The sequence below is a fragment of the Sagittula sp. SSi028 genome (assembly GCF_048553715.1).
Lineage (GTDB): Bacteria > Pseudomonadota > Alphaproteobacteria > Rhodobacterales > Rhodobacteraceae > Sagittula.
The window spans coordinates 1-55,544 of the sequence record NZ_JBLZNC010000008.1; the positions used below are offsets into that span (position 1 = coordinate 1).

Annotated in this window: 56 protein-coding genes, 4 pseudogenes and 1 riboswitch (1 of these 61 running past the window's edge); of the genes and pseudogenes, 38 read left to right on the forward strand and 22 right to left on the reverse strand. The window is 57.9% G+C overall.

Features of this window, described 5'->3' with window-relative positions; genetic code table 11:
* The 5 genes and pseudogenes from ACN5AZ_RS14900 to ACN5AZ_RS14920 form a co-directional block, all read left to right on the forward strand.
* Window positions 1–151 (forward strand): annotated as a pseudogene (locus ACN5AZ_RS14900) (IS5/IS1182 family transposase); the annotation flags it as partial.
* 178 nt (window positions 152–329) lie between these two features.
* Window positions 330–2,354: a flagellar biosynthesis protein FlhA gene (gene flhA, locus ACN5AZ_RS14905; protein ID WP_419429694.1), complete on the forward strand. Its 2,025-nt coding sequence runs from the start codon at window positions 330–332 to the stop codon at window positions 2,352–2,354.
* 2 nt (window positions 2,355–2,356) lie between these two features.
* Window positions 2,357–3,118, forward strand: a complete 762-nt coding sequence (locus ACN5AZ_RS14910) for a flagellar biosynthetic protein FliR (protein ID WP_419429695.1) — start codon at window positions 2,357–2,359, stop codon at window positions 3,116–3,118.
* Between the two features lie 5 nt (window positions 3,119–3,123).
* On the forward strand, window positions 3,124–4,212 hold the full coding sequence (locus ACN5AZ_RS14915; protein WP_419429696.1) for an EscU/YscU/HrcU family type III secretion system export apparatus switch protein: 1,089 nt from the start codon (window positions 3,124–3,126) through the stop codon (window positions 4,210–4,212).
* A gap of 1 nt (window position 4,213) precedes the next feature.
* Window positions 4,214–4,639, forward strand: a complete 426-nt coding sequence (locus tag ACN5AZ_RS14920; protein ID WP_419429697.1) for a hypothetical protein — start codon at window positions 4,214–4,216, stop codon at window positions 4,637–4,639.
* A gap of 7 nt (window positions 4,640–4,646) precedes the next feature.
* Here ACN5AZ_RS14920 and ACN5AZ_RS14925 read toward each other — a convergent pair whose 3' ends face one another.
* From ACN5AZ_RS14925 to ACN5AZ_RS14965, 9 genes are read right to left on the reverse strand one after another with little or no spacing between them, the layout of a single operon-like run.
* Window positions 4,647–5,144 carry a flagellar basal body-associated FliL family protein gene (locus ACN5AZ_RS14925; RefSeq protein WP_419429698.1) on the reverse strand — a complete coding sequence of 166 codons (498 nt, stop codon included), beginning with the start codon at window positions 5,142–5,144 and terminating at the stop codon, window positions 4,647–4,649.
* A 9-nt stretch (window positions 5,145–5,153) separates the two neighbouring features.
* The gene (gene flgH / locus ACN5AZ_RS14930) at window positions 5,154–5,879 is read right to left on the reverse strand and encodes a flagellar basal body L-ring protein FlgH (RefSeq protein ID WP_419429699.1); all 726 of its coding nucleotides are present in this window, start codon (window positions 5,877–5,879) and stop codon (window positions 5,154–5,156) included.
* Window positions 5,880–5,887: 8 nt separating this feature from the next.
* Entirely contained in the window at window positions 5,888–6,304 is a 417-nt protein-coding gene (gene flgA, locus ACN5AZ_RS14935; RefSeq protein ID WP_419429700.1) for a flagellar basal body P-ring formation chaperone FlgA, read from the reverse strand.
* Window positions 6,304–7,089 carry a flagellar basal-body rod protein FlgG gene (gene flgG / locus ACN5AZ_RS14940; RefSeq protein ID WP_419429701.1) on the reverse strand — a complete coding sequence of 262 codons (786 nt, stop codon included), beginning with the start codon at window positions 7,087–7,089 and terminating at the stop codon, window positions 6,304–6,306. The genes flgA and flgG overlap by 1 nt, the downstream gene beginning before the upstream one ends.
* Window positions 7,090–7,099: 10 nt before the next feature.
* Window positions 7,100–7,813, reverse strand: a complete 714-nt coding sequence (locus ACN5AZ_RS14945; RefSeq protein ID WP_419429702.1) for a flagellar hook-basal body complex protein — start codon at window positions 7,811–7,813, stop codon at window positions 7,100–7,102.
* 1 nt (window position 7,814) lies between these two features.
* The gene (locus ACN5AZ_RS14950) at window positions 7,815–8,084 is read right to left on the reverse strand and encodes a flagellar biosynthetic protein FliQ (protein WP_419429703.1); all 270 of its coding nucleotides are present in this window, start codon (window positions 8,082–8,084) and stop codon (window positions 7,815–7,817) included.
* 2 nt (window positions 8,085–8,086) lie between these two features.
* Complete coding sequence (gene fliE / locus ACN5AZ_RS14955; protein ID WP_419429704.1) at window positions 8,087–8,380, reverse strand: flagellar hook-basal body complex protein FliE; 294 nt, start codon at window positions 8,378–8,380, stop codon at window positions 8,087–8,089.
* A 33-nt stretch (window positions 8,381–8,413) separates the two neighbouring features.
* Window positions 8,414–8,803 carry a flagellar basal body rod protein FlgC gene (gene flgC / locus ACN5AZ_RS14960; protein ID WP_419429705.1) on the reverse strand — a complete coding sequence of 130 codons (390 nt, stop codon included), beginning with the start codon at window positions 8,801–8,803 and terminating at the stop codon, window positions 8,414–8,416.
* A 12-nt stretch (window positions 8,804–8,815) separates the two neighbouring features.
* The gene (locus ACN5AZ_RS14965) at window positions 8,816–9,193 is read right to left on the reverse strand and encodes a FlgB family protein (protein WP_419429706.1); all 378 of its coding nucleotides are present in this window, start codon (window positions 9,191–9,193) and stop codon (window positions 8,816–8,818) included.
* Between the two features lie 84 nt (window positions 9,194–9,277).
* On the opposite strand from ACN5AZ_RS14965, the gene ACN5AZ_RS14970 reads away from it, so the two are divergent.
* From ACN5AZ_RS14970 to ACN5AZ_RS15000, 7 genes and pseudogenes are all read left to right on the forward strand, one after another.
* Window positions 9,278–10,639: a FliI/YscN family ATPase gene (locus ACN5AZ_RS14970; protein WP_419429707.1), complete on the forward strand. Its 1,362-nt coding sequence runs from the start codon at window positions 9,278–9,280 to the stop codon at window positions 10,637–10,639.
* A gap of 297 nt (window positions 10,640–10,936) precedes the next feature.
* Window positions 10,937–11,155 (forward strand): hypothetical protein, encoded by a 219-nt coding sequence (locus tag ACN5AZ_RS14975; protein ID WP_419429708.1) that lies wholly within the window; start codon window positions 10,937–10,939, stop codon window positions 11,153–11,155.
* Between the two features lie 245 nt (window positions 11,156–11,400).
* Window positions 11,401–11,835: pseudogene (locus ACN5AZ_RS14980) on the forward strand (DDE-type integrase/transposase/recombinase).
* Between the two features lie 327 nt (window positions 11,836–12,162).
* Window positions 12,163–13,440: a flagellin gene (locus ACN5AZ_RS14985; protein ID WP_419429709.1), complete on the forward strand. Its 1,278-nt coding sequence runs from the start codon at window positions 12,163–12,165 to the stop codon at window positions 13,438–13,440.
* A 71-nt stretch (window positions 13,441–13,511) separates the two neighbouring features.
* Window positions 13,512–13,889, forward strand: a complete 378-nt coding sequence (gene flaF, locus ACN5AZ_RS14990) for a flagellar biosynthesis regulator FlaF (RefSeq protein ID WP_419429710.1) — start codon at window positions 13,512–13,514, stop codon at window positions 13,887–13,889.
* On the forward strand, window positions 13,886–14,296 hold the full coding sequence (gene flbT / locus ACN5AZ_RS14995) for a flagellar biosynthesis repressor FlbT (protein ID WP_419429711.1): 411 nt from the start codon (window positions 13,886–13,888) through the stop codon (window positions 14,294–14,296). Before flaF ends, flbT begins: the two co-directional genes overlap by 4 nt.
* Window positions 14,293–15,489 carry a DUF1217 domain-containing protein gene (locus ACN5AZ_RS15000; RefSeq protein WP_419429712.1) on the forward strand — a complete coding sequence of 399 codons (1,197 nt, stop codon included), beginning with the start codon at window positions 14,293–14,295 and terminating at the stop codon, window positions 15,487–15,489. Before flbT ends, ACN5AZ_RS15000 begins: the two co-directional genes overlap by 4 nt.
* Window positions 15,490–15,653: 164 nt before the next feature.
* On the opposite strand, the gene ACN5AZ_RS15005 is transcribed toward ACN5AZ_RS15000, so the two are convergent.
* Window positions 15,654–16,643: an IS3 family transposase gene (locus tag ACN5AZ_RS15005; RefSeq protein ID WP_419429713.1), complete on the reverse strand. Its 990-nt coding sequence runs from the start codon at window positions 16,641–16,643 to the stop codon at window positions 15,654–15,656.
* Between the two features lie 120 nt (window positions 16,644–16,763).
* On the opposite strand from ACN5AZ_RS15005, the gene ACN5AZ_RS15010 reads away from it, so the two are divergent.
* The 3 genes from ACN5AZ_RS15010 (at window position 16,764) to ACN5AZ_RS15020 (ending at window position 18,927) form a co-directional block, all read left to right on the forward strand.
* The gene (locus ACN5AZ_RS15010; RefSeq protein ID WP_419429714.1) at window positions 16,764–16,997 is read left to right on the forward strand and encodes a transposase; all 234 of its coding nucleotides are present in this window, start codon (window positions 16,764–16,766) and stop codon (window positions 16,995–16,997) included.
* A gap of 80 nt (window positions 16,998–17,077) precedes the next feature.
* Entirely contained in the window at window positions 17,078–17,398 is a 321-nt protein-coding gene (locus ACN5AZ_RS15015) for a hypothetical protein (RefSeq protein ID WP_419429715.1), read from the forward strand.
* Window positions 17,399–17,818: 420 nt separating this feature from the next.
* A protein-coding gene (locus ACN5AZ_RS15020) for an IS3 family transposase (protein WP_419429716.1) occupies window positions 17,819–18,927 on the forward strand; the annotation gives its coding sequence in 2 pieces (ribosomal slippage) (window positions 17,819–18,092 and window positions 18,092–18,927; 1,110 coding nt in all).
* Between the two features lie 40 nt (window positions 18,928–18,967).
* Here ACN5AZ_RS15020 and ACN5AZ_RS15025 read toward each other — a convergent pair.
* Window positions 18,968–19,164: pseudogene (locus ACN5AZ_RS15025) on the reverse strand (transposase); the annotation flags it as partial.
* Between the two features lie 295 nt (window positions 19,165–19,459).
* On the opposite strand from ACN5AZ_RS15025, the pseudogene ACN5AZ_RS15030 reads away from it, so the two are divergent.
* Window positions 19,460–19,942, forward strand: a pseudogene (locus ACN5AZ_RS15030) (IS5 family transposase); the annotation flags it as partial.
* Between the two features lie 24 nt (window positions 19,943–19,966).
* Here ACN5AZ_RS15030 and ACN5AZ_RS15035 read toward each other — a convergent pair.
* Both ACN5AZ_RS15035 and ACN5AZ_RS15040 read right to left on the reverse strand, forming a co-directional pair.
* Complete coding sequence (locus ACN5AZ_RS15035) at window positions 19,967–20,305, reverse strand: hypothetical protein (protein WP_419429717.1); 339 nt, start codon at window positions 20,303–20,305, stop codon at window positions 19,967–19,969.
* 4 nt (window positions 20,306–20,309) lie between these two features.
* Window positions 20,310–20,573, reverse strand: coding sequence for a rod-binding protein (locus ACN5AZ_RS15040; RefSeq protein WP_419429718.1), 264 nt, complete (start codon window positions 20,571–20,573; stop codon window positions 20,310–20,312).
* 106 nt (window positions 20,574–20,679) lie between these two features.
* Between ACN5AZ_RS15040 and ACN5AZ_RS15045 the strand changes: the two genes are divergently transcribed.
* Window positions 20,680–22,872 (forward strand): flagellar hook-length control protein FliK, encoded by a 2,193-nt coding sequence (locus ACN5AZ_RS15045; protein WP_419429719.1) that lies wholly within the window; start codon window positions 20,680–20,682, stop codon window positions 22,870–22,872.
* Window positions 22,873–22,881: 9 nt separating this feature from the next.
* A complete protein-coding gene (locus ACN5AZ_RS15050) occupies window positions 22,882–23,556 on the forward strand; it encodes a flagellar hook capping FlgD N-terminal domain-containing protein (protein WP_419429720.1) in 675 nt (224 codons plus the stop codon).
* 2 nt (window positions 23,557–23,558) lie between these two features.
* Here ACN5AZ_RS15050 and ubiB read toward each other — a convergent pair whose 3' ends face one another.
* Entirely contained in the window at window positions 23,559–25,091 is a 1,533-nt protein-coding gene (ubiB, locus tag ACN5AZ_RS15055; protein ID WP_419429863.1) for a 2-polyprenylphenol 6-hydroxylase, read from the reverse strand.
* Window positions 25,088–25,840, reverse strand: a complete 753-nt coding sequence (ubiE, locus tag ACN5AZ_RS15060) for a bifunctional demethylmenaquinone methyltransferase/2-methoxy-6-polyprenyl-1,4-benzoquinol methylase UbiE (RefSeq protein WP_419429721.1) — start codon at window positions 25,838–25,840, stop codon at window positions 25,088–25,090. Before ubiE ends, ubiB begins: the two co-directional genes overlap by 4 nt.
* Before the next feature lie 98 nt (window positions 25,841–25,938).
* Between ubiE and mutM the strand changes: the two genes are divergently transcribed.
* From mutM to ACN5AZ_RS15125, 13 genes are all read left to right on the forward strand, one after another.
* Window positions 25,939–26,790: a bifunctional DNA-formamidopyrimidine glycosylase/DNA-(apurinic or apyrimidinic site) lyase gene (gene mutM / locus ACN5AZ_RS15065; protein ID WP_419429722.1), complete on the forward strand. Its 852-nt coding sequence runs from the start codon at window positions 25,939–25,941 to the stop codon at window positions 26,788–26,790.
* A gap of 66 nt (window positions 26,791–26,856) precedes the next feature.
* On the forward strand, window positions 26,857–27,633 hold the full coding sequence (locus ACN5AZ_RS15070; RefSeq protein ID WP_419429723.1) for an enoyl-CoA hydratase: 777 nt from the start codon (window positions 26,857–26,859) through the stop codon (window positions 27,631–27,633).
* A 240-nt stretch (window positions 27,634–27,873) separates the two neighbouring features.
* The gene (rpsT, locus tag ACN5AZ_RS15075; protein WP_419429724.1) at window positions 27,874–28,140 is read left to right on the forward strand and encodes a 30S ribosomal protein S20; all 267 of its coding nucleotides are present in this window, start codon (window positions 27,874–27,876) and stop codon (window positions 28,138–28,140) included.
* Window positions 28,141–28,629: 489 nt separating this feature from the next.
* Window positions 28,630–30,006 carry a chromosomal replication initiator protein DnaA gene (dnaA, locus tag ACN5AZ_RS15080; protein ID WP_419429725.1) on the forward strand — a complete coding sequence of 459 codons (1,377 nt, stop codon included), beginning with the start codon at window positions 28,630–28,632 and terminating at the stop codon, window positions 30,004–30,006.
* 169 nt (window positions 30,007–30,175) lie between these two features.
* On the forward strand, window positions 30,176–31,294 hold the full coding sequence (gene dnaN / locus ACN5AZ_RS15085) for a DNA polymerase III subunit beta (protein ID WP_419429726.1): 1,119 nt from the start codon (window positions 30,176–30,178) through the stop codon (window positions 31,292–31,294).
* 70 nt (window positions 31,295–31,364) lie between these two features.
* Window positions 31,365–32,459: a DNA replication/repair protein RecF gene (gene recF, locus ACN5AZ_RS15090; RefSeq protein WP_419429727.1), complete on the forward strand. Its 1,095-nt coding sequence runs from the start codon at window positions 31,365–31,367 to the stop codon at window positions 32,457–32,459.
* A gap of 85 nt (window positions 32,460–32,544) precedes the next feature.
* A complete protein-coding gene (gene gyrB / locus ACN5AZ_RS15095; protein ID WP_419429728.1) occupies window positions 32,545–34,980 on the forward strand; it encodes a DNA topoisomerase (ATP-hydrolyzing) subunit B in 2,436 nt (811 codons plus the stop codon).
* A 127-nt stretch (window positions 34,981–35,107) separates the two neighbouring features.
* Complete coding sequence (gene dgt / locus ACN5AZ_RS15100; protein ID WP_419429729.1) at window positions 35,108–36,457, forward strand: dGTP triphosphohydrolase; 1,350 nt, start codon at window positions 35,108–35,110, stop codon at window positions 36,455–36,457.
* A 59-nt stretch (window positions 36,458–36,516) separates the two neighbouring features.
* Window positions 36,517–37,251: a molybdate ABC transporter substrate-binding protein gene (gene modA, locus ACN5AZ_RS15105; protein WP_419429730.1), complete on the forward strand. Its 735-nt coding sequence runs from the start codon at window positions 36,517–36,519 to the stop codon at window positions 37,249–37,251.
* A gap of 3 nt (window positions 37,252–37,254) precedes the next feature.
* Window positions 37,255–37,944, forward strand: coding sequence for a molybdate ABC transporter permease subunit (gene modB / locus ACN5AZ_RS15110; protein ID WP_419429731.1), 690 nt, complete (start codon window positions 37,255–37,257; stop codon window positions 37,942–37,944).
* Complete coding sequence (modC, locus tag ACN5AZ_RS15115) at window positions 37,905–39,008, forward strand: molybdenum ABC transporter ATP-binding protein (protein WP_419429732.1); 1,104 nt, start codon at window positions 37,905–37,907, stop codon at window positions 39,006–39,008. The genes modB and modC overlap by 40 nt, the downstream gene beginning before the upstream one ends.
* 31 nt (window positions 39,009–39,039) lie before the next feature.
* A complete protein-coding gene (locus tag ACN5AZ_RS15120; RefSeq protein WP_419429733.1) occupies window positions 39,040–39,705 on the forward strand; it encodes an SDR family NAD(P)-dependent oxidoreductase in 666 nt (221 codons plus the stop codon).
* Window positions 39,699–41,225 (forward strand): cryptochrome/photolyase family protein, encoded by a 1,527-nt coding sequence (locus ACN5AZ_RS15125; RefSeq protein WP_419429734.1) that lies wholly within the window; start codon window positions 39,699–39,701, stop codon window positions 41,223–41,225. The genes ACN5AZ_RS15120 and ACN5AZ_RS15125 overlap by 7 nt, the downstream gene beginning before the upstream one ends.
* Window positions 41,226–41,230: 5 nt before the next feature.
* Here ACN5AZ_RS15125 and ACN5AZ_RS15130 read toward each other — a convergent pair whose 3' ends face one another.
* Window positions 41,231–42,703 carry an MORN repeat-containing protein gene (locus ACN5AZ_RS15130; protein ID WP_419429735.1) on the reverse strand — a complete coding sequence of 491 codons (1,473 nt, stop codon included), beginning with the start codon at window positions 42,701–42,703 and terminating at the stop codon, window positions 41,231–41,233.
* Between the two features lie 166 nt (window positions 42,704–42,869).
* Here ACN5AZ_RS15130 and ACN5AZ_RS15135 point away from each other — a divergent pair, with 166 nt between their 5' ends.
* Entirely contained in the window at window positions 42,870–44,528 is a 1,659-nt protein-coding gene (locus tag ACN5AZ_RS15135) for an NAD+ synthase (RefSeq protein WP_419429736.1), read from the forward strand.
* Between the two features lie 52 nt (window positions 44,529–44,580).
* Here the strand turns inward: ACN5AZ_RS15135 and ACN5AZ_RS15140 are convergent, their stop codons facing one another.
* From ACN5AZ_RS15140 to ACN5AZ_RS15155, 4 genes are all read right to left on the reverse strand, one after another.
* A complete protein-coding gene (locus tag ACN5AZ_RS15140; RefSeq protein WP_419429737.1) occupies window positions 44,581–45,183 on the reverse strand; it encodes a PRC-barrel domain-containing protein in 603 nt (200 codons plus the stop codon).
* Window positions 45,184–45,309: 126 nt separating this feature from the next.
* A complete protein-coding gene (locus ACN5AZ_RS15145; RefSeq protein WP_419429864.1) occupies window positions 45,310–45,699 on the reverse strand; it encodes a metallopeptidase family protein in 390 nt (129 codons plus the stop codon).
* A gap of 39 nt (window positions 45,700–45,738) precedes the next feature.
* The gene (gene thpR / locus ACN5AZ_RS15150; RefSeq protein WP_419429738.1) at window positions 45,739–46,263 is read right to left on the reverse strand and encodes an RNA 2',3'-cyclic phosphodiesterase; all 525 of its coding nucleotides are present in this window, start codon (window positions 46,261–46,263) and stop codon (window positions 45,739–45,741) included.
* A 70-nt stretch (window positions 46,264–46,333) separates the two neighbouring features.
* Entirely contained in the window at window positions 46,334–47,275 is a 942-nt protein-coding gene (locus tag ACN5AZ_RS15155) for a 1-phosphofructokinase family hexose kinase (RefSeq protein ID WP_419429739.1), read from the reverse strand.
* A 156-nt stretch (window positions 47,276–47,431) separates the two neighbouring features.
* Between ACN5AZ_RS15155 and gltX the strand changes: the two genes are divergently transcribed.
* Window positions 47,432–48,751: a glutamate--tRNA ligase gene (gltX, locus tag ACN5AZ_RS15160; protein WP_419429740.1), complete on the forward strand. Its 1,320-nt coding sequence runs from the start codon at window positions 47,432–47,434 to the stop codon at window positions 48,749–48,751.
* 49 nt (window positions 48,752–48,800) lie between these two features.
* Here the strand turns inward: gltX and ACN5AZ_RS15165 are convergent, their stop codons facing one another.
* Window positions 48,801–49,355, reverse strand: coding sequence for a gamma-glutamylcyclotransferase family protein (locus tag ACN5AZ_RS15165; RefSeq protein WP_419429741.1), 555 nt, complete (start codon window positions 49,353–49,355; stop codon window positions 48,801–48,803).
* 97 nt (window positions 49,356–49,452) lie between these two features.
* Here ACN5AZ_RS15165 and ACN5AZ_RS15170 point away from each other — a divergent pair, with 97 nt between their 5' ends.
* The 5 genes from ACN5AZ_RS15170 (at window position 49,453) to gcvP (ending at window position 55,049) form a co-directional block, all read left to right on the forward strand.
* Window positions 49,453–49,917, forward strand: coding sequence for an RrF2 family transcriptional regulator (locus ACN5AZ_RS15170; RefSeq protein ID WP_419429742.1), 465 nt, complete (start codon window positions 49,453–49,455; stop codon window positions 49,915–49,917).
* A gap of 54 nt (window positions 49,918–49,971) precedes the next feature.
* Window positions 49,972–50,071, forward strand: a riboswitch (glycine riboswitch).
* A gap of 149 nt (window positions 50,072–50,220) precedes the next feature.
* On the forward strand, window positions 50,221–51,354 hold the full coding sequence (gcvT, locus tag ACN5AZ_RS15175) for a glycine cleavage system aminomethyltransferase GcvT (protein ID WP_419429743.1): 1,134 nt from the start codon (window positions 50,221–50,223) through the stop codon (window positions 51,352–51,354).
* A 17-nt stretch (window positions 51,355–51,371) separates the two neighbouring features.
* The gene (gcvH, locus tag ACN5AZ_RS15180; protein WP_419429744.1) at window positions 51,372–51,731 is read left to right on the forward strand and encodes a glycine cleavage system protein GcvH; all 360 of its coding nucleotides are present in this window, start codon (window positions 51,372–51,374) and stop codon (window positions 51,729–51,731) included.
* 101 nt (window positions 51,732–51,832) lie between these two features.
* A complete protein-coding gene (locus ACN5AZ_RS15185) occupies window positions 51,833–52,135 on the forward strand; it encodes a hypothetical protein (protein WP_419429745.1) in 303 nt (100 codons plus the stop codon).
* A gap of 67 nt (window positions 52,136–52,202) precedes the next feature.
* On the forward strand, window positions 52,203–55,049 hold the full coding sequence (gene gcvP, locus ACN5AZ_RS15190; RefSeq protein WP_419429746.1) for an aminomethyl-transferring glycine dehydrogenase: 2,847 nt from the start codon (window positions 52,203–52,205) through the stop codon (window positions 55,047–55,049).
* Between the two features lie 64 nt (window positions 55,050–55,113).
* Here the strand turns inward: gcvP and ACN5AZ_RS15195 are convergent, their stop codons facing one another.
* Window positions 55,114–55,544: the final stretch of a UdgX family uracil-DNA binding protein gene (locus tag ACN5AZ_RS15195; RefSeq protein ID WP_419429747.1), read on the reverse strand. The gene runs 988 nt beyond the window's last position; the window shows 431 of its 1,419 coding nt (coding positions 989–1,419); the start codon falls outside the window, past its right edge — the gene reads right to left on this strand; it ends in the stop codon at window positions 55,114–55,116.

Here is a 55,544-nt window from a genome sequence, read left to right on the forward strand (position 1 = left end):
GACCGTGAAATATGATAAGCGCCGGTACAAAAGGCGCAACAGGATCGAGATCATGTTCGGCAGGCCCAAGGACTGGCGGCGTGTCGCCACGCGCTACGACCGCTGCCCAAAGGTCTTCCTCTCAGCCATCGCTGTCATCTATTGGCTATGAGTCCTGACTCTAGGTTGAATAGTTTAAACTATTTTTAAACATTTATCGGCAAATTTTACCGTTGAACCGGGCGTCATGATCGACCGAGTCGAAAATATCTGTATCTCTAGAAAAAGTATTTACTTGGATGCTGCGCGGAAACATTTTCAAGCCAACTGTACTTTTGGCGCTAGTTTTGATGGCCGTAATCGTGATGATGATACTGCCTATGCCAACATGGGTTATCGACATAGGGCTGGCCACTTCTTTTGGATTAGCCATTTTAATATTTACGATAACATTGTTTATAGAACGCCCTTTGGACTTTTCGGCTTTCCCCACGATTCTTTTAGCGTCACTGATGCTAAGGCTATCTTTAAACGTGAGCTCCACAAAACTAATTATCGGCGAAGGGCATACCGGCACCCACGCGGCGGGCGGAGTGATAGAAGGATTTGCAAATTTTGTAATGAGTGGAAGTGTTTTTCTCGGACTAGTTGTCTTTGGTGTACTGATGATTGTAAATTTCGCGGTAATCACGAAGGGATCCGCGCGTATGGCCGAAGTGTCCGCACGATTTGCTTTGGATGCTATGCCGGGAAAACAACTAGCAATTGACGCGGATATGTCTGCCGGAGCAATCGACCACACGGAGGCAAAGCAGAGACGCGAAACTGACCAGCAAGAGACCACGTTTTTTGGATCTTTGGACGGCGCTTCTAAGTTCGTCAAAGGCGATGCAGTAGCGGGATTATTAATTACGATATTAAACCTTGTTGTGGGCACGATTATGGGGATCGCGGTCCACGATATGGCTGTAGGTGACGCAGTCGAAACCTATGCTATTTTAACGGTTGGAGATGGTTTGGTTTCCCAGATACCAGCAGTTATCATTTCCATTGCGTCAGGTCTATTGTTGGCACGGGGAGGCTCAATTGGAGCTACCGACCTAGCACTCGTATCCCAATTGGGACGCCACCCTGCCGCTTTGGCGACGGTAGCCGTTTTAATGGCCGTCTTCGCCCTAGTTCCCGGGTTGCCATTTGGCCCTTTCATCGTGGGATCAGCGGTTCTGGCTTACTTATCATGGCGGAAGGCCAATCACGCTCCGGATTCTGATAAAGTGGAGAGCGATATAGCGGTAGAGGAACCTCCGGTGGAGAACCGAATTGGCGACATTCTCGACCTAGATGATATTCATGTCGAGTTCGCCCCGGATTTGGTGAATATGGTATTGGATCCCGGGACGGGTCTTGATGTTCGTATTTCCAACATGAGAACGCACATTGCATCCACCTTCGGCATAATCATACCGGAGATTAGATTAACTGACGATCCCTCTTTGCCCATGGGCACGTATGTTGTTCGAATTCATGGAGTTGAGATGGCGAGAGGAGAGCTCAACCCCGATCTGGTTTTGGCATTGTTACCTGAGAGCGCGGTGGCGCTCCCCAGTGGCCAGGATGTCACGGAACCCGTTTACGGGGCTCCGGCACGATGGCTTAAGCCTGAGCAACAAGATCAAGCAGCGATGGCTGGGGCGACTATCGTAACACCAACAGAAGTTTTAGCCACGCACTTGTTGGAGGTAATCCGGCGCAATTTTGGCCGACTTCTTTCTCTAAAAACACTGCGGCGTTTGCTGGATGAATTGGTCACCCTGAGCAATAGCAGTCGCGGAGAGGCAAATAGGAGACTTTTGGATGAGCTCATTCCGGAGAAGGTCCAGATTAATACTCTGTTGCAGGTTTTGCGTATGCTTCTCGACGAACAGGTTTCAATCCGTAACCTCCCGCTCATTTTAGAGACTATTGCTGAAATGCGCGGTCAACAAAATCAACCGGAGGCCATCTGTGAGTATGTTCGCCAAAAGCTTGGTTTCCAGCTGATAGCTGGATTGCGCCGTGAAGATGGTACTATTCCGTTGGTTCAACTGGCCCCAGAGTGGGAGGAGACCTTCCAGGCCTATCAGGTGGAAACTGGTCATGGTGCTGTCGACGTTGCATTACCCCCGGATCAGTTTGAAAGTTTAACTACGGGTTTGGCGTCGGTTATCAACGATGCCGGGAGTCGAGGCATTGTCCCTGCGGTAGTGACCACTGCGAGGCGTCGGCGATTTTTGCGAACAGTTATGGTTGCTAAGGGTCTGACAAACTCAGTGTTGTCTTTCGAAGAAATAGGACTTGAAGCAAAACCCGCCCTCGTTGGCGTGGTCAAGCCGTGAACATGAGCGGTGCTTTCCCCACCATATTTACCGAGCTCGCTTGGGTAATGATAGCCGTCTTTATCCGCATCGCTGCGGCAATGAATGTCATTCCGGCATTTGGTGAGCAGGTTATTTCAGTTAGAGTAAAACTGGCATTGGCGATACTTCTAACGGTTGTGGTAAGTCCAGTGGTCTCACACTTAGTAGAAGTATGGGAATTTACTCTGTACAACATATATTGGTTGATCATAGCGGAGAGTATTAACGGTATATTTTTGGGTTTGGTTCTACGGATGTTTATTTTTTCGGTGCAAACCGCGGGCGCTATTGCCGCGCAATCCACGTCGCTTTCTCAGTTATTGGGGCAGGCAGGGATGGATCCTCTGCCGGCTATTGGCCACATCCTCACAATGGCTGCTCTTGGGTTGCTTATGATAACAGGATACCACATCAAGGTAACAGAGTTTATCATTTCTTCGTATCACATACTTCCAGCTCTGAAATTCCCCAATGCAAGTGATGTAGCTCAGGCAGGGCGCGCGCAGGTTTCGCGTTGTTTCGCTCTGGCTTTTACAATATCTGCTCCTTTCGTATTCTTATCGGTTATCTATAATCTTACTTTGGGAGCCATAAATAAGGCCATGCCCCAGCTTATGGTAGCATTCGTTGGTGCTCCGGTTATCACATTCGGCGCTATTGCAACCCTCCTTTTGGCTTCACCTTTCATGTTAGCTGCATGGATTCAAGCGTTTGACGGCTTTCTAGCCGCGCCTTTCAGGTAGCTGCTATGGCAGAAGAGAATGAAGCCGCTGAAAAAAGTCATGAGCCGTCGCAAAGAAAACTGGAGCAGCAGCGAAAGAAGGGGGAAATTCCCAGGTCGGTCGATATTAACACGGCAATGGCCTATTTCGGTCTTCTTGTATGCGGCGTGGCCGCTGGTGGAACGAGCCTTACCGGCCTAGCAGAGGGCATACTTCCCCTGTTGGCCCGGCCTGACAGGCTAATTTCGGACTTCTTTGGGGGCGGTGCAGCGGCGATTAGTGGTTCGGTCATTATCGCGGCGCTGACGCCTGCGTTGCCGTTATTGATCACACCGGGCATCTTTGTACTTCTCACACTTTTCGCGACGCGTGGCTTTACGTTTTCGACTGCGAAGTTGAAGCCAAAGATTTCACGAATTGATCCTATAGCAAATGCAAAAAATAAGTTTGGAAGAAAGGGTCTTTTTGATTTCTTCAAAAGCTTTCTCAAACTTGTGATATATTCAATTCTGCTCGGCGTTTTTCTATCATTGCAATTGGATGATATCGTTGGCATGATTTTTTCGACGCCTGCTCAGATAACGGCAATACTCAGTAATCTAATACTTCGTTTTTTAGCTGTGGTAGTAGGGGTCGCTTTTGTTATTGGAGTGCTGGACGCATTCTTTCAGTATGCTGAACACCTGAGAAAAAACCGTATGACGCTGAAAGAGCTGCGTGATGAAATGAAGGACTCCGAAGGAGATCCTCATATGAAACAGCATCGCCGCGCGCGCGCTCAGGAAATCGCGATGAGCCAAATGATTTCCGAAGTCCCAAAAGCAAATGTTATCATCGTCAACCCGACACATTATGCGGTTGCTCTGAAATGGGATCGGCTTTCTGGTGGAGCGCCTGTTTGTATTGCCAAGGGAACAGATCATATCGCAGCGCGGATCCGCGAAGCGGCGGCCGAGTCAGGGGTTCCGGTACATTCCGATCCTCCAACAGCTCGAGCCTTATTTGCAACTGTTGATATAGGTCATGAAATTTCACAGGATTTTTATCGGCCTGTAGCTGCGGCAATCCGGTTTGCGGATAGCATGCGCGCCAAGGCACGCGAAAAAGGTTGGTAGCATGTCCAAGTATAGTGAAATGGCGTCGATCACCCGTGTTTTGCTGGAGCGGGAATTGGATATTCATCGTCAAAATTTGAACCAGAGCCGCCAGATAGAAGGGGAACTGGCCCAAATAGACGTCATGAGAACGGCTGCCCAATCTGATGGGGGCGCAATCTCGGCACGGCAAATTCTTGGCGCAGATACCCTGTGGCAAGGTTGGCTTCTCAACAAAAGGGCTGATGTTCTACGTCGGGCTGCGGGTGCACGCGCGTTGGAGCTTGTAAGTCGCGACAAAGCCAGTTTTGCCTTTTCGCGTTTGCAGGCGGTGGAACAGTTGATTGAGCAAGACACAAAAGAGAACCTCCGTAAGCGTGAGCTTGCGGAGGCTGAAACGATCGAAGCCTTAGGACGGTTGAAGCGCGCGCTAGACCAAAAAGATTAAACGTCCTTCAGGTATCCTGCCGCGCAATTTCTGTAATCAGAACGTCGACCACGTCGCCCCCGATGACAGATCGCGCCGCGTCCCGAAGCGATCTGCGGAGTGTCTGCATCCTATCGCGTTCTGTAAATGTGCCATCAAATCCCCCTAGACTCGCATGGTTAAACATTGCCTGAAGAAACACATCCCGCAGCTTTGGTTCACGGGCGTAAATCACTTCACTTCCACCGACGACGGTTTCGATGCTGAGCGAGGTGACAACCAGCGCCTCTACGCGCTCTTCGTTCATGATTGGCACAATAAACTGGTTGTTCAGTTTCACGTATTCGGTCGTACTGGGCACTTCTTCTTCTTCGACGGTCTCGTAAACCACGTCACCTTCGACTGGCACGCAGTCGATGGCGGCATGCTCCTCCGGTGCCGGTTCTGGTTTCAGGGCGAGGCCGGCGCCGACGCCTGCACCGGTGCCGAGCAAGGCCAAAATAATTGGAAGCAGTTTTTTAATCATAAGGCCCTCTTAGAATGGCAAAACAGCATCCAGCACCTGCTGGCCGATCCTGGGCTGTTGGACGTCGGTGATGTGACCACGACCACCGTAGGAAATCCGCGCCGAGGCGATCTTGTCGTAGGTGATTTCGTTCTGGCGCGAGATGTCTTCGGGGCGCACGTAACCGGACACCAGCAATTCGCGCAGTTCAAAGTTCACGCGGACCTCTTGGCTACCTTCGATCGACAAAACACCGTTCGGCAGCACGTCAACCACGGTAGCGGCAATGCGTAGGGTCAGGCTTTCACTGCGCCGCACAGACCCAGTGCCGCTGGAGGAAGCAGAGCTGCTGACATCCACCGCGCTGTCGAGGCTCGCACCATCGGTGATCCCTTGGTTGATCCGCTCGGGGAATCCGAACAGATCCGGTATCGCAAGCGATTCCGACCCATCCCGAGAGCGCGCAGTGGTGTTGGATATCTCGGCGCTGTCGTCGATAGAAATGGCAACCGTCAGGATGTCGCCGCGTTTCATGGCACGCCGATCCCCCAGCAAAGAGGTTTGCCCACCGCTCCACAGCGAGGCGGCGTCGGATTGCCGGTCCGGCGGCGCGCTTGTGGGTATGCCCGAGGCAATCATAGCCACGCGTTCCGGGCTTTGCGTTGGTGGGGTGAAGTCGGGCTCTTTGCCGATATGGTTCACCCGCTCACAAGCGGCGAGACTACACATAAGACCAACGAGACTAATCAGGCGCATTTCGATCCTCACGGTGCCACCAGAACTGATCCGTCCGGGGCGATGGTCCCGAACAGGGTCGTTCGGGAGGCGATGTTCATAACCCGGATGCGGTCACCCACAGCGCCGCGGCCAAGCGCGCGTCCTTCGGTGACGATCCGCAATCCGGCATTTTCGTAAATCAGCTCGATCACTTGGTTTCGGTCGATCAGAGCGGGTTCGCCAACGCTGCCTTTCATCATGGCCCGGCCCGGATAAATTGCGAACTTGGCCTCCAGACCGATGACCTGGGCGAGATCACTGTAGGCGCCTTCGACCACTGCCGGGTCGAGCCGGACGGCATCTGCCGTGATGATTTGCTGCGCCCGAATGGTGCGGGTGGCCACAACGGTGTCTGCCCAGCCGGGCACAGCAAGCACGATCAACAGGCAGGGCACCCAACGCATCAGCGGACCTGCGTTGTCGCGCCCAGCATCTGATCGGCGGCAGAGATCACCTTTGAGTTCAGTTCATAGCCGCGTTGAGCTTCGATCAGATCGGTGATTTCTTTCACCGCGTCGACAGAACTGTCCTCGAGGTAGCCTTGCCGCAGACTGCCCAAACCATCAAGACCGGGGGTGGTCTGAAGCGCGGGGCCGGAGGCCTCTGTTTCCACGAACAGGTTCGATCCGATAGCTTCCAGCCCCTTGGCGTTGCTGAAGCCGGACAAGGTGAATTGCCCCAAAAGCTGCGCCTGAGCATCGCCCGAGAAATAGGCGTAGACCTCGCCATCGGGGTTGATGGAAATCCGGATGGCGTCATCGGGGATCGTGATTTCGGGCGCGACCGGGTAGCCGTCAGAGGTGACGATCAAACCCTCGCCGGTCCGCTTCAGGCCACCATCGCGGGTATAGGCCGCCTGGCCCGAGGGCAGCGTCACTTCCAGATAGCCGTTACCTTCGATCGCGACGTCCAGATCGCCCCCGGTGGCGGACAGGGTCCCTTGCGACAGTTGGACGGTGACAGAGGCAGGGCGAACCCCGAGGCCAAGCTGTACACCGGTCGGAAGGACGGTTCCGTTGGAGGCGCTGACTGTACCGGCCCGTGCAAGCTGTTGATAATGCAGGTCCGCAAACTCGGCCCGGCGGGCGTTGTAGCCCGTGGTGGACATGTTGGCGAGGTTGTTGGAAATGACCTCGACCCTCATTTGCTGTGCGGTCATACCGGTTGCTGCGATTTTAAGTGCGCGCATTCTGCTGCTCCTATTTCACGAATGCCTTAAGGGCGGTTCTGATGCGTTCATCTTCACGCTCGGCAAAGCTTTGGCCCAATTCATAGGCGCGCTGGACCTCGATCATGCGCGACAGCTGCAAGACCGGATTCACGTTCGAGGCCTCTGTAAACCCCTGCATGACCCGCGGATTCTCCACAGGTTCAAAGCCCGCTTCGGCGTTGAACAGCTGGCTCCCTTGACGGGTCATGCGCAGTGGATCAACCGGTTGCACCACACCAATCTGGCCGATAGGCCGGCCTTCGGCGCTGAGTGTGCCGTCCTGCGCCACGGCAAGCTCAACCCCACCGGGGGGCACAAAAATCGGAGCGCCGCCCGCGTCCAGAACGGCGAAGCCGTCCGGCGTAACCAATGTCCCCTCGGCGCTGGGAGAGAACGCACCGGCGCGGGTCAGACGTTCGCCATCGGGCGTGCCGACCAAAAAGAAACCGTCCCCTTCGATGGCCATATCGTACATGTTGCCAGTCGGTTCCAGCTCGCCCTGAATGAAGGACGTGCGGTGGATACGCCCCTGCGCCATGGACACAGAGGACACGTCGTCGCCTTCGGTGATGTATTCTGAGAAAATGACGCCCTCCTGACGAAAGCCGGTGGTGTTTGTGTTCGCGATGTTATTCGCGATGACCTGCATTTCACGCAGCAGGCCCGATTGGCGCGACAGCGCAGTATAGCCAGCGGTTTCCACGTCAGCCTCCTGTAATTATTGGGATAATCCGGTCCTGAAAAAAGCTGACCAAGGTGTTTGTCATGAAGCTCATGGACATCCAGAAGACTGCGACAATTGCGAGCAGCTTCGGCACGAAGGTCAGTGTCATCTCCTGAATCGAGGTCAGCGCCTGCAGTAGCCCGATCGCGACCCCTGCAATCAGGGCCGCGGTCAGGATCGGGACCGAGGTGACAGCCGCCACCCACAGCCCCATGCGCAGCGTGTCAAAAAAGACCGCCTCGTTCAGCATGCTCAGACCGGCATCCGCAGGATTTCCTGATAGGCTTCGACCACACGGTCACGCACGGCGACCACTGTCTGGACCGCCAGTTCGGACTGCGCGAGCGCTTCGACAAGGGCATGCGGGTCGGCATCGCCCACCATTGCTTGCTCGACAATCTGCTCGGAGTCCTCGAGTTGGCTGACAAAATCCTGTGTGACGCGCGCGAATTCTTCTTCGAGCGGGGTTACACTGGCGGGATCCGGCTCCATCGCCGGCTTGGAAGCCGCATATTTCTGCGCGGCATAAAGCGAACGGACGTCCATTCTGGTCACCTTTCACTGGTTGCGGTTGGGGGGTTAACGGCGGAGCAGATCCATCAACGAGCTCGACATCTCGCGGGTCTGTTCAAACATCTTCAGGTTGGCCTCGTAGGACCGCTGCGCTTCGCGTGCGTCGGCGATTTCGATCATCAGATCGACGCTGGATCCTTTGTAGTTGCCGTTTGCATTGGCCAGCGGATGGCCCGGATCGTGAATGTCGGGGAGTTCTTCGCGCGACAGGTTGACGTCACCGGGCTGCACCGAAGACAGACCATTGCTGCCTGACACGGAATCAAAGGCCATGGTCTTGCGGCGATAGCCCGGCGTGTCGACGTTCGCGATGTTTTCAGACACGACGCGCAGCCGCGCGGCCTGACTTTTCAAACCGCTGGAGGTCACGGATAGGGCGTCAGAGAATGCGCTCATGGCTATGCTCCTTTAATTGCGGCCAAGACTGGCGCGGATAATTCCAAGATTGCTGCGATAGATGGCCAAGGCGCGGTCATGTTGGCGCTTGGCCCCGACGGCAAAGACCATCTCCTCCTCCAAAGAAACGGTGTTGCCATTGGGATCGACGGCGGCATGCCGCTCTATGGTGTCCACCGTACCTTCGGTCGATCCGTTCAGGTGACCAGCGCGGGTTGCGCGCTGCCCCATCATCGAAGACCGCAGGGTCGTAGAAAATTCGGGCACGGCTTTGGCGCGGTAACCCGGTGTATCTGCATTTGCGATATTCTGCGCGCTCATCGCCTGCTGCATGCCAGCATGCCGCGCCATCGCCATCGCCGTTCTGAAGACGTCCAAATTCTGGAACATCGGGGCTTCTCCCTCGATTGCCTAAATCAAGGCTTAACCGTGATTCCTTTAGAAACGGTTTGCAGAGGCTGAACGGAGCGCACGATGGAAGATGATATCTCAGGGCTGCGGACACGGATTTCGCAAATGCAGCCGGTCCGTGCCGTCGGGCGTGTTCAGGCGGTCGACGGGACGACGATCTGGGTCCGCGGTCTGGCCCAGACTGCGGCAATCGGGGACCGTCTGCGCCTTTTGCATGGACATAACGTCTTGGGTGGCGAGGTGCTGCGCATCAAGGATGATCTTGTCGCGATGCTGCCCGATGAAGTCGCAGAGGGCGTGTCCCGCGGTGATCGTGTGGCCTTGCTCGGCGCGCCAACATTGGCCCCCTGCGATTCCTGGGTCGGGCGGGTCATAGATGCCTATGGCCGCCCGTTGGATGGCGCGCCGCTTGCGCCCGGCGACAAGGGCCGACCGTTCCGCGCAAGCCCCCCGCCAGCCGCCTCGCGCCGTCGATTGGGCGGACGGCTTGGCACTGGGCTGGCCGTGTTCGACACGCTTCTGCCGATCGTCCAAGGTCAGAGGATTGGTCTGTTTGCAGGGTCCGGCGTTGGGAAATCACGGCTGTTGGCCCAGTTTGCCCGAGGCATGGAGGCGGATATCGTTGTGCTGGCGCTGGTGGGCGAACGAGGCAGAGAGGTTCTTGATTTTGTGACCCAAGTGCTCGGCCCCGAAGGCATGGCGCGCAGTGTGGTCGTGGCCGCGACCTCGGATCGCTCACCTCTGGAACGCAGGCGCTGCCCTTTGGCGGCGATGACGATTGCCGAACACTTCCGCGATCAGGGCAAACATGTGTTGTACTTGGCGGATTCAATCACACGCTTTGCCGAAGCGCATCGCGAGGTCGCGATAGCTTCTGGCGAATTGCCTGCTTTGCGCGGCCATCCCCCATCGGTTGCCCATCAAATCATGCGACTGGCCGAACGGGCCGGCCCGGGCATGCAAGGTGCGGGTGATATTACCGCCGTGTTCAGCGTTCTGGTCGCAGGTTCGGATATGGAGGAACCCATCGCAGACATCTTGCGCGGGGTTCTGGACGGGCATGTGGTTTTGGACCGCCAGATTGCCGAGCGCGGTCGCTTTCCCGCGATAGATTTGCTCCGGTCGGTTTCACGAAGCCTGCCGGATGCCGCGTCGGATGAAGAAAACGAGCTTATAGCGGGTGTACGGATGCTGATGGGGGCCTATGCACGATCTGAAACCATGATCCGTGCCGGTCTTTACAAAGAAGGCGAAGATCCTCTTCTGGATCAAGCCGTCAGGGTATGGAGCGAGTTGGATGGGTTTCTGGCAGATGCATCGCCAAATGGTCCCGCAGAGGCATTTCAAAAGCTCGCTCTGCTCTTGCGGCGGTCGCATAACACGGCGCCACGAAAGTCGAGGTCGGGTCTCACGGCCAGCAGATGACAAATGCCAAGAAGGTGAGCGTACGCAGACAAAAGGACCCTCGCGTATCTGTCGTATCGTGTCTTTTCACGCCGCCAGTCTTCGGATGAGATGGAGGACCGCATGATCGACCCCCTGAAATTCGGACACTGACGTAAGCTAAGATTTGCCGTCTGCTGATCTTCGACGAGGAGGTGATCAGAGATGTCGAAACGGAAGAACCGCAGTCTCGAGTTCAGGGCCTAAGTTGCTTTGGAAACTTTTAAGGGCGAGCGCACTGTGGCTGAACGGACCGGCCAGTTTGGCGTCCACCCCACCATGATCCACAGATGGAACCGTGCGTTGCTTGAAGGGGCATCCGGCGTGTTTGAGCGTGGTGGCAAGAAGGCCCTAGAAAGAGACGAAGAGCAGATGAAAGAGCTGCACGCCAAAGGGCGAGACAGCGATGGACTTGGTGCTCATGCGCCAAAATTATGTACAATTTCCCGAGACACCGTTCTATGGCGTTTGTCAAATGACCTGGCACCTACTCAATGAAGATCATCTACTGCCCGGCAGGGTATTGCGCAGCAAATTCCCCGAGAGGGTGGTGAACGAGAAGCGCATCCGTCGACTGATGCGGCGGATAGGTTTGATGCCGATTTACCAAAACCCAATACCAGCAAGGCGGCGAAAGGGCACAGACCCTATCCCTATCTGCGTCGTGGTTTGCGGGTTGACCGCCCCAATCTGGTATGGGCCGCCGACATCGCTGTTTGCCGATGCGTTAGGGGTTCCTATATCTGGTCGCCATCATGGGCTGGCATACCCCTAAAGTGTTGGCCTGGCGCATCTCGAACACGTTGGAGGCGGACTTCCGCGTAGAAATACTGAATGAGGCCATCGCCAGGTTTGGCCCGCCCGAGATCATGAACACCGATCAGGGCAGCCAGTTCACCAGTATGGATTGGGCTGCGTTTCTACGCGCCCACAAACCGGAACATTCGATGAGCAGGGGAGGGAACTGCCATGATACTGCCGTTGCAGAGAGCCTCTTCAACCTGCTCAAGCGCGAGCGGATCCGGCGGCGGACATACCGCACACGTGCAGAAGCAAGGCAGGATGTGTTCGACTCCATCGAAATGTTCTAGAATCCGAAACGCAAGCACGCGCATAACGGCATGCTGTCGCCGATAGAGTTCGAACGGCAACAAAAACTGAACAACCAAGGCGTCTAAGAGACGCGGGGCTATTCAGAGCGAACAGCGGCAAACTGGTTGAATTTTCAGCACAACCCCGCACCTTTCGCAGCCGGGTCCTGCGTTCAGGTTTATCTGGCTACCTTACACCGAGCCTCACCAGTCCAATTTTAGCTTAAATGCTACCGAGCCAACTCGTTCGCTTTAGCACTAAGTTAGCATTCAGGAGCTTAGGTAGCAGCGCACCTGCCACAGGTGGCGCAGCTCGGTTGAACGCCAGTCTGCACGCGTCAGAAAGACATCAGAGATGCCGTTCGCGGCCAAAGCAACCGGCGTAAAACGCCTTATGAACAGCAAGGACAAAACATGTCTAGCATCCTGACGAATAATGGCGCCATGGTGGCGCTGCAGACCTTGAAAACGATCAACTCACGTCTCGCGGAAACGCAACAGGAAATCTCTACCGGGAAGTCCGTGGCTACCGCAAAAGATAATTCTGCAGTATGGGCTATCTCCAAAGTAATGGAGGCAGACGTCAAAGGCTTTCAGGCGATTTCGGATAGCTTGAACCTTGGCCAGTCGACCGTAGCTGTTGCTCGGCAAGCAGCCGAAACCGTCTCAGAGCTTTTGACCGATATCAAAGGCAAAATCGTATCGGCCCAAGAAGAGAATGTGGACCGAGAGAAAATTCAGGCAGATATTTCTGCCTTACGTGACCAGATTTCCGCGGTCGTAGGCGCCGCACAGTTTAACGGCCTGAACCTGCTTTCCAATGTGTCTTTGACCATTGGATCCGGGGAAATTAATATCCTCTCCTCTCTAGACCGGTCAGGAGATGGCGTTTCCGCGTCCGACATTACAGTTAGAAAACAAGACCTTTCTTTCCAGGAACAAGTTTTGGGCACAACTGCGGTTGCGACGCTGGCAGATTATGTAACGGGCACCCCCGCAGCGATAACCGGCGCTGACACAAGCGCCGCTCGCACACTGACGTTTATGGGCGGTGTTGTGGAAGCCGGTATTGGGTATCAGGTGACCCTGAGCACACCAGTCGGAAACGCTAGTGTGGGTGATGGTGGCGGTGACTTCTCGCCATCCGCCGGTGTCTATGAATACGTGGCACGCGACGGTGATACGGCTCAAGATGTAGCAACTGAGTTGGCCAAGCTTATCAACAACGGCCAGGCCGATACGGTAACCGCATCGGTGAATTCCGCGAATGCGGCTGGTGACACAGGGCTTGAATTTTCTTTCACCGATTCGACGGATGGTGTGACATTTGCATTTGCCGCGTATCAATCGACTGATGCGGTCGTCGGCGGTGGGCTTTCCCAACTTGCGAACATTGACGTGACGTCCCAGGACGGTGCCGATTCCGCCTTACTTGCGGTTGAGGGCTTGATTGATGTCGCGATCGACGCTGGCGCTGCGTTTGGTTCTGGTCAAGGGAGGATCGAGACGCAGCTAGACTTTGTATCAGGGCTTACCGACGCTTTGAAGTCGGGTATTGGTACATTAGTCGATGCCGACATGGAAGAAGCTTCGGCGCGTCTGCAGGCTATTCAGGTACAGCAACAGCTAGGTGTTCAAGCGCTTTCGATTGCAAATCAGGCCCCACAGTCGCTTCTGTCTCTGTTCCAATAAGGTAAGTCTTCAGGGGGCCACTAAAGTGGCCCCTATCCCACCCTAACAAATTGCCAACCGAAGGTTTTCCCGTGAACGCTCAATCTCAAGCGCTTAAGGCTTATGCTCAGAATGCCAAAACCACGCAGACACCTCGGGGTACTGAGTACGACCTATTTGCCCGTGTCACCTATCGGATAAAACATGCCGCAGAGGGTGGACCTTTGGACTATCCGAAACTCGTCAAAGCTCTTTCCGACAATCAGAAGCTTTGGACTGCGTTAGCTATCGACGTTGCTGATGAGCGGAACCAGCTACCGCAGAACTTACGTGCGCAGATATTCTATCTATCAGAATTTGTCCAACAACAGACATCTAAAGTACTGACGCGCAAAGGCAGAATAACTCCACTCCTTGAGGTGAATTCAGCCATTCTAAAGGGACTAAGCAGGCAAGGATCTAAAACATGAGTGGACTGGTTCTAAAACTTGGACCCCGGGAGAGGGTCCTGATCAACGGTGCAGTGATTGAAAATGGTGACAAGCGGAGTAGGCTTTCTATTGTCACGCCAAATGCGAACGTACTCCGCCTTCGCGACGCCATCCATCCGGACGAAGCTAAGACGCCAATTCGACGTCTTTGTTACAATGCCCAGCTCATCCTAACTGGAGATTTGGATCCGGACAGTGCCAAATCTAATCTACTTCCTCGGATAGAGGAGATAAGCCATATTCTTGTTGATCCTGATAGCCGTCGACTACTAACGCAGGCAACAGAATATCTACTGCATGATCAGTTTTATCAATGCCTAAAATCGCTTCGCGCGCTCATTCCGCGTGAAGATAGAATTTTAGCAAGGGGGAAAAATATACTATGATCACCCCAATGATTCCAGCAACTGGTTTGATCGGTTGGAAATTGCTACAAAACACTATTACTGATCAGCGGAATGCATTCAATTCCAGCACTACGATAGCGCGCGATACAAAGTATTTTCAGGATAAAATTTCGGAGATATCTTCAGGCGAAGAATTGGTGGAGGATCGTGCGCTTCTGCGTGTTGCTCTGACTGCGTTTGGTCTAGGAGATGAAATAAATAATACATATCTTTTGAAGACGGTTTTGCAAGAGGGTACCCAAGACGAAAACTCACTTGCAAACAGGCTTGGTGATAGTCGTTATATCGCCTTAGCAGATGCATTCAATTTTGAGAATATAGAAGATACACCCGTTAAAAATGACGGGTTCGCCGATGAAATTATTGAGGGTTACAGAAACACCATTTTATCAGACCTCTCCGACCTACTCGCGACTGATGAATATGTTAACAATCCGGTTGCCGCTGCCACATTGCGAACGAGTGCTTTGGAAGCAATGGAAGAGAAAGTTTCCTATTTTCAAAGCAATATATCTGAAGCGATTACCGCAGACAAACTTCTCGAAGATAAAGACCTGCTGAAAGTGGCCTTGGCGGCTTTTGGCGTCGAGGAACGACTGAATTCCACAAGTATAATCAAAAGAGCCCTTCTCGAAGACCCTGCCGATGATAATTCTTTGGTGAACCTTATTGGCGATAGCGGTCTAGCCAAGCTGTCCGAAAAATTTGGGTATTATTTACCCGGTGATCGAAAGAATCAAAATGACGAATTTTCGACGAACATAGTTGAAAGCTATCGATGGCAACTATTTGAAAATGAAGTATATAATATTGATCCATCAATCGGAACCGCCCTTAGTTTTCAGCGCGGCGCCCCGGCATTGGCCGCTTTGGAAGGTAGTGACAACACCAAATGGTATAGTGTGCTCGGCGATACGATGATGAGAGAGGTGTTCGAAACTGCCCTTGGCCTGCCGGAAGGGTTCAGTCAGATAGACATAGACAAACAACTAACAATTATAAAGGAAAAATCAGAAGATAAGTTCGGAATCGTGTCATTTTCAGATATTGAAGACCCACGCAACCTAGACAAAATAATTCGATTATATCTGCTTCAGAATGAAGTTCAATCGAATAACTCTTTGGGATCTCACCAAGTAGCTTTGACACTCCTCTCATCAGTCAATTCCTAGGTGTTTTATCCCAGGGTTTGATGGTGTGATCCTGACGTTAGAATGGAAAGAAGCCTTATGGGTGACCTTCCCCCTGCCGGTCCCTCATTCATAACAAGAGTCTGCAGGTTGGTGCTGTGCTACCGGAAGTGTCCCCGCTTGGGGTTAGATTTTCCGCCGTTTTATCACACAGACGGGCTGGATGCGTCTGGCAATTTCATGAGCGCCGCTGGGACGTTGTTCCCGATTGCGCTGTGCGGTCTTTCTTCGTTGTAGTCTCTACGCCAAGCCTCCAACTTTTCGGCCGTATCTTCAAGGCCCATGAACCAATGAGCGTTCAGGCATTCGGACCGGAGCTTGCCTTTGAACGCTTCGATGTAGGCATTATCGGTCGGCTTTCCCGGCCTTGAGAAGTCGAGCGTGACGTTCCGTTGGTAAGCCCAAAGGTCCATGTCACGAGAGACAAATTCGCTGCCATTATCGACCCTAATGGTCTTGGGATAGCCGGTCTTGCGGCAGACACGGTCCAAAGTCGCGACGACATCTTCGCCCTTGTAGCTGAACCGGGCGTCCAGCACGGGAACGTAGCGGGAGAATGTGTCGACGACTGTCAGGATGCGTATCTTGCGACCTGTGGCCAGCTGATCATGCACGAAGTCCATTGCCCAAACATCATTCGGATTCACGGCCTCTTTGCGGTCTTCGCGAAGCTTTGCCTTCACACGGCGTTTTGGGGTTTTATTGCGCAACTGCATGCCCAACTCCTTGTAAACACGATACGTCTTCTTCGCGTTGATCTCCCATCCCTCCCGGAGCAGAAGCACATGGACGCGCCGATAGCCAAACCGCACACGTGTCTCACAAATTTCCTTGATCCGCTGTTCTAATGCGGCCTGGTCGCGTCGACGAAACTTGTACCGATATGTCCGCGGATCAAACCGGATAAGCCCACAGGCCCTCCGGATCGATACCCGCCAATCAGCTCTGATCTCGTCTTCCAGCTCACGCAGCTTTTTCAAATCCGTCGGCAACATCCCGGCGTACTTCTTCTTCCAATTGAAGTAAGTCGCCTGGCTGATCCCAGCCTTCCGACAAATCTCAGCAACAGGTGTTCCTTCGTCGCCCTGTTTGATGATGAACGCTTTCTGCGCGTCCGTGAATTTGGATGCTTTCATCGCAATCCGCTCCTCTCCCAGCCAAGAGAAATCTAGCGGAAAACTCTAGCCAGAAACGAGGACGTTTTCAGGGCTCACAGCACAGACGAGGCCACGGACCTGCCATACCCGGTTCGGGAGATGGAAACAATTTACCTTAGCCAAATCGCGCGGCTCACCGAGGTGATCGAACGGATAGCGGACGAACTCGAGACGGCATCGAAGACAGATGCACAGCTGCGAAGATTGTGTACCATACCCGGGATCGGCCCGGTCACCGCTGGCGCGGTCTCGGCGTTCGCCCGGGACCTCGACACATTTGATAGCGGGCGAAACTTGTTCGTCGGGAAAACTGTCCCCCAGACAGTTTTCTGACCCTCCTTACCGTGGCTCGGCTTGGTCCCCCGGCAGAGGTCTACCGGGGGCAAGATCAAGCTGGGTTCGGTCGAGCCAAAATGGGCCAGACCGACATCCGCCGCCTTCTGATTGTTGGCGCGTCGTGCCGTAGGCACGCCTTCGGCGTGACGAGCGTGATCCGCCGGGTGGTTCGCAAGGGCGGCAGTGCGAACCGCTGGCTGGCCGCGCTGGTGGCGCGCAAGCCCAGGATGGTCGCGGTGTCGACCGTCGGGCTCGAACCGATGGCGCCGTCGCCGGTCGACCGTTGGCGAACAACCCTCTCGGGCCATGCCTTCGGCATGCCCTGCCGGGCAGTGAATGGCTCGCATGATCTGGGCCCTGACAACGAAGAAAGAGGATTATCGAATGGCGTGATCTGACCCCGAGCAGGGTCTGGACACGGCATGGCCGCAAGGCCGGGGTGAGCGATCGACGAGGAGTAGGCGACAAGGACTTCGAAGTTCAAGGCGGGAGATTCAGTCCCGGGGCTCGAGCGCTTGCAGCTCTCTGAACCGATGTGAACCCAGCCTTCCGAACAGCATGACCCACCCGTGGCGTCATGGAAGGCCACGCTCAGAGGCCTGACACACGTCCGATCGAAGACCCCGCCGACGAACCGAAGATATTGCTTGCCAAACAGGGGGCATCCACACACGTCCCGGGTTTGCCGGAGGCTGATTTTCGTTAGTTACGCGGCCATGTCTTCAGTTTCCAGAGCCGTGAGCTACCCCCCAGAATTCGGACACTGACGTAAGTTGCAATTTGTTGTGTGCTGATCTTCAACACGTAGGAGATCAGGAATGTCGAAACGGAAGCAACATCACCCCGAGTTTAAGGCCAAGGTTGCGTTAGAGGTGCTGAAGGGCGAGGAGACGGTCAGCGAGTTGGCCAGTCGGTTTGGGGTGCATCCCACCATGATCCATCAATGGAAGGGGGCCCTTCTTGAAGGCGCGTCCGGCGTATTTGAGCGCGGCGGCCGGCAGGCAGCGGAAGTTGATGAAGAGCAGGTCAAAGACCTGCACGCCGAGATTGGGGAGTTGGCCGTCGCCAACGATTTTCTGGCAAGAAAGCTCAAACCCTAGACCGGCAAGTGAGGTGCAAGATGATTGAGCCAAACCTGCCAGGTCTTTCGGTTAGCAAGCAATGCGCGTTGCTGTCGATCTCACGGTCGTCGGTTTACTACGAGCCGAAAGGCGAGAGCCAAATGAATCTTGATCCGATGCGCCAGATGACATGGCAACTGCGGAATGGCGACTACCTCGTCAACGAGAAGCGGATCAGACGCCTGATGCGGCTGATGGGCTTTATTCCGATCTACCAAAAGCCAAACACGAGCAAAGCTGCTAAGGGGCATAAGATCTACCCCTACCTGCTGCGCGGGCTGCGTGTGGATCGGCCCAATCAGGTTTGGTGCGCTGACATCACCTATTTGCCGATGCGGCGCGGCTTCCTGTATCTGGTCGCCATCATGGACTGGCACACGCGCAAGGTGCTGGCGTGGCGTATCTCGAACACATTGGAAGCCGGGTTTTGCGTTGATGCCCTGAATGAGGCCATTCACAAGTTCGGCCCACCAGAGATTATGAACACCGACCATGGCAGCCAGTTCACGTCGTTTGTCTGGACCGACCGACTGCGTCGATCCAGTGTGCGTATCTCCATGGATGAAAAGGGTCGGTTCCTCGACAACATCTTTGTCGAGCGGCTGTGGCGTTCACTAAAGTATGAATGCGTCTACTTGCATGCATGGGACACCGGATCAGATGCCAAGGCGGGCGTCAGGAAATGGATCGAGTTCTACAATCACAAACGCACACATTCCGCCCTTGGCGGCAAACCACCCGCTGTGATCTATTGGCAGCGAAATGAAACAACCACCCCCGATCAGCAGGTGCAAAGAGTAGCTTAATTTACGCTAGAACCTGTCCAATAAATGGGGAGCAGCTCAGGTTCTCCTCAGCCATGGCCTTCATCGCGCTGATCAGGCTGGCGTCCATACCGCCGTACTTCGCACGCTTTTTGTACAGTGTCGCGCTGCCCATCCCGTGCTCGCGGCAAAGCTCGGCTGCTGGCAGGCCGCCTTCCATCTGGCGCAGCACGCCCCCTCTCGGGCCATTCCTTCGGAATGCCCTGCCGGGCAGTGCATGATCTGGGCCTCGGTAAAACCTGTCTTCTTCATCGGAATCTCCTCGTTCGTCCTGCCGAGAAAATTCTACTTCCGCATCCCCCTAGATCGGGGGGATTACCTCCCCGACGTCCAGATCATCAGCCACCTGCCTACACGTCAGCCCGCTTTTCAGCGCTATGCGCACCGCATCTTGTCGGAATTCGTCAGTCCGTTTCAGTCCCATAGTCCGTCTACTTTGCTGCAGTAAATGCTCTCAAGGAAGCGGCATTAAGCCGCGAAAGCTGGAGGTCATTGCTGCGCAATGCCCTGCCGGGTAGTGGACGCGACATACCTCAAGGCCCATCGAATCACGAACAGCACGGGCGCCAACAAGGGGCGTGGGCTCCTGATCGGTCGGAGCAAGGGTGGCATGAACACCAAACTGCACGCCGTTTGCGACAGCTAGGGATGCCCGTTGAACCTGTTCGTGACCGCAGGACAGGGCAACGATTACATCGGCGCACGAGCGTTGTTAAGCAGCCTGCCAGATGTCAATTGGCTACTTGGTGATCGCGGATACGATGCCGATTGGTTCCGAGAAGCGTTGCAAGCCGAAGGGATACGCGCTTGTATTCCTGGCCGGAAGCAACGCAAGAGCGTGGTCAGATACGGCAAGCGCCGGTATAAACGCCGCAACCGGATCGAGATAATGTTCGGCAGGCTCAAGGATTCGCGGTGAGTGGCGACCCATTACAATCGGTGCCCGAGGGTCTTTCTCTCAGCCATCGCCCTCGCGGCTCTCGTCATCTACTGGCTAATAGTCCTGATCCTCGTCAATTCACTATGCTCTCAGAGTTATGGAGGTTTTAGGAACATTATTAAATGAAACCATCATTCCCCGGGCATCGTATGTATTTGTGGTTCTGGCGGTGGAAGTTTTAAGTTGCATCCGGGATATAACTGCGCGCATCCCAGCTAAAGATTCATTGAACAATATGTGGTTTCTTTTCATTTTTTCTCGAACCTCCTCAATCACTTCTGCATCTTCATTGGTAAGCGAGAGGGCGCTCAAAAAGCTCTGTTTTTCCTGATGAATATCGCATAGCTTTTCGAACTCCCCTCGGATAAGAGCTTGGTGCTCAAGTTCAACAAGTTGTCTCAATTTTTTAAGCTTTGGCATAGGATCACCCTCTTCGTTTAAGAGTTTCAAAAATGTTCTCGGCTAATCCTATGCCACCTTTTTCTGCAATCATTTTCGCTTGTTCCAAGGCCAAGTATGAAGCGAATTGTTCCTCTCCTACGCCCCCGCCCGTAACAGATGGTTGTTGACCCAGGCCGGCGGCGGTAAACATTTCGGCAAGAAATCTCGCTTCAAGATTAATTGCTGCTGATCTGAGGGGGGAAGACGGTCGATGAGCAGAAAATTCTGGTAATTTGTATACATCCATTTGGCGCCCTTTCAGCGTAGCTGTGGGGTAGTAATACTGACAGACAGTAAAGAAATAGTAATAGTTTTTGTCTACTCCGACCCGGGAAGGAAATCCGGGAGTAGACATGTTGAACTACCCAAATATTTTTCTAGGCTCAACTTCCACGAGCAGCCTGCCTAAACTCGATGAAAATCGTATGATTGATCATGTATTTGGGGATACGTTCATAGTTGAAGTGGAACGAGACCAGGGTGAACACGAAGAACTAAAGTCAGTGGTTTCCCCCATGGAACTTAATCAGAATCATAATGACGATCACAGGTACACAAAAAATTCATGGTGTGAGGAGAGTACATCTCAAAAAACTTATAATGTACTTTCTGAAAGTCAACCATTGGGCGCAAGGAAAGAGGGGTTGAACGGCCCTGCACTCTCCGAAACACCCCAAAGCAGTAACGCAGAATATATGGATACGGGACCGGAGCGGGAATATGATATCTCCGGCGTGCGTTTCCCTATCGAATTTATCAATGACTTTCAGGTTAACACGATTGTAAATACGGAACAGAGTGAAAATTCCGTCAATATGACTTCTAGACTTGTAGAACGGGCTGTGCCCAAGGAGTCTAGGACGGAACGGCCCAAAATAAGCTTGGCAACTTCCGTCAGGTCGGGTGAAATGTCTTTTGAAGAGGTAGAGGTTCCGAACCAAGAAAATAGCGTCTCGATAAACGATATTATCTCGTTCGAAGTGGTGAGACTTTTAGATAACGTAGGCAGTATTGACGACCTTGCCCTCAATATCGAAAAGTCATTTCCAGTTCAATCAGCGTTTTCCGATCAACGTTTTCGATCTACTAGGCCGGTTGAAAGCGTTGGCAGCGGTAACATTGGTGGTGGTGCCGCATTTTTTCATTCTTTAAGTCAGGAGGATCCTAGTAATGATGTGAGTGATCGGAAACTTTATCCTCAAGGCGGCAATGTTGGAAAAACTTTTTTGGTAGAGGATGTTATTCCAGCAGGCCGGGAATTTAAGTCTGTCTTTTCCATTGAAAATATGGGGGTGGGTATTTCTGAGAAAGTTAGCTTTCCCGAAGACACGCTAGATTCCGCAGTGTCCTACGGCATCAAAACAAAAAGGTATGTGTCTGAAAATAATGCGGATACTCCGGGAAAGGTATATTTCTCTCACCACGAAAGTGAATATCTGCCCGTGCAAGATCTTCCTATACCGCCAAGGTTAGATGGGCGGGCGAAAGCGTTGCTAAGTGATAAACTGCTTTCCCCGGAATCTATTTCGGAAACTCTACAATGGGATAGTAGTGACGTTGAGAGAAAAACTGCGGCTGAATCGTTGTTTTCTAAAGAGAGGGCGTTTCCAAGTGAAGTGTTTGATTTAGGGAGCCGAAAGGATGACGGCGAACTACACCGTGATTGTCCATTAGTTTCTAGTGTTGCCGTGAACAAGAAAATTCCGATTTTCGAGGATTTTGAGAATCTTGGTGTGGCAATTGGTTACACCCACAAAGAGCGTGCCAATTTTCTAAAAGATAAAAATGCCATCGGGTCCCTTTTGGTGGATGTTTCGGGTCCGGTTCTGGGTAATCGAAAGGGAGAAGGTGGTGGTGTTGCGCTTCAGAGAAAGCTCCCACTAGAGTTTGATGATGATAGTACTCCAGACAAAGCGACACATCCTCTTCAGGTGGATACGGATAGTGATTCGATCCAAAAAAGTTCCGCCCGGGAATTTAAGAATAGTTCTCAGGACAAACTGGCTTTTAAAAATGAAGGTCGAGTGTTTGAACAGGGGGAAATCCTAGTCGCAGATTTTGAATATACCGGACTGATCGAATCGAGTGGACCATCTTCGAAAGATGGCAATATCACCAATCAAACTGCCTTAATTTATCGACCAACCACGGTGCAGAGTAACGTTATATTGAGCAATAACTTGTACCAAATCGCCGAGACAGCAACGCGGATATCCGAAGGCGCTGTGGAGCTAAAATTGTACCCGGAGGAACTGGGCCGTGTCCGAATGTTTTTGGTAAGCGGTGAGGCGGGGCTTACGGTGAATATTCTGGCAGATAGACCAGAAACACTCGAATTGTTGCGGCGCAATGCCGATGAACTGGCACGGCATTTGGCAGATGCCGGGTTTGAGGGGGCAGGGTTCTCCTTCGGTCAGGACCATCGCGAAGATGAAAGCCAACATTCCTCCGTTGCCATCTCGTCTGGTTCTGACGAAGCGGGAGAAGGGCTAATAGACAATTCAACCCTAGTATCCCCCGATGCTGGTTTAGATTTAAGAATGTAAGGATCAAAAATGTTGTCAGGAATTAACACTGCTGCAACAACTCAGACTGTTCAACAGGCGGCTGCACAGACGCAAGCGGCCGAGACCGTTCTTAGCTCGGACTTTGAAACATTTTTAAAGATGCTAACGGTCCAAGTCCAGAATCAGGACCCTTTGAACCCGGTTGACTCTACTGAGTATGCAACACAATTGGCGACTTTCTCGTCAGTGGAACAACAGGTTTTGACCAACGACTTACTTAGGAACCTGGGCGCAACGCTCGGCGGCAATGCTTTGGGCGAAGCAAGCCGCTGGATCGGGATGGAAGGCTTGGTTCGCGCGCCTGTGGCGTTTGCGGGGCAGCCCGTTTATGTCAGACCCGACTATGCGATTGGTTCAGATCGTGCAGAGTTGGTTGTGCGAACCTCGGACGGGACGGAGGCAATCCGATACGATTTGTCCGTGAACGAGGAAAGCATCGTTTGGGGTGGCTACCTGGATGATGGCAGCCAGATGCCGAGTGGGATCTATAGCTTCCATGTGGAGAGTTATGACGGCGACACGTTGATCGGTACAAGCATGGCGCAGGTTTACAGCCGTATCGATGAAGTCCGAAACGACAACGGCACGATTATGGTTCAACTGTCCGACGGCACGGAAATCAGGTCCGACGAGATTGGCGGTTTGCGATCACCGGCGGTGTAACCTTACATTAAATGGGGCGCGGTGAGAGTGACGAGAACACCGATTGCCGCTCCCACGCTGGTCCATACGGCACGTGACACCCAGCGGCGTGCTGGGAATGCCGGTGGGGGCGAGGCTTGTTTTATCAAGGCGGCCTCTACCAGTCCGGGAAGGCGTGGTCCGAAGCGGGCCATCACACGTGCGGTTTTCACAAGATCTGACACCGCGGCTTTCGGCCCGATCGATTGCTTGATGTAGTCTTCCACCACCGGCTGGGCAGTCTTCCAAATGTTCATGTGCGGATCAAGCGAGCGCGCGACACCTTCGACGACCACCATGGTCCGTTGAAGAAGAATCAATTCGGTCCGGGTTTCCATGCCAAATCGTTCTGTCACCTCGAACAGATAAGCGAGGAGTTTACCCATGGAAATGCGGGTCGCATCCATACCGAAGATAGGCTCTCCTACTGCGCGAAGGGCGCGCGCAAATTCGTCCTTGTCGCGGTCGGCCGGGACATAACCAGCCTCGAAATGGACCTCGGCCACGCGCTTATAGTCGCGACGGATGAACCCATACAGGATTTCGGCATACACGCGGCGGGTGTATTCATCGATATGACCCATGATTCCAAAATCATAGGCGATAATGTTGCCATTCGGCGCGACCTTCAGATTGCCCTGATGCATATCCGCATGAAAAAATCCGTCGCGCAAAGCGTGGTTCAGAAAGAGCTGCAAAACCCGTTCAGACAGGGCGGGGCGGTTATGTCCTGCAGCGTCTAAGGCTGCATTGTCGCCCAACGGTTCACCCGCGGCCCAAGTCATCGTCATGACTTTACGACCGGACAGCATCCAATTGATCCGAGGCAGCTCAAAACCGGCGTCGTTCACGGTGTTGGCTTGGAATTCGCTCGCAGCCGAGGCCTCTAGTCGCAGATCCAGCTCACCCATAACGACGCCTTCGAAATGGGCGATGACATCACGGGGCTTCAGGCGGCGTGACGCCGGGGACAGGGTCTCGATCAAAGCGGCCGCGAACCAGAACGCGTCAATGTCCCTGCGAAAGGCGCGTTCGATGCCGGGGCGCAGCACTTTGACGGCGACATCTTCACCGGTCTCGCGCAGTTTTGCGCGATGCACCTGAGCGATGGACGCCGCTGCAACAGGGGCGCTGAATTCGGAGAACACTTCCTCGACCGGAGTGCCGAGTTCCTCCCGAATTTGCCGGTGGGCGTCTTCGATGGAGAAGGGGGGTAGTTTGTCCTGAAGCACACGCAACTGCGTTGCCATTTCCGCGCCGACGACATCGGGCCGTGTAGATAAAATTTGGCCGAATTTTATGTACGCAGGCCCCAACGCCTGAATTGCGCGAACGGCGGGCGGCAGACTGGGGTCGCCTTTCTCGCCCAGCCAACGGAAAGGCCATGCCAATACCCGAGCGGCAATGCGGAGCGGCGCGGGTGCATCCAGCGCATCCAGCACGACGCCCATGGCGCCAGTCCGCTCAAAGGTGGCACCGGTGCGGATCAACCGCAGGATATTGTGCGGACCTCTCAAAGCTTCCAACCCGAATGCAAGCAGGCCACGCCCATTGTCAGGTTGCGATATTTCACATTCTCGAAACCGGCGTCACGCACCATGGACAAAAACGTCTCTTGATCGGGAAATTTGCGGATGCTTTCGACCAGGTACTGATAGGAATCTGCATCCCCCGCGATCATCTGGCCCATCTTCGGAATGATGTTGAAAGAATACAGATCGTAGGCCCATTGCATCAAATCGTTCGGAATTTGCGAAAACTCCAGAACCATCAACCGCCCACCGGGTTTGAGCACGCGGAACGCTTCGTTCAGGGCTTCTTGGGGCCGCGTCACGTTACGAATACCGAAAGAAATCGTATAAACGTCAAAGGTGTTGTCGGCGAAGGGGAGTTTCATCGCATCGCCCACAACCCAATCGAGGCTGTCGGCCATCGACGCAGCTTCGGCCCGTTTGCGCCCCTCGACCAGCATGGATTCGGTCAGGTCGAGCACGGTTGAATGGCCGCGACCGGCGCGGTCAAGAAACCGGAACGAAATGTCGCCCGTCCCGCCTGCGACATCAAGCAGCCGTTGCCCGGCCCGCGGCGCCAGCCAATCCATCATGGCGTCCTTCCAGATCCGGTGGATTCCGAAGGACATCGCATCGTTCATAACGTCATATTTTGACGCGACCGAGGTGAACACCCCCTGCACCCGTCCCGCCTTTTCCGATTCCGGCACGTCGGTGAAACCGAAATGTGTCGTCTTGTCAGAGTCTTGGGTCATTTGCGCCTTTCGGGGCCTCGATCTGGCCTTGTCGTTTCGCCTACTAGCGCCTTCTTATAGAGCGCCGCTGGCCCATGACAATGCGAAGGACCCCGCCAATGCCCGAATTGCCCGAAGTCGAGACAGTCCGTCGCGGTCTTGCCCCTGCAATGGAGGGGACCGTGATCGCTCAGGCGCGGGTCAATCGCCCGGATCTACGCTGGCCTTTTCCTGATCGCATGGCAGAGCGACTGACTGGCGCGCGGGTCCTGCAGCTTCGGCGACGGTCAAAGTATATCCTCGCGGATCTGGATCGTGGGGAAACGCTGCTTATCCATCTCGGCATGTCGGGGCGGATGCTTGTGTCGGGCGATCCGCTGGGTCAATTCGTGCACGATCATCCCGCGCCGGAGAAGCATGACCACGTGGTGTTCGATATGGCGAATGGCGCGCGGATCACATTCAACGATCCACGCCGTTTTGGCGCGATGGACCTGCTGGAGACATCCACAGCCGAAGCGCACCCGCTATTGGCGCAAATCGGACCGGAGCCTTTGGGCAACGGATTCACCGAATCTCATCTCGTGGATGCGTTGAAGACGCGCAATACACCCATAAAGTCCGCCTTGCTGGATCAAAAAACTGTCGCAGGTTTGGGCAACATATACGTTTGCGAGGCGTTGTTCCGTGCTGGAATCCATCCGGTGAGGCGTGCGCGCAACATATCGGCCAAACGCATCGCGACCTTGGTGCCCATCATCCGGACCGTTCTGGAAGACGCAATTGACGCTGGGGGATCTTCGCTAAAGGATTTCCGCCAAGCTGATGGAGAACTTGGATATTTTCAGCACAGCTTTGATGTTTACGGCCGCGAGGGTGAGCCCTGTCGCACCCCCGATTGCACCGCCACTGTGCAGCGCGTTGTACAATCAGGGCGTTCAAGTTTCTATTGCCCAAGTTGCCAAAGATAGGCTTGATCGGGGTGAACCAGATGTTAAGGCTTAGCGCCTGACGGAACCGGACGGAGCCCAAAGCCTATGGCCTATGAGACGATCATCGTCGAAGTAGAAGATCACGTCGCTACGATTAAACTGAATCGTCCCGACGCGTTGAACGCGCTCAACTCTCAGTTGCTGGGTGAGCTGAGCGCCGCCCTGGCGGAGGCGGACGCCAACGACAAAGTCCGCGCCATCATCATCACCGGATCGCAAAAGGCCTTTGCCGCCGGAGCCGACATCAAGGAAATGGCCGACAAGAGCTTTGTCGACATGTTCATGTCGGATTTCTTTGGCCGCGAGGGCAATGCCATCACCGCGACCCGCAAGCCTGTGATCGCCGCTGTGGCCGGTTACGCGCTGGGCGGCGGCTGCGAGCTTGCCATGATGTGTGATTTCATCATTGCAGCCGACAGCGCCAAATTCGGCCAGCCGGAAATTAACCTCGGCGTGATACCGGGACTTGGCGGGACTCAGCGCCTGACACGGTTCATCGGCAAATCCAAAGCGATGGATATGGTCCTGACGGGCCGTTTCATGGACGCCGAGGAGGCCGAACGCGCAGGGCTGGTCAGCCGCGTCGTGCCGGCCAAATCCCTAATGGAAGAGGCGCGCAGCGCAGCCGAGAAGATCTCCGAGAAATCCATGATCTCGCTGGTCACGGCGAAGGAACAGGTGAACATCGCCTACGAGACCACGCTCGCGCAGGGTCTGATGTCGGAGCGTCGCGCCTTTCATGCGCTGTTCAACACTGAAGATCAAAAAGAAGGCATGTCTGCCTTTTCGGAAAAGCGGACCGCGCAGTTCCGCGACCGCTGAGACCTGCGGGACGATTTCCAGAACCGGCCGTGGTCTTGCGCCTTGGCCGGTTTTTCTTTTCCGGCTTGCCGACCAGTGAACCTTCGGGTATAGGCAGCCGCCATACATGCGTGTGATGCCCGCTTAGGCAAGAATCGGTCCCGTTGGCGATAAACGGGTCTGCACCGGCATCTGCCGCGCAACCAAGTTTTGAACCGACATTGCTGAGCCGCTCAGCACCACAGACAAGGATCGATTATCATGGCAAACACTGCCCAGTCCAAAAAACGCGCACGTCAGTCCGAAAAGCGTTACGCCGTTAACAAAGCACGCCGTTCGCGTATCCGCACCTACCTGCGCAAGGTCGAAGAAGCGATCGCATCGGGCGACCAGTCCGCTGCTCAGGACGCTCTGAAAGCCGTTCAGCCCGAACTGATGCGCGGCGTGACCAAAGGCATCTTCCACAAGAACACCGCTTCCCGCAAAATGTCGCGTCTCGCGGCACGCGTGAAGGCGATGGCAGCCTGACCTGTCCAAAAGTCTAGTGTTGCGAAAGGGCGTCACCTCGGGTGGCGCCCTTTTTCGTTTTTACCAATGATTCAAGGCCTCTCGAAAAGGCCGGAGATTCTTTTCCGGGAATCACTGAGTCAAGTTTGAAGTTCAGTTGCCGCTGCCTGTGGATGATTGGTAATTTCACCAGGCGAGTCACATCGCGGATCGGGGGGACAAGGCTGCCGATTCCATCATCTGAACAGGGTGGTGGATTCAACTTGCCAGAGCGTAAATTCAGATGCTCTGCTTGGTGTTTTAGGGAGTACCCTGGCCTGTCCACAGTACACGAATTGGGCTGTCCGCCCACCGCTTCGTCGGGACAACGAGGCGGTAGGTTATCAGCTCCGGGGCCCTTGCCCTGTCGCACGTCTTTTCAGGCGTGGGGCTGGTTATTTCGTGCCGAAACGTTGTGACACGCGGCCGTGCGCATGCGGTCTACGGAACGAAACGAGGAATTTTTGGCGGATGACAAAAGAACAATGGGGCGCCCTCCAAGACCAGATCTGCAAGACGATCGGTCAGAACAATTTTAAAACATGGATCGAGCCTCTCCGCTTTCGTGGTATTAACGATGACGGTGTAATGACCCTGCAGGCCCCGACGAATTTTTTCGGGACCTACGTCTCTCAGAATTTTGGTGACATGCTGCTGGCGCAGGTGTCGACGGTGAACGGTTCCGTGCGCCGCCTGAACTTTCAGGTTGGTATCAACGACGACCCGCGCCCCGCGCCGAAAACAGAGGCCGTGTTGCCGCAAGCGGAAGAGCCTGCCGCACCTGCGACCACTGCCAAAGATCAGGCGTTGCCCGGTGCGCCGCTGGACATGCGTTTCACGTTTGACACTTTCGTTGTGGGCAAGCCGAACGAGCTGGCGCATGCCGCCGCAAAACGCGTGGCCGAGGGCGGGCCTGTCACGTTCAACCCGTTGTTCCTGTATGGCGGGGTTGGCTTGGGCAAAACCCACCTGATGCATGCCATCGCGTGGGAACTGTCCCAGCGCAATCCACATCTGACGGTGCTCTACCTGTCTGCCGAGCAGTTCATGTATCGCTTTGTACAGGCTTTGCGCGAACGCAAGATGATGGATTTCAAGGAGATGTTCCGCTCCGTCGACGTTTTGATGGTCGATGACGTGCAGTTCATCGCCGGCAAGGACAGCACGCAGGAAGAGTTCTTTCACACGTTCAACGCGCTTGTGGACCAGAACAAGCAGATCATCATCTCGGCGGATCGTGCGCCTGACGAGATCAAGGATCTGGAAAACCGTATCCGCAGCCGCCTGCAGTCGGGTCTTGTGGTCGATCTGCACCCGACGGATTACGAACTGCGTCTGGGCATCTTGCAGACCAAGGTCGATGTGTATCGCGGCATGCACCCCGGTCTGGAGATCGAGAATGGCGTGCTGGAATTCCTTGCGCATCGGATTTCCACAAATGTGCGCGTTCTCGAAGGGGCGTTGACCCGCTTGTTCGCCTTCGCGTCGCTGGTGGGCAAGCCGATCAATATGGACCTTGTGCAGGACAGTCTTGCGGATGTGTTGCGCGCCTCCGAGCGCAAGATCTCGATCGACGAGATCCAGCGCAAGGTGGCGGAGCATTACAACATTCGCCTGTCGGACATGATCGGCCCGAAGCGCGTGCGCAACTTTGCACGTCCGCGTCAGGTTGCCATGTATCTGTGCAAGCAACTGACATCGCGCAGCCTGCCTGAAATTGGCCGCCGGTTTGGCGGGCGCGATCACACCACGGTCATGCACGGTGTGAAACGCATCGAGGAACTGCGCCACGCGGACGGCCAGATCGACGAGGATGTCGAACTGCTGCGCCGCGCGCTGGAGGCCTGAGGTTAACAGCCTGAGCCTTTGAAACCACATCAAGGCCGTGCGGCGTGACATATGCGCCGCACGGCCTTGACGCTTCTGTAATTCCGTTCAACAAATCGCAAAACCGGCTTGGAGAGGCGTGCGCCGCACGCTAACGTGCATGTCCCGGTCTGGCGGAGAGGTGAGGGCGATGAAAATCAGCATGGAACGGGCGACGCTGCTGCGCGCCGTGGCACAAGCACAATCCGTCGTGGAACGGCGGAACACTATTCCGATCCTCGCGAATGTGTTGATCGAGGCCGAGGGTGAGACTGTCACCTTCCGCGCGACCGATCTGGATATCGAGGTTCTGGACAAGGCCGTCGCACAGGTCGAAAAAGCGGGCGGCACCACTGTCAGCGCCGTCACCCTGCACGAAATCGTGCGTAAACTGCCTGATGGGGCCTTGGTGAACCTGTCCGAGGAGCCGGGCTCTGGCCGGTTGACCGTGTCTGCGGGGCGGTCGAACTTTAACCTCGCGACCCTGCCGAAAGAAGATTTCCCGGTCATGGCGTCGAGTGAATACAGCTCGAACTTCACAGCCAAGGCCGAAGTTCTGCGCCGTCTGTTCGATAAATCGAAGTTCGCGATCTCGACCGAGGAAACCCGGTATTACCTGAACGGCGTCTACATGCATGTCGCAGATGGCGATGGCGGTCAGATGCTGCGCTGCGTGGCCACCGATGGTCACCGCCTTGCCCGGATTGATGCAGATTTGCCGGAGGGCGCCTCGGACATGCCGGGCGTGATCGTGCCGCGCAAAACTGTTGGCGAATTGCGCAAGCTGCTCGACGAGGATGATATGGACATCGCGGTATCGGTGTCCGAGACCAAGGTCCGCTTTGCGACGCCGGACATCACCCTGACGTCCAAGGTCATCGACGGCACCTTCCCCGACTACACGCGCGTGATTCCGCAGGGCAACACCCGCAAGCTCGAGGTCGACGCGACAGAATTTGCCAAGGCGGTCGACCGCGTTGCAACCGTTTCGTCGGAGCGCAGCCGTGCCGTCAAACTGGCGCTGGACGAGGATCGCCTTGTGTTGTCTGTGAACGCACCAGACAGCGGCGCCGCTGAAGAAGAGCTCGCCGTGGCGTATGGCGACGAGCGTCTGGAGATCGGGTTTAACGCCAAGTACCTGCTTGAAATCGCCAGCCAGGTGGACCGTGAAAACGCGGTCTTTCTGTTCAATTCCTCTGGTGATCCTACACTGATGCGCGAAGGGACCGACACGTCAGCGGTTTACGTCGTCATGCCGATGCGCGTCTGACCGCAAAACGATCGCCTGGCCGTTCCGGCGTGGAGGTATTTTTGCCAAGAAAAAGCCAAGAGTGCGGCGCATGTATCTGACGTCGCTTACTCTGTCGCATTTCAGGTCGCATAAACGGGCGGTGATCGAGGTCGATCATCGCCCTGTTGCCATTTGGGGGCCGAACGGGGCGGGCAAAACCAATTTGATCGAAGCTGTATCGCTGTTCTCTCCGGGGCGGGGATTGCGGCGGGCCTCGGCACTGGAGATGGCACGCCGGCCGGAAAGTCTGGGCTGGAAGATCAGTGGCGATCTGGTTGGCGTCGGCGGCGCGCATGAGGTCAGCTTTGTGTCCGAGGGTGGGGCAGCGCGTCAGGTGCGGATTGATGATAAGCCCGCCAGTCAGGTCGCCCTCGGGCGGTTGGCCCGAGCTGTTTGGCTGATCCCTTCGATGGACCGGCTGTGGATTGAAGGCGCAGACGGGCGGCGGCGGTTTCTGGATCGGCTGGCTTTGTCGTTTTTTCCTGATCATGCGCAGGTGTCTTTGGAATATGAAAAGGCGATGCGCGAACGCAATCGCCTGTTGAAAGATGCGGTGCGCGACGCGCATTGGTATGCAGCCTTGGAAAGCCGGATGGCGGAGGCGGGTGCGGCGATCCATTTGAACCGGAGGGCGACCGTGGCCCGGATCGCGCAGGCCCAAGCGGGGGCGGAGACGCAGTTTCCTGTGGCGGCGCTGGAGCTTATTCAGTTGGACGGGGAGATGCCGGAGGCGGCGGAGGATTTGCGGACTGCGCTGGCAGAGGGGCGCGGGCGGGATCTTCAGGCCGGGCGGACGCTGATCGGCCCGCACCGCAGCGATCTGTTGGGGCATTTCGCGGCAAAGGGCGTGCCAGCGGCGGAATGTTCGACGGGAGAGCAGAAGGCGTTGCTGATCTCGCTGATTTTGTCGAACGCACGGGCGCTGGCGGAGGATGTGGGTGAGCCGCCGATCCTGCTTCTGGATGAGGTCGCCGCGCATCTGGACGCAGGGCGCAGGGCGGCCCTGTTTGACGAGATTTGTGCCCTGGGCGCGCAGGCCTGGATGACGGGCACGGGGCCGGAATTGTTCGCGGAATTGGGGGATCGGGCGCAGGCCTTGGAGGTGACCGAAGACGATTTCGTCTCCGTTGTTTCAAAAGCCTGAGATACCTACCAAATCTTGTGTCAGAGGCGTGACATTCCCTGCGCCAAAGGCTATAAATCACGCGATAATAACAAGGGAAATGGGCATGTCCGACCAGCCGAGCGACAACGCCGAATATGGCGCTGATTCCATCAAGGTTCTCAAGGGCTTGGAAGCGGTTCGTAAACGCCCCGGCATGTACATCGGGGATACCGATGACGGGTCGGGTCTGCATCATATGGTGTATGAGGTCGTCGATAACGGGATCGACGAGGCTTTGGCCAAACATGCGGACTATGTCCATGTGAAAATTCACTCGGATTCGAGCGTTTCTGTGCGTGACAACGGGCGCGGTATTCCCGTGGACATCCACGCCGAAGAGGGCGTGTCCGCTGCCGAAGTGATCATGACCCAGCTGCATGCGGGCGGTAAGTTTGACAGCAACTCCTACAAGGTGTCCGGCGGCCTGCACGGCGTTGGCGTGTCGGTTGTGAATGCCCTGTCTTTGTGGCTGGAACTGACGATCTGGCGTCAGGGCAAGGTGCATCGTGCGCGGTTTGAACATGGCGAGACCGTCGAGCACCTCAAGGTGATCGGGGATGCGGGTGACGAAACCGGCACCGAGGTCCGCTTTCTGGCGTCGGCCAAGACAAATGCGCCGGAGGGGACGTTTTCCAACCTCGAGTACTCCTTTGAGATCCTCGAAAAGCGTCTGCGCGAACTGGCCTTTTTGAACTCTGGCGTGCGTATCATTCTGGAGGATGAGCGCCCCGCCGTGCCATTGAAGTCCGAGCTGTTCTTCGAGGGTGGGGTAAACGAGTTCGTCAAATTCCTCGACCGGTCCAAGCAGCCTGTGATGGCGCAACCGGTTTATATGGAAGGAGAAAAGGACGGTATCGGTGTCGAGGTCGCCATGTGGTGGAACGACAGCTACCACGAGAATGTCCTGCCCTTTACCAACAACATCCCCCAGCGCGACGGCGGCACCCATTTGGCGGGCTTTCGCGGCGCGCTGACCCGTCAGTTGCAGAAATATGCGCAGGAAAGCGGTATTGCGAAGCGTGAGAAGATCACCTTTACCGGCGATGACGCGCGCGAGGGGCTGACAGCGGTCCTGTCCGTCAAAGTGCCCGACCCGAAGTTTTCCAGCCAGACCAAGGACAAGCTTGTCTCCTCCGAGGTGCGGCCAGCGGTTGAATCCTTGATGAACGAAAAGCTGGGCGAGTGGTTCGAGGAAAACCCGAATGAAGCCAAGCAGATCGTCGGCAAGATCGTCGAGGCCGCCATGGCCCGCGAAGCGGCCCGAAAAGCGCGCGAGTTGACCCGACGCAAAACCGCGATGGATGTGAGCTTTAACGCCGCAAAGTTGAAGGACTGTTCGGAAAAGGACGCATCGAAAACCGAACTGTTCCTGGTCGAGGGGGATTCGGCGGGAGGGTCGGCGCAGACGGGGCGCGACCGCCGCAATCAGGCGATCCTGCCGCTGCGTGGTAAGATCCTGAACGTCGAGCGCGCGCGATTCGACCGGATGCTGTCCTCGCAAGAGATCGGCAATCTGGTGATGGCACTGGGCACAGGCATCGGCCGTGACGAGTTCAACATCGAAAAACTGCGCTATCACAAGATCATCATCATGACCGATGCGGACGTCGATGGCGCGCACATCCGTACGCTTCTATTAACCTTCTTCTACCGTCAGATGCCGGAGCTGATTGAAGGTGGATACCTGTATATTGCCCAGCCGCCGCTGTACAAAGTGGCCCGTGGCAAATCCGAAGTTTACCTGAAGGATCAGGCCTCTCTGGATGACTACCTGATCCAGCAGGGCATTGAGGGTGCGCAGCTTATCCAGGGCAATGGCGAGACCATCATTGGTCAGGACCTGATCCGTGTGGTTGATGAAGCCCGACAGCTGAAACGTGTTCTCGACGCTTTCCCGACCCATTATCAGCGTCACATTCTGGAACAGGCGGCGATCGCCGGTGCCTTTGTTCCCGGTGCGGTCGACCGTGATCTGCAAGGTGTGGCGGACGCTGTGGCCAAACGTCTGGATCTGGTCGCACTGGAATACGAACGCGGCTGGCAGGGCCGGATCACACAGGACAAAGGCGTGCGTCTGGCGCGTATCCTGCGGGGCGTCGAAGAAGTGCGCACGCTGGATGGCCCGATGCTGCGGTCGGGCGAGGCGCGCAAAACCGGATCTTTCACCGAAAGCCTGCAGTCCGTTTACGGCTTGCCCGCGACGCTGGAACGCAAGGACCGTCGCCAGGTGATCCACGGACCGCTTGAGCTTTTGAAAGCTATCCTCGAAGAGGGTGAAAAGGGGCTTAGCCTGCAGCGCTACAAAGGTCTGGGAGAGATGAACTCCGACCAGTTGTGGGAAACCACGTTGGACCCGGACGCCCGCACATTGCTGCAGGTGACCGTCGACGACATGGCAGAGGCCGATGATCTGTTCACAAAGCTGATGGGCGATGTGGTCGAACCGCGTCGCGAGTTTATCCAGCAGAACGCCCTGTCGGTGGAAAACCTCGACTTCTAGGTGCTGTATCAGCGCTTTGATTACACGGCCCGCGCAAACCTTGCGTGGGCCGTTGTCATTTGCCGGGGTCGGGTTGCGCTTTGACAGTCACTTGGTGAAGAAGGGTGCGCGAGCAAAGGAGCGTGACATGGCGACTGTGATGAACTGGGATGATCTTCTGTGCCCCGAACGTCTGGGCGACAGCGCGTATGAGGCGGATCGCAGCCGGTCGATCTTTTTACAGGACTATGACCGGATCGTTTTCTCCGCGCCGTTTCGTCGGTTGGCCAACAAGACACAGGTGCAGCCGCTCTATGAAAACGATCACGTCCATCACCGGCTGATCCATTCCATCGAAGTGGGCAGCGTCGGCAGATCCCTTGCAATGCGGTTGGGCAATTGGTTGGCTGCCGAGGGGCATCTTTCCTTGCCGCAAGCGCTGGACTTGCCGGATATTGTACAGGCCGCCTGCGTGGCCCATGACATTGGCAACCCGCCCTTTGGCCATTCGGGCGAGGAATCGATGGGCGCGTGGTTTGCCGACCGCTTTGCCCGGGGGCAGGGTCTGGTCGCCGATCTGCCCAAAGCCCTGCAGGCGCAGTTCACCGCGTTCGAGGGCAACGCCCAAGGCTTTCGCATCATCTCGCGTCTGGAAATGTACCGCAATCAGGGTGGGATGCGCCTGTCCAAAGCGGTTCTGGGCGCCTTTACCAAATACCCGGTGACAGCGGCGGACCGTGTCGAAATACAGGCCCGCGACGACGCCCCGACCTATGTCGGGCTCAAGAAATTCGGCATCTTTGCTGCGGAACGTGATCTGTTTGTGGACACGGCTCAGCGCCTTGGCCTGCCCGAAGTCACGGCAGGTGCCTATGCACGGCACCCCCTTGTCTTCATCGTCGAGGCTGCGGATGACATCACCTATAATATCGTCGATCTCGAAGACGCCTTTACCACGGCAGAGCTGCCCTACGCGGTCGTTCGGGATCTGCTTTTGCAGGTGATCGGTAAAGACGCCCCCATGCGGGACACGATGACCGAAGCCGAACACATCGCCTATCTGCGCGCACGGGCCATCGGCGCGGCCATTGATGCCTGTGCGGAGGCGTTCCAGACCCATTACACAGATATCATGGCGGGCCGGTTTTCAGACGATCTGATCGGGGCCAGCGGGCAAAGCGCCGTGTTTTCCCACATCAAATCCGTGGCGCGGGACCGCATCTTTACCGCTCCGCGCAAAACCGAACTGGAAATTTCGGGTCGTCGTATCATCGCAAATGTTCTGTCCGGAATCGTGCCTGTGTACGAGGATCTTGCCAGGGCGCAGTGGCGGGAAACCGCATTGTCCGATCATTCGCGTCAGTTGGTCCGCGCCTTGGACCTGCCCCTGCGCGATGTCACCGACGCCGAAAGCGCCCTGCATGCCATGGCCGATTTCGCATCCGGCATGACGGATCGATATGCTTTGCGCATTTCGCGCATGCTGTCGGGGACGTGACCTGCTGCGGTGTGATTTTCGTATGGCGGTGTGTCACGCGGCGTGCCAGACATAATGGCATGAGACGACTTGCCCTGCTGTTCCTTGCTGTATTCTGCGCGGCTCCGCTGCGGGCGGCCGAGGTGACGGTCTTTGCCGCAGCCTCCTTGCGCTCCGCGTTGGACGACGTTGCGGAGGCCTATCAGTCCACCACCGAGCACCGCCTGAGCCTGTCCTATGCGGGGTCGTCCGCCTTGGCGCGGCAAATCCAGCGCGGCGCCCCAGCGGATATCTTTCTGTCTGCAAACGGCGACTGGATGGACGTTTTGCAAAGCGATGGCTTGTTGCAGGATGGCTCACGCGTGGATCTGTTGTCGAACAGCTTGGTGCTGGTGTCCTATCAGGCGGGGGATGCAGTGGAGCCTGCAGAGCTGCCGGACATATTGGGAGAGGGCCGTCTGGCCATGGCGCTCGTCGATGCGGTGCCGGCAGGTATCTACGGGCGTCAGGCGCTGACGCATCTGGGGATCTGGCCGCAGATTGAACCGCAGGTCGTGCAGTCGGACAATGTGCGCGCAGCCTTGGCGCTTGTCGCTTTGGGGGCCGCGCCTTTTGGTGTGGTCTACAGCACCGATGCCATGGCCGAGCCGCGCGTGCATGTGCGCGCGACATTCCCCGACACCAGCCATGATCCGATCCGCTATCCTGCAGCCCTGACCAAAGACCATGACCCCGCCGCGATGGATTTCCTGCAGTTCCTCCGCTCGCCCGAGGCTGCAGAAATCTTTACCCGCCACGGCTTTGGTGTGTTGTAGCGGATGTTCGGACTGGGACCCGAGGAATGGGCAGCGGTATTGCTGTCGCTGAACGTCGCCTTCTGGGCGATGGCGGTCTCCTTGCCATTTGGTGTTCTGGTGGCCTACGCCTTGGCCCGCTGGCGGTTTGCGGGGCGGCAGGTGCTGAACGGTCTTGTGCATTTGCCGTTGATCCTGCCACCGGTGGTGACGGGCTATCTGCTGCTGGTGGCCTTTAATCCGCGCGCGCCGATGGGGCAGCTTCTGGAATGGTTGGGGACGCCTGTGGCCTTTCGCTGGACGGGGGCTGCCCTCGCCGCGGCGATCATGGGATTCCCGCTGATGGTGCGGGCCATCCGCCTGTCGATCGAGGCCGTCGACCCCGCATTGGAAGAGGCCGCCGCAACGCTTGGTGCCTCGCGCTTTCGGGTGTTTTTCACCGTGACCTTTCCGCTGATCCTTCCGGGCGTGCTGACGGGTGCGATCCTGGCCTTTGCCAAAGCGATGGGCGAATTCGGGGCCACCATCACCTTTGTGTCGAACATTCCCGGCCAGACCCAGACATTGCCATCCGCGATCTACGCCTTCTTGCAGGTTCCCGGTGGCGAGGCCGCTGCCCTGCGGCTGGTGCTGGTGTCGATTTTTGTCGCAATGGCCGCGCTGATGCTGTCGGAATGGCTGTCGCGCCGTGTCGCACGGCGGGTGGGGGCGTGATGCTGGAACTGTCGCTGCGCCATCGGTTTGACGGTTTCACGCTGGATGTGGATCTGGCGCTTCCGTCGGGGCTGACGGTGCTCTTCGGGCGCTCGGGGTCCGGCAAAAGCACCGTGATCAAATCGGTGGCTGGGCTGCTGCGGCCAGATGAGGGGCGCGTCGTTGTGGGTGGTAAGGTTCTGGGCGACACCTCGCGGGGCCTGTGGTTGCCGCCGCATAAACGCGGGCTGGGCGTCATCTTTCAGGAAGGGCGGCTGTTCCCGCATCTGACCGTGCGGCAAAACCTGTTGTATGGCCATCGCGCAGGCCGTGGTGATCTGGCAGAGGTCGTCGATATGCTCGGGATCGGCGCGCTGCTGCAACGCCGCCCTGCCGGTCTGTCGGGGGGAGAACAACAGCGCGTGGCCATCGGGAGGGCCTTGCTGGCGGGGCCGGATCTTATCCTCGCGGACGAACCCCTTGCCGCGCTGGATGAGGGGCGCAAAGCGGACATTCTGCCTTATTTTGAACGGCTGCGGGACCGCGCCTGCCCCATTCTTTATGTCACCCACTCCCCGGCGGAGGTCGCGCGGCTGGCCAACCATGTGGTCGTCTTGGACGCAGGCCGTGTCCTGCGGCAGGGCAGCGCGCGCGACATCCTTGGTGATCCCGAACTGGTGCCTGCCGGTATTCGCGGGGTCGGCGCTGTGCTGGAGGCGCGGGTGGCGCAGCATCATGACGACGGGCTGACCCAGCTGGATGCTGGCGGCGTACCGCTCTTTCTGCCGCGCGTGGCATCGCCCGTGGGCGCCATGATCCGGGTGCGCATCGCCGCCCAAGAGGTCATCCTGTCCCGTACCCGCCCTGAGGGGCTGTCGGCGCTGAACATCCTGTCGGGCCAGATCGACAGCATCCGCGCAGGCGACGGGCCGGGCGCTTTGGTGGCATTGAAGACGCCAGCGGGGCGTATCTTGGCACGGATCACGCGGCGCTCTGCCGAGGCGCTGGACCTGCACGAGGGCGCGCCCTGTCATGCGGTGGTGAAAACCGTGGCAATTGCGCGCGAAGACATCGGACAGGGTTGATCCGGCAAGTGTCGCGGCTAATTCGCCGTAAATGGCAAATGCACTGATCATAGGCGCTTCGGGCGGGATTGGCGGCGCGGTGGCGGCCCATCTGCGCGCCCGTGGCGATACTGTCACCGGCCTGTCGCGCAGCGTGGACGGTCTGGATATCACCGATGAAGACAGCATTCAGCGCCATCTGGCCGCGCTTGACGGGCCGTTTGATCTGATCTTTGTCGCCACGGGTGCCCTGCGCATTGACGATGCCCAGCCGGAAAAGACGCTGTCGTCGCTGTCGGCAAAGGCCCTGTCGGATCAATTCGCGGTGAATGCCATCGGACCGGCACTGGTTTTGAAACACGCCCGCCCCTTGCTGCCCCGCGACCGGCCTGCGGTCTTTGCGGTCTTGTCCGCGCGGGTGGGGTCGATCGGCGACAACCGCTTGGGCGGCTGGTACAGTTATCGCGCGGCAAAGGCTGCGGTGAACCAGTTGATCCACGGCGCGGCCATCGAAATGGCGCGCAAATACAAACACCTCGCCTGTGTTTGCCTGCATCCCGGCACCGTGCGCACCGATTTTACCGAAGGGTATCAGGACCGGCATCCAACCGTTTCAGCACCGCAAGCCGCGGCCCGTATGGTCGCGGTTCTGGACGGTCTGGACGCAAAGGACACGGGCCGGTTTCTCGATTACAGCGGAAAGGACATCCCGTGGTGAAACTGATCCTTGTTCTGGGCGACCAGCTGAGCGAAAGCGTGGCCGCCCTGCGCGCCGGGGATAAGGAGACCGATATCGTCGTCATGGCAGAGGTCGCGGACGAGGCATCCTATGTCGGCCACCACCCCAAGAAGATCGCGCTGATCTTTGCCGCGATGCGCAAGTTTGCCGCCCGCCTGCGCGAGGATGGCTGGCAGGTGTCCTACACGGAACTGGACGACACGCAGAATTCCGGCAGCATCTGTGGCGAGCTGTTGCGCCGCGCCGAACAATATGGCGCCTCCGAGGTGGTCGCCACCGAGCCGGGAGAATGGCGGCTGATCGATGCGCTGGGCAACTGCCCGTTGAAGGTGCGCCAGCTCGAGGATGATCGCTTTATCGCCAGCCACCGTGATTTTCAGGACTGGGCAAAAGGGCGCAAAGCCCTGCGGATGGAGTATTTCTATCGCGATATGCGCCGCAAGACCGGCCTGATGATGGAAGGGGAGCAGCCTGCAGGCGATCAGTGGAATTACGATCACGACAATCGCAAGCCAGCGGGCGGCGAGGTCGACACCGCCCCCATGCAATTCACACCCGATGACATCGTGAACGACGTTCTGGATCTGGTCGAGGCGCGCTTTGGCGACAATTTCGGCGATCTGCGCCCGTTCCATTTCGCCACAGAGCCGGGTCAGGCGCGGCGCGCCTTGGCCCATTTCGTGCGCCACGCGCTGCCCAAGTTCGGCGATTATCAGGATGCGATGATGGAGGGGGAGCATTTCCTGTGGCACGCCCATTTGTCCGGCTACATCAACATCGGTCTTTTGGACCCGCTGGAGGTCTGTCAGGCGGTCGAAGCAGCGTGGAAGGCAGGCGATGCGCCGATCAACGCGGCGGAAGGGTTCATTCGCCAGATCATCGGGTGGCGCGAATACGTGCGCGGCATCTACTACCACGAGGGGCCGGACTATACCCGCCGCAATCACCTGCATCACGACCGTGATCTGCCGTGGCTCTATTGGGGCGGCGAGACGCAGATGCGCTGTGTCGGACAGGCCGTGGCCCAAACCCGGACCGAGGCTTATGCCCACCATATCCAGCGCCTGATGGTGACCGGCAATTTCGCCTTATTGGCGGGGATTGACCCGTGGCAGGTGCATGAATGGTACCTCAGCGTCTATATCGACGCCTTTGAATGGGTCGAAGCGCCGAACACCGTCGGGATGAGCCAGTTTGCCGATGGCGGGGTGATCGCCTCTAAACCCTATGTGTCCTCGGGCAACTACATCAAGAAGATGTCCGACCACTGCGGGCATTGCGCCTACAACGTCAATGCCAAGGATGGGGAGGACGATGCCTGCCCCTTTAACCTGTTGTATTGGCATTTCCTCGACCGGCATCGGGAGCGGTTTTCCGGCAACGGACGGATGGGCAACATGTACCGCACATGGGACCGCATGGCCGAAGACAAGCGCGCCCGCATCCTGAAACAGGCAGATCGCTTCCTGACCAGATTGGACGCGGGCGAGCCGGTTTAGGCCGGTTATTCGCTGGCCGCCGGAGCCTCTGCGGGGGCGTCCGGTGCGTCGGGCGTCTCCTCTGCGGCGGGGGGCGGTGTGGTGGTGGAATTCTGCGTCAAAGCACCGCCGATCCATTCGCCGCTTGCCTCTTCGCCGGTGGCGTAGCGCATGGTGCCGTCGCCTTCGCGCTTCCCGCCGACAAAGCTGCCCTCGTAGATGTCGCCATTGGCGTAGGTGGCGACGCCTTGGCCGTTGATCTCGCCGTTTTCCCAGTCGCCTTCGTAGCGAAAGCCGCTGGGCATCACCATCGCACCCTTGCCATGACGCAGACCGTCGCGGAATTGGCCCTCGTAGGTGGTGCCATCGGGGTAGGTCGCAACCCCCATGCCATGGCGTTCCCCATCCTGCCACGCGCCTTCATAGCGGTAGCCGTCGGGGAAGGTCATGATGCCCTGACCTTCGTTGCGGGCGTTCACGAATTCGCCTTCGTAGACCAGACCGTTGGGGTAGGTGGCGCGGCCAGTCCCCTCGATCACGCCGTCGACCCATGCACCCTCGTAGGTGGCGCCGCTGGGGTAGGTGATCTTGCCGGTGCCATTGGCCAGATCGCCGCTGACATCGCCCTCGTAGACAGAGCCGTCGGGGTAGGTGACCTTGCCCTGACCTTCGATCTGGCCGCTGACCCAGTTGCCCTCATAGCGGTAGCCGTCCTGCCCGATAAAGGTGCCGGTGCCATGACGCTGGTCGTTGTTGAATTCCCCCTCGTAGATGTCGCCGCTGGCATAGGTGACCTTGCCCTGACCTTCGCGCCGGCCATCCACAAGCTCGCCTTCGTAGATGTCGCCATTGGGCTGGGTCAGCTTGCCGCTTCCGTCGATCTGACCGTCGCGCCATGTGCCTTCGTAGATCAGCCCGTCGGTCATGGTCAGCTTGCCGGTGCCGTCGCGTTCACCATTGGCAACGCGGCCTTCGTAAACCGAGCCATCGGGGTATTCGATGCGGGCATTGCCCTCTTTGACGCCGTTCACCCACTGTCCGTCATAGACGTATCCCGTGGGGGCCGTCATCACGCCCTTGCCATGGTGCAAGGCGTTGCGAAACGATCCCTCGTAGCGGACGCCATTGGCGTAGGTGGTGATGCCCTGTCCGGTGATTTTGCCATCCAGCCACGACCCTTCATAGGTGCCGCCGTCCGCGAATGTGATCTTGCCCGCGCCTTCGGGTTTGCCCTTGGCAAAGTTGCCCTCATAGACCGATCCGTTGGGGAAACGCGCGACGCCCTGTCCGCGGATTTCGCCGTTCACCCATGCGCCGGTGTATTCATACCCGTTGGGCAGGCGATAGGTGCCCTGCCCATGCTGCAAGCCATCGACAAAGCTGCCCTCGTAGACGCCGCCGTCGTCATATTCCTTTGTCTCGACATTGCCGTCCTGCGCCATGACGATCGAGGCCGTCGACAGCACGGCGACGAGGGTAAGAATGGCCTTGGTTTTCATGCGCTGCCGCCCTCCCAGCGGGTGTTGTCCGGTGATAAATTGGTAAAGGAGGGGCGCGCGGGGGGCAATGTCTTTTGGGACCAAGGGGCCAAGTGGGCGACCTTGCGGCGGGTTTCCTCTGGCGGCAGGTCTGCTATGTGAAGGGCGAAGTTGCAAAGGACGCGCGATGACCGACCGTTTCCGCCTGACCATGGCCCAGCTCAACCCCACCGTGGGGGATCTGAAAGGCAATGCCGACAAGGCCCGCGCTGCTTGGGCCGCCGCGCGCGATGCCGGTGCCGATCTGGTGATGCTGCCCGAAATGTTCATCACCGGCTATCAAACGCAGGATCTGGTGATGAAGCCCGCCTTCATCAACGATGCGGTGGCCACCATCGAACAGCTGGCCCGCGATTGTGCGGAGGGACCGGCGCTGGCCATCGGCGGCCCCTGTCCCGAAGGCACCAAGCTGCACAACTCCTGCTATGTGTTGCAGGGCGGTCAGGTGGCGGCTGTCTCGCACAAGTATTTCCTGCCGAATTTCAATGTGTTCGACGAGGTGCGCCTGTTCTCTCGGGATCAGTTGCAAGGGCCGGTCAACATCAACGGGGTCCGTGTCGGCATCCCGATCTGCGAAGACGCGTGGTATCCGGACGTGGTCGAGGCGATGGAGGAATCCGGCGCCGAAATCATCGTGGTGCCCAACGGGTCGCCCTATTTCCGCAACAAGTTCGAGACCCGCCTGAACAAGATGGTCGCGCGCGTCGTCGAAAGCCGCCTGCCGCTGGTGTATCTGAACATGGTTGGCGGCCAGGACGATCAGGTGTTCGACGGAGGCTCCTTCGTGCTGAACCCCGGTGGTGTTCCTGCCGTGCAGTTTCCGGTGTTTGACGAGGTGATCGAAACCGTCGAATTCATCCGCGGTGATGACGGGTGGAGCGCGGAAAAGGGGCGCTTTGACCGCCATCCCGATGCGTGGGAACAGGATTACCGCGTCATGGTCGAGGGCCTGCGCGACTATTGCGGCAAGACCGGCTTTACCAAGGTTCTGCTGGGCATGTCGGGGGGCATCGACTCGGCCCTGGTGGCGACGATTGCGGCGGATGCGCTGGGTCCGGATAACGTCCGCTGCGTGATGCTGCCGTCGGAATACACGTCAGAGCACAGTCTGGAGGACGCCAAAGCCTGCGCCAATGCGCTGGGCGTGCGCTATGATTTCGTGCCGATCAGCGAGGGACGTGACGCGATCACCAACACGCTTGCGCCCCTGTTCGAGGGCACCAAGCCCGACCTGACAGAGGAAAACATCCAAAGCCGCCTGCGCGGCCTGTTGCTGATGGCACTGTCCAACAAATTTGGTGAGATGCTGCTGACAACGGGCAACAAATCCGAAGTCGCCGTTGGCTATGCCACGATCTATGGCGACATGGCGGGCGGGTATAATCCGATCAAGGATCTGTACAAAACCCGCGTGTTTGAAACCTGCCGCTGGCGCAATGCCAACCACCGTCCGTGGATGCAGGCCCCTGCGGGCGAGGTCATTCCCGACCGCATCATCACCAAGCCCCCCAGCGCCGAGCTGCGTCCCGATCAAAAGGACAGCGATTCGCTGCCCGATTATCCGGTGCTGGATGCGATACTGGATATTCTGGTGGATCAGGACGGCTCTGTTGCGGATTGTGTGGCCGCTGGCTACAGCCGCGAGGATGCGCAGCGCGTGCAGCATCTGTTGTATATCAGCGAATATAAACGTCATCAGTCTGCGCCCGGCGCGCGTCTGACGCCACGGGCGTTCTGGCTCGACCGGCGCTATCCGATTGTGAACCGCTGGCGGGATAACGGATGAAAAAAGGGGGCCGTGTGGCCCCCTTACAGATTAAACACTTATGCGTTCGGGATTAGTCCCAGAAGCCCTCGTCGACCGATTCCTTGGCCTCAAGCTCTTCTTCCGACAGGCGGGTCACAAAGGCGTAGGATTTGTCATCCACGGCCACGAGGTTCACGTCCTGCATTTCGATCATCACGTGCTTGTCACCGATGTCGAGAAAGCCGCCAACCTCGGCCACGATACCGATCATCTTGCCGTCTTCGGACAGCACGATGTCTTCGATTTCACCGATGTCGTTCCAGTTTTCACCCACGGAGTCGTAGGCCTGACCCATTTCCCAGCCTTCGTCGTCGGCTTCGTTCATGGTGTAGATGTCACCGCCGGTGATGTCGCGGGTGCGGATCAGCTTGCCCTGCATGTCGCCGGACGCCATTGCGTCGCCGTTCATGTTGTCTTCGGGCATCGGATCGGCAGAGGCATCACCGTTCATGGTGACTTCGCCATCAGTGGGTGTTTCGGTGTCCATCTCGGTGGTGGTGTCCATGCCCTCGGCGGGCGCTTCCATCACGGTGCCGTCGGTGTTCATACCGTCTTCGGCTTCGGTCGCAGTTTGTGCGAAAGCGCCGGTCGCGGCCACGGACAGGGCAAGAGCGGATGCATAAAACTTTTTCATAACGATCTCCTCAGTTCGTTTCTGTGCACACAACGGCGCAGATCGCGGAGTCGTTCCTGTTTGTTTTCAAATAATATTTTTGACAGGAGCGGGAACTTTTCCCGCTAGGCGGGCATTTACTTGCCCTTATTCCCACCACGGATCAATGGCCGCTATGTCGTCGTCCGACCATCCGAAGTGATGCGCGATTTCATGGACCACCACATGCGTGACCAGCTCTTGTAGGGTCACTGTCCCGCGGTCGCGCCATTCATTCAGGATGGGTTCCCGGAACAGCCAGACAGTGTCCGGAAAGGGCGCGGGATCGGACACGGATTTGAACGGCATGGGGACGCCATCATACAAACCTGTCAGATCCAGCGGATCGTCGATTTGCATATCTTGCAGAATATCCTGCGGCGGCCAGTCCTCGATGCGCAGCAGAACCTGCGCCGCATGGGCGCGGAACGGATCGGGCAAACTGTTCAGCGCGTGTTCGGCCATGTCGCGAAAGGCGTCGGGATCGGTGCGTGTCATGTCAGCCATTTATGCACGTGGCCCGCCCAGCGAAAGGTTCTAACCCAGCCGGTATGTGGCCAGCGTTTCATGCACGGCACCATCGCGGTGCAAGTGCGATTGGTACAGGCCGAACTCTGTGCAGTGCGCGGGCGGGACATGCGCGCTGGCCAAAGCGGCCAGATCGCCAGAGGCATTCATCCCCCCCTTCAGCCGTGCCAAGGTCACATGGGGGCGAAACCGCCGACGCTCCAGCGTCAGACCAGCCCCGCGCAGACGCCCCCGCACGCGGTCGTAAAGCTCCATCAAAGGGGCGTCGCCATCCGCTTCGAGGCCAACGGCCTGCGCGTCCCGCCCGCCCAGCAGCGCCGCACCGGACAGATGCAGCGGAACCTGCGGGGCGCGCAGCGTTTCCAGCCCCTCGTGCAGGGCTTGGGCGGTATCTTCGGGCTGATCGCCCAGAAACGCCAGTGTCAGGTGCAGGTTTTCCTCGGGCACGGGGCGACCGACCGGCATACGGTCCTGCAAACGGGCCAGGGCCGCGCGCGTTTCCGGCGGAAGAGAGAGGGCGATGAACAAACGCATGAGCGGCAAAATGGCATGGGCCACCGCATGACGCCAGTGCCCGTGATCGCTTTGGCAGTTAACAGACTGTTTATAGCTGTGTGAGCTCGGTGAGGGGCAGCAAGGCTTCAAAGTCCTCTGGTCGACAAAGCTGCGTGCCGGGGCTAAGCACAGCCGCCGATGCGGCGGCGGCACCGGATCGCAATGCCTCCGGCGCGGGGCTGCCCTTGGCAATCGACATGGTGAAGCCGCCGACAAAACTGTCGCCTGCGCCGATGGCGGACACCACGGTCTCGTTCGCGGCTGTGACGTGCCAACGCCCCTCGGGGGTGGCCATGACCGATCCGTCGGCCCCGCGCGCGATGATGACGATCTCGCCGGCTCCTTTCTGGCGCAGGACCTCTGCAAAGGCGGCGCTGTCCTCGCGCGTGACCAAGGGCTGACCTGAAAGTTCGCGCGCCTCGTGGCTGTCCATGCGCAAGACAAATGGCGCGGGCGCTGGGCCGCCTGCCTGATGTTCCAGATGCGGGCCAGAGGTGTCGATGATCACACGGCGCGGCGACAGGCGGTCACAAGCGCGCGTCAAAAAGCCAACCTCCGCCCCCGGCGGCATAGAGCCGGAGAAGACGATCAGCGCATCCTCTGTCGCTTCCGCCACGATGTCGTCCAACACCGCGCCCAGTTGCGCCTGCGTCCATGTTGGGCCGTTGAGGACAAAGCGAAACTGATCGCCGCTGGTCTGATCGGTCACAGCAAAGCTGTGGCGTGTGTCCCCCGGGGCGGCCACCTCCAGCACATCCAGATTGTAATCCGACAAAAGTTGCCCCAGCGCCGAGCCGGTGGTCCCGCCAAGGGCCACGACCGCACGCGCCTGCCCGCCCAGTTGCGTCACCGCGCGGGCGACGTTCACACCGCCGCCGCCCGGTTCGGCGGTCTCAGGACCGCAGCGCAGTTTCACGTTGGGGCGGACGACCTCGGTCGAGGTGGCAAGGTCCAGCGCGGGGTTCAGGGTGATCGTCAGAATCTGGGACATATCGATACCTTTTGTTGATCCCAACATGGCAACCCCTATCAAAGCTGCAACCGCAAAAGCGCTGTTTTCCCGCGCAGACGGGGGCCGATCGCCCCAGATCAACTGGACAAAGCAGCGCTTTCGTGGAAACAGGACGCCTTGTCAGGAGGCCAGATCATGACCGTCACCCGTTTTGCTCCATCGCCCACAGGGTACATCCACGTGGGCAACCTGCGCACCGCGCTGTTCAACCATCTGATCGCCCGCAAGACCGGCGGCACCTTTGTGCTGCGGATCGACGACACCGATCCCGAACGCTCCAAGGAGGAGTACGTCGACGCGATCAAGCAGGATCTGGAATGGCTGGGTCTGACGTGGGACCGTGTTGAACGCCAATCCGAACGGCTGGACCGCTACGTTGCCGCCGCTGACAAGCTGCGCGAGATGGGCCGTTTCTACGAGGCATGGGAAACCCCGACCGAGCTGGACCTGAAGCGCAAGAAGCAGCTCAACATGGGCAAACCGCCGGTCTACGACCGCGCAGCGCTGGATCTGTCGGACGACGAGAAAGCCGCCCTGCGCGCGGAACGTGGCGATGGCGTGTGGCGGTTCAAGCTCGACCACGAGCGGATCGAATGGGCGGACGGCATCCTTGGGGATGTGTCGATTGACGCCTCTTCTGTGTCCGATCCGGTGCTGATCCGCGCCGACGGGCAGTTTTTGTACACGCTGGCGTCGGTTGTCGATGACATCGAAATGGGCATCACCCATGTGGTGCGCGGCAACGACCACGTGACCAACACGGCTACGCAGATCCAGATGATCCGTGCGCTGGGCGGCACGCCGCCGTCTTTCGCGCACCATTCGCTGTTGACCGGACCGCAGGGCGAGGCGCTGTCCAAACGCCTCGGCACCTTGGCGCTGCGCGATCTGCGCGAAAACGGGGTCGAGCCGGAGGCGCTGTTGTCGCTGATGGCGCGTCTGGGGTCGTCGCAGCCGGTTGAGCTGCGCATGTCGCTGGACGAAATCGCCGATGGCTTTGATCTTAATCACTTCGGCTCCGCGCCGACAAAGTTCGATGTCGAGGACCTGTACCCGCTGACGGCGAAAAAGCTGCACGCGCTGCCGTTTGAAACCGTCAAGGACGAGATCGCCGCGCTGGGCGTGCCCGCCGACAAAGCCGAGCTTTTCTGGTCGGTGGTTCAGGAGAACATCACCACGCGTAAGGACATCGCCCCTTGGTGGGACATGTTCCGCGATGGCGCGACACCTCTGGTGGCCGACGAAGACCGCGACTTTATCGCGGAGGCCATGCCGCTGTTGGGGGAGCCGCCCTACGACGCGCAAACCTGGAAAAGCTTTACCGACGCGGTGAAGGAAAAAACCGGCCGCAAGGGCAAGGGGCTGTTCATGCCGCTGCGCAAGGCCATTACCGGGCAGGAACGCGGGCCAGACATGGCCAGCGTGATGCAATTGCTGCAAAAACGTCCGCAGTAAATGATACCGGGGTCGCGCGATGGCGCGGCCCTTTGTTTTTGTGCGGTGGTTAGCGTGGTGCTTCGACGCGGCGCAGCCCGTTGTCCACGATCTCGCGGATTTCCGGCGTAGGCGGTGTTGTGCGCGGATAGCGCGGGTCGGTGCGGTCATCGATGATCGTCGCCTGCCAACCGCCGGTGGTCTCGAAAAAATCATTGGCCATTTCTGTGCCATAGAGCTGCGCAAACCCCGCAACCACAGTGTCGAGATAGCTGAGCAGCACGCCTTGTTCGCGGCTGGGTTGACCTGCGTTATGCGGCGGAACGGCATAGATCGCGATGCTTTGCGCGTCCGCATCATGGGTGATGTTGGCGCTGTCCTCATGCCGGTCATAGGCGTCTTCGCGCAAATCCAGCGCGGCCCAGTCGGCATCCGGGACCGGCGCAATCGCCCCGTCAATATAGGCTGCCGCATCGCGCACGGCGGTCAGGTAGCAAATATCGTTACCGGGCACCGCGACCCATGCGCGGCGCCACCCGTGCGCGCGCGCGCGATACAGCGGGCTGTGCCGATGTGTGCCGGCGTTCACCAGCGATCCGTAGCCAAAGAAGTAAGGTGTCTGCATAATTTTGCGATGTAGAGCCGGAAATTGATGCAAGTCAAACACATGGTTTGTCAAAGCTGCCAGAAAGGGCGCGTCGATCCGCCCGAGGGAGCCCATCATGCGCGTCACCAAACGAACCAACATCGCCATTCGCGTCTTGATGTTCTGCGCGGCAAACGCCGGACGGCTGGTCACCAAACACGAAATCGCCGAGGTTTGTAACGCTTCGGAAAACCATCTGGCGCAGGTGATCCACCAGCTGGCGCAGCTTGGCTATCTGCACACGCAGCGGGGGCGGAACGGCGGGCTGATGCTGGCGCGCGGCGCGGATGAAATCCAGATTGGCGAGGTCTTTCGCCATCTCGAACAGCCGGTCCCGATTGCCGAATGTTTTGCCGATGTGGACAACACCTGCCCGCTGACAGAGGCGTGTCGCCTGCGCGATCTGCTGAACCGCGCGGCGAGCTCTTTCTATGAAACGCTGGATCCGGTGACATTGGATTCGCTGGTCTGTGACAATGGCCCGTTGCTGGATATTCTGGCGCCACGGGCGGTTTGTGCGGCCGTCCCTGCGCCGGTTTAGCCACGGCTGGAAACGCCGCTTGCCAAGATGGGGCACCTGCACTAGACCTTGGGTCATCTTCTGACGGGAGAACCGGCAGGGCCATCTGGCCTGTGTCGGTGCCGAAGGCGCAACCGCCCCGGAAACGCTCAGGCCCATGGACCGTCGGGGGAACAAAGACTCTGGAGAGTGGCGCGCAAGCGCCCGCCGAAGGGATAACGATCTCAGGCTGGTCCATGGCGGGCTGACGGACAGAGGGGGCAGAACGGGCGCAAGGCGTCTTGACTGTCCGGGCATGTGTCCCGGTGTATTACGGGGGAGCACATGGCAGAAACCGCCACAGATGATCTAAAGGAAACGGCGCTGAATGCGCTGCACCGCGAACTTGGCGCCAAGATGGTGCCCTTTGCAGGTTACGACATGCCGGTGCAATACGGCCTTGGCGTGATGAAGGAGCACCTGCACACGCGCGCCCAAGCGGGCCTGTTCGATGTCTCTCATATGGGTCAGGTGATCCTGCGCGGCCCGGATGGCGATGCGGCTGCGCTGGATGCCGCGCTGGAGCAGATCATTCCCGTCGACGTGGCAGGTTTGGCGGTCGGTCGCCAGCGCTACGGGTTTTTCACCAATGCAGCGGGCGGGATCGAAGACGATCTGATGATCGCCCGCCGTGCAGACCATCTGTCTGTGGTCGTCAACGCGGCGTGCAAGGAGGCGGATGTGGCCTTGATGCGCGGCGTGTTGGAACCGTCGGGCGTAACGGTCGAGGTTGTGGACCGCGCGCTGATCGCGTTGCAGGGCCCCATGGCCGAGGATGTGCTGGCCGCACTTGCGCCCGAGGTTGCGCAGATGCGGTTCATGGGTGTGGCGACAATCACGCTCGGCGGGGCCGAGGCATGGGTGTCCCGGTCCGGCTATACTGGCGAGGACGGGTTCGAGATTTCTGTCCCCAATGATACGGTCGAAACCCTGTGTCGCACCCTGCTTGCGGATGAGCGGGTGGAGGCGATCGGGCTTGGCGCGCGGGATTCCTTGCGCCTTGAGGCGGGATTGTGCCTGTATGGCAATGACATCGACAGCACGACCACACCGGTAGAGGCCGGTTTGACATGGGCGATGGGCAGGCGCCGCAAGGCCGAGGGCGGCTTTGCCGGGGCTGACGTCATCGCACAGCAACTCGCACAAGGTGCGACGCGCAAGCGGGTCGGTTTGCGCCCCGAAGGGCGTGCGCCGATGCGGGCGGGTGTGGCCATCTTTGACGCGACCGAAGGGGGCACCCAAGTGGGCAGCATCACCTCTGGCAGCTTTGGCCCGACGGTCGGTGGACCGGTGGCGATGGGATATGTGGCGGCGGGCGTCTCGGACGAGGGCACGCGGCTATGGGGCGAGGTTCGGGGCAAACGGTTGGCGGTTGACGTGGTCAAACTGCCGTTCGTTCCGGCGGGATTCAAACGGTGAGCGCACAGGAGATGGGCATGAAGTTTACCGAAGAGCACGAATGGTTGCTGGTTGAGGATGATCTGGTCGTGGTGGGCATCACCGCCCATGCGGCAGAGCAATTGGGCGATGTTGTGTTCGTCGAACTGCCCGATGCGGGCACCGAGGTGTCCAAGGACGACGAGGTTGTGGTGATCGAGTCGGTGAAGGCCGCGTCCGATATCCTTGCGCCGCTGGATGGCGAAATCGTCGAGGTCAACGAGGCCATCGTCGAAGATCCCGGCAAGGTCAACGAAGATCCCGAGGGGGACGCCTGGTTCTTCAAGATGAAGATCGAGGATATGTCCGAGCTCGACGATCTGATGGACGAAGCGGCCTACAAGAAATTCATCTCCTGACCGCGGAAGCGTGATGGCGGGGCACAGCCCCGCCCTACGATCTGTCAGGGAAAGCCAAACCCGCACGACCCGTGCGAGAGCCGTCATCGAAAGGATGAGGGATGTCGAAGACTGTCCAACTCACCAAGCCGGAGCGCGCCTTGTGGCAGCGCATGGGGCAGGGGTTTTCGCAGGATATCTTTGACCGGTTTGACAGTTTCGAGGAGGCGATGGACGGGGCTTTGGCGGATCTCGCAGCGGCGGATCTGGCTAGGCTGCGGCAGTTGATCGAAAGCAAATTGGCGTCCGGCGATGATGCACGGGCGCTGTGGGAGGCATCGGGGGCCGAGATCGCATTCGGCCACCCCAAAGGCGCGCGTATGGCGCTGATGATGTTGTTGGAGGCGGTCAAGGCCCGCGGCTGAACGCGGCCAGACCGACAGACCTTACGGTGGGCAAAGCCCCCGATCGAGATCGTGGAAGGATCACTCGATGAGCTATGAGCCAATTGATTATCTGCCCTATGACTTTGCCAACCGGCGGCACATTGGCCCCTCGCCCGAGGAAATGACCGATATGTTTGCCCGGCTCGGGGTGTCGGATCTGGAGCAGTTGATTGACCAGACCGTGCCAAAGGGCATCCGGTGGACCGATAAGCTGGATTTCGGCAAGGCCCTGTCAGAGCGTGAGGTCCTGCACCGTCTGGAACAGGTCGCCCAGCAGAACAAGGTTCTGGTTTCCCTGATTGGCCAAGGCTACCACGGGACAGTGACGCCGCCCGCGATCCAGCGCAACATCTTTGAAAACCCCGCGTGGTACACGGCTTACACCCCCTACCAGCCCGAGATTTCGCAAGGACGGCTGGAGGCGCTGCTGAACTATCAGACCATGGTCAGCGATCTGACCGGTCTGCCTGTGGCGAACGCTTCGCTTCTGGATGAGGCCACGGCCTGCGCCGAGGCGATGACCATGGCCCAGCGGGTGGCCAAATCGAAGGCCAAGGCGTTCTTTGTGGATGAAAACTGTCATCCGCAGAACATCGCTGTCATCAAAACCCGCGCCGAGCCGCTGGGCATCGAGGTCATCGTGGGACCGGTGGACGATCTGGATGCGGCGCAGGTGTTTGGTGCGATCTTCCAGTATCCCGGAACCTACGGGCATGTGCGTGATTTCACCCCCGAGATTGCCGCGCTGCACGAGGCCAAGGCGATTGGCGTGGTCAGCGCCGATCCGATGGCGCTGTGCCTGCTGAAGGAACCGGGTGCCATGGGTGCCGACATCGCGGTGGGATCGACGCAGCGGTTTGGCGTACCACTGGGCTATGGTGGGCCGCATGCGGCCTATATGGCCTGTCAGGATGCAATGAAGCGGTCAATGCCGGGGCGCATCGTCGGGGTGTCCATCGATAGCCACGGCAACAAGGCCTACCGTCTGTCGCTGCAAACCCGCGAGCAGCATATCCGCCGCGAAAAGGCGACCTCTAACGTCTGTACGGCGCAGGCCTTGTTGGCCGTGATGGCGGGGTTCTACGCGGTGTTCCACGGGCCGAAGGGGCTGCGCGCGATTGCGCAGCGCATCCACCGCAAGACAGCGCGTCTGGCCAAGGGGCTGGAGGCGGCAGGCTTTGCCGTGGAGCCCAAACAGTTCTTTGACACGATCACCGTGGATGTGGGGCTGCTTCAGCGGGGTGTGCTGCAGGCCGCTGTGCGCGAGGGGTTGAACCTGCGGAAAGTGGGCAAAACCCGTGTCGGCATCACGCTGGACGAGCGCACCCGCCCCGAAACCATCGAAGCAGTATGGCGGGCCTTTGGTTTGCTGCGTACGGATGATCGCGCGGAGTCCGAGTACCGCCTGCCCGAAGCGTTGCTGCGCCAGTCGGATTACCTGCAACACGATGTGTTCCACATGAACCGCGCCGAGACCGAGATGATGCGCTATATGCGCCGCTTGGCGGACCGTGATCTGGCGCTGGATCGGGCGATGATCCCGCTGGGCTCTTGCACGATGAAGCTCAACGCCGCGGTCGAGATGATGCCGGTGTCGTGGCGCGAATTTTCGATGATCCACCCCTATGTGCCGAAAGATCAGGCCAAGGGCTATGACACCCTGATCACCGATCTGTCCGACAAGCTGTGCCAGATCACCGGATATGATGCGATCTCGATGCAGCCGAACTCAGGCGCGCAGGGCGAATATGCGGGCCTTCTGACCATCCGCGACTGGCAGCGGGCACGGGGCCAAGAGCAGCGCAACGTTTGCCTCATTCCGGTGAACGCGCACGGAACCAACCCGGCCTCGGCGCAGATGGTCGGCTGGAAGGTCGTGGCGGTGAAATGTGACGACCAAGGCTCTATCGACTTGGATGATTTCCGTACCAAAGCGGAGAAATACACCGATACGCTGGCAGCTTGCATGATCACCTATCCGTCGACCCATGGCGTGTTTGAAGAGACTGTCAAAGAGGTCTGTGAGATCACCCACACCCATGGCGGACAGGTCTATATTGACGGCGCGAATATGAACGCCATGGTGGGGCTGTCGCGTCCCGGCGATCTGGGCGGGGATGTCAGCCACCTGAACCTGCACAAGACCTTTTGCATTCCGCATGGCGGGGGGGGGCCCGGCATGGGTCCGATCGGTGTCAAAGCGCATCTGGTGCCGCATTTGCCGGGTGACCCCAATACCGGCAAAGGAGCGGTGTCTGCGGCGGCGTTCGGCTCCCCCTCGCTGTTGCCGATTTCCTGGACCTATTGTTTGACCATGGGGGGCGACGGGCTGACGCAGGCCACGCGCGTCGCGATCCTGAACGCCAACTATATCGCGCAACGTCTGGAGGGGGCTTACGATATTTTGTATCGCGGCGCCGAAGGCCGGGTGGCCCACGAATGTATTCTCGATGTCCGCCCCTTTGAGAAGTCCGCCGGCGTGACGGTCGAGGATATCGCGAAACGTCTGATCGATGCGGGCTTTCACGCGCCGACGATGAGCTGGCCTGTGGCAGGCACATTGATGGTGGAGCCGACGGAATCCGAGACCAAGGCCGAGCTTGACCGCTTTTGCGATGCCATGCTGGCCATTCGCGAAGAGATCCGGGCCATCGAAGACGGGTCCATGGATGCCGCAAATAACCCGCTGAAGCTTTCGCCGCATACGATGGAAGATCTGGTGCGCGACTGGGATCGTCCCTACACGCGCGAGCAGGGGTGTTTCCCGCCCGGTGCGTTCCGTGTGGACAAATACTGGCCGCCGGTCAATCGGGTCGACAACGTCTATGGCGACCGGAATTTGATCTGTACCTGCCCTCCGATGGAGGCGGATATGGATGAGGCAGCGGAATAGGGGGCGCTGCCCCCACCCCCTTGCGGGGGTTCCCCCGAGGTATTTCGCCAAGGAAAAGCGCGGCTCAGTATAGCTGGGCCGCGTGTCGCAGATCCTGATGGAAGCGTTCGGTTTCTTCGGCGCGCTGTGTTGGGTCCGGGAGGCGCAGAATGTAGCTGGGGTGGACGGTTATGAAGGTGGGAATGCCTGAGGTGGATGGCTCAACCCCGCCCCGCCGTTTCAAAAGGTCTTTGCGGGAGCCGGTGAGGCTTTGGACCGCGGTGCCACCGAGGGCGAGCAAAAGCGCGGGTTTGACCCGTTCGATTTCGAGATCGAGCCACCATTTGCAGTGATGGATTTCGGAACTGTCAGGGTTCTGGTGCAGGCGCTGTTTGCCACGTGGTTTGAATTTGAAATGTTTGACCGCGTTTGTGACGTAGATTTGCGGTCGTTGGATGCCCGCCTGCGCGAGGCCTGCATCGAAGATTTGTCCTGCGGGGCCCATGAAGGGGCGGC

Coding starts and splice junctions, on each gene's coding strand:
- gcvP (WP_419429746.1), top strand. CDS start 52,203: ATGAGCTATGAGCCAATTGATTATCTGCCCTATGACTTTGCCAACCGG.
- gltX (WP_419429740.1), top strand. CDS start 47,432: ATGACCGTCACCCGTTTTGCTCCATCGCCCACAGGGTACATCCACGTG.
- modC (WP_419429732.1), top strand. CDS start 37,905: ATGGCTGTCGCGCCGTGTCGCACGGCGGGTGGGGGCGTGATGCTGGAA.
- dgt (WP_419429729.1), top strand. CDS start 35,108: ATGGCGACTGTGATGAACTGGGATGATCTTCTGTGCCCCGAACGTCTG.
- ACN5AZ_RS15130 (WP_419429735.1), bottom strand. CDS start 42,703: ATGAAAACCAAGGCCATTCTTACCCTCGTCGCCGTGCTGTCGACGGCC.
- gcvT (WP_419429743.1), top strand. CDS start 50,221: ATGGCAGAAACCGCCACAGATGATCTAAAGGAAACGGCGCTGAATGCG.
- ACN5AZ_RS15185 (WP_419429745.1), top strand. CDS start 51,833: ATGTCGAAGACTGTCCAACTCACCAAGCCGGAGCGCGCCTTGTGGCAG.
- ACN5AZ_RS14965 (WP_419429706.1), bottom strand. CDS start 9,193: ATGTTCCAGAATTTGGACGTCTTCAGAACGGCGATGGCGATGGCGCGG.
- ACN5AZ_RS15140 (WP_419429737.1), bottom strand. CDS start 45,183: ATGAAAAAGTTTTATGCATCCGCTCTTGCCCTGTCCGTGGCCGCGACC.
- ACN5AZ_RS14975 (WP_419429708.1), top strand. CDS start 10,937: ATGATCCACAGATGGAACCGTGCGTTGCTTGAAGGGGCATCCGGCGTG.
- gyrB (WP_419429728.1), top strand. CDS start 32,545: ATGTCCGACCAGCCGAGCGACAACGCCGAATATGGCGCTGATTCCATC.
- ACN5AZ_RS14915 (WP_419429696.1), top strand. CDS start 3,124: ATGGCAGAAGAGAATGAAGCCGCTGAAAAAAGTCATGAGCCGTCGCAA.
- modB (WP_419429731.1), top strand. CDS start 37,255: ATGTTCGGACTGGGACCCGAGGAATGGGCAGCGGTATTGCTGTCGCTG.
- ACN5AZ_RS15040 (WP_419429718.1), bottom strand. CDS start 20,573: ATGGATGTATACAAATTACCAGAATTTTCTGCTCATCGACCGTCTTCC.
- ACN5AZ_RS15155 (WP_419429739.1), bottom strand. CDS start 47,275: ATGTCCCAGATTCTGACGATCACCCTGAACCCCGCGCTGGACCTTGCC.
- dnaA (WP_419429725.1), top strand. CDS start 28,630: ATGACAAAAGAACAATGGGGCGCCCTCCAAGACCAGATCTGCAAGACG.
- rpsT (WP_419429724.1), top strand. CDS start 27,874: ATGGCAAACACTGCCCAGTCCAAAAAACGCGCACGTCAGTCCGAAAAG.
- ACN5AZ_RS15005 (WP_419429713.1), bottom strand. CDS start 16,643: ATGAAAGCATCCAAATTCACGGACGCGCAGAAAGCGTTCATCATCAAA.
- ACN5AZ_RS15145 (WP_419429864.1), bottom strand. CDS start 45,699: ATGACACGCACCGATCCCGACGCCTTTCGCGACATGGCCGAACACGCG.
- flgG (WP_419429701.1), bottom strand. CDS start 7,089: ATGCGCGCACTTAAAATCGCAGCAACCGGTATGACCGCACAGCAAATG.
- flgC (WP_419429705.1), bottom strand. CDS start 8,803: ATGAGCGCATTCTCTGACGCCCTATCCGTGACCTCCAGCGGTTTGAAA.
- ACN5AZ_RS15135 (WP_419429736.1), top strand. CDS start 42,870: ATGACCGACCGTTTCCGCCTGACCATGGCCCAGCTCAACCCCACCGTG.
- ACN5AZ_RS15010 (WP_419429714.1), top strand. CDS start 16,764: ATGGAAACAATTTACCTTAGCCAAATCGCGCGGCTCACCGAGGTGATC.
- mutM (WP_419429722.1), top strand. CDS start 25,939: ATGCCCGAATTGCCCGAAGTCGAGACAGTCCGTCGCGGTCTTGCCCCT.
- ACN5AZ_RS15170 (WP_419429742.1), top strand. CDS start 49,453: ATGCGCGTCACCAAACGAACCAACATCGCCATTCGCGTCTTGATGTTC.
- ACN5AZ_RS15165 (WP_419429741.1), bottom strand. CDS start 49,355: ATGCAGACACCTTACTTCTTTGGCTACGGATCGCTGGTGAACGCCGGC.
- modA (WP_419429730.1), top strand. CDS start 36,517: ATGAGACGACTTGCCCTGCTGTTCCTTGCTGTATTCTGCGCGGCTCCG.
- ACN5AZ_RS15070 (WP_419429723.1), top strand. CDS start 26,857: ATGGCCTATGAGACGATCATCGTCGAAGTAGAAGATCACGTCGCTACG.
- flhA (WP_419429694.1), top strand. CDS start 330: ATGGCCGTAATCGTGATGATGATACTGCCTATGCCAACATGGGTTATC.
- gcvH (WP_419429744.1), top strand. CDS start 51,372: ATGAAGTTTACCGAAGAGCACGAATGGTTGCTGGTTGAGGATGATCTG.
- ACN5AZ_RS15035 (WP_419429717.1), bottom strand. CDS start 20,305: ATGCCAAAGCTTAAAAAATTGAGACAACTTGTTGAACTTGAGCACCAA.
- fliE (WP_419429704.1), bottom strand. CDS start 8,380: ATGGACGTCCGTTCGCTTTATGCCGCGCAGAAATATGCGGCTTCCAAG.
- flbT (WP_419429711.1), top strand. CDS start 13,886: ATGAGTGGACTGGTTCTAAAACTTGGACCCCGGGAGAGGGTCCTGATC.
- ACN5AZ_RS15000 (WP_419429712.1), top strand. CDS start 14,293: ATGATCACCCCAATGATTCCAGCAACTGGTTTGATCGGTTGGAAATTG.
- ubiE (WP_419429721.1), bottom strand. CDS start 25,840: ATGACCCAAGACTCTGACAAGACGACACATTTCGGTTTCACCGACGTG.
- ACN5AZ_RS14950 (WP_419429703.1), bottom strand. CDS start 8,084: ATGCTGAACGAGGCGGTCTTTTTTGACACGCTGCGCATGGGGCTGTGG.
- ACN5AZ_RS14925 (WP_419429698.1), bottom strand. CDS start 5,144: ATGATTAAAAAACTGCTTCCAATTATTTTGGCCTTGCTCGGCACCGGT.
- ACN5AZ_RS15045 (WP_419429719.1), top strand. CDS start 20,680: ATGTTGAACTACCCAAATATTTTTCTAGGCTCAACTTCCACGAGCAGC.
- ACN5AZ_RS15050 (WP_419429720.1), top strand. CDS start 22,882: ATGTTGTCAGGAATTAACACTGCTGCAACAACTCAGACTGTTCAACAG.
- ACN5AZ_RS14910 (WP_419429695.1), top strand. CDS start 2,357: ATGAGCGGTGCTTTCCCCACCATATTTACCGAGCTCGCTTGGGTAATG.
- flgH (WP_419429699.1), bottom strand. CDS start 5,879: ATGCGCCTGATTAGTCTCGTTGGTCTTATGTGTAGTCTCGCCGCTTGT.
- dnaN (WP_419429726.1), top strand. CDS start 30,176: ATGAAAATCAGCATGGAACGGGCGACGCTGCTGCGCGCCGTGGCACAA.
- ACN5AZ_RS14970 (WP_419429707.1), top strand. CDS start 9,278: ATGGAAGATGATATCTCAGGGCTGCGGACACGGATTTCGCAAATGCAG.
- thpR (WP_419429738.1), bottom strand. CDS start 46,263: ATGCGTTTGTTCATCGCCCTCTCTCTTCCGCCGGAAACGCGCGCGGCC.
- ACN5AZ_RS14985 (WP_419429709.1), top strand. CDS start 12,163: ATGTCTAGCATCCTGACGAATAATGGCGCCATGGTGGCGCTGCAGACC.
- recF (WP_419429727.1), top strand. CDS start 31,365: ATGTATCTGACGTCGCTTACTCTGTCGCATTTCAGGTCGCATAAACGG.
- ACN5AZ_RS14920 (WP_419429697.1), top strand. CDS start 4,214: ATGTCCAAGTATAGTGAAATGGCGTCGATCACCCGTGTTTTGCTGGAG.
- ACN5AZ_RS15120 (WP_419429733.1), top strand. CDS start 39,040: ATGGCAAATGCACTGATCATAGGCGCTTCGGGCGGGATTGGCGGCGCG.
- ACN5AZ_RS15015 (WP_419429715.1), top strand. CDS start 17,078: ATGGGCCAGACCGACATCCGCCGCCTTCTGATTGTTGGCGCGTCGTGC.
- flgA (WP_419429700.1), bottom strand. CDS start 6,304: ATGCGTTGGGTGCCCTGCCTGTTGATCGTGCTTGCTGTGCCCGGCTGG.